This is a genomic window from Janibacter limosus NBRC 16128 (genome assembly GCF_001570985.1).
Lineage (GTDB): Bacteria > Actinomycetota > Actinomycetes > Actinomycetales > Dermatophilaceae > Janibacter > Janibacter limosus.
The window spans coordinates 1-56485 of sequence record NZ_BCSS01000011.1 but is presented as its reverse complement, the minus strand read 5'-3'; the positions used below and the strand labels follow the sequence as shown (position 1 = coordinate 56485).

At 70.8% G+C, this 56485-nt stretch carries 51 protein-coding genes and 2 pseudogenes (1 of these 53 cut by a window edge); 33 read left to right on the top strand and 20 right to left on the bottom strand.

The annotated features are described in order from the left end of the window. Together JLI01S_RS05915 and JLI01S_RS05910 are read left to right on the top strand one after the other, a co-directional pair. A protein-coding gene (locus JLI01S_RS05915) for a DUF294 nucleotidyltransferase-like domain-containing protein (protein ID WP_068261477.1) crosses the window boundary here: on the top strand, positions 1-352 show its 3' portion. It extends 1526 nt beyond the left edge of the window; 352 of the gene's 1878 nt are visible here — the last part of the coding sequence; the start codon falls outside the window, past its left edge; it ends in the stop codon at positions 350-352. After that, positions 352-1053 (top strand): exonuclease domain-containing protein, encoded by a 702-nt coding sequence (locus tag JLI01S_RS05910; protein ID WP_068261474.1) that lies wholly within the window; start codon positions 352-354, stop codon positions 1051-1053. Before JLI01S_RS05915 ends, JLI01S_RS05910 begins: the two co-directional genes overlap by 1 nt. Before the next feature lie 60 nt (positions 1054-1113). Here JLI01S_RS05910 and JLI01S_RS05905 read toward each other — a convergent pair whose 3' ends face one another. Beyond that, entirely contained in the window at positions 1114-2280 is a 1167-nt protein-coding gene (locus tag JLI01S_RS05905) for a S1 family peptidase (RefSeq protein WP_068261471.1), read from the bottom strand. A gap of 312 nt (positions 2281-2592) precedes the next feature. Between JLI01S_RS05905 and ahpC the strand changes: the two genes are divergently transcribed. The 5 genes from ahpC (at position 2593) to JLI01S_RS05880 (ending at position 7003) form a co-directional block, all read left to right on the top strand. Then, positions 2593-3159: an alkyl hydroperoxide reductase subunit C gene (gene ahpC, locus JLI01S_RS05900; RefSeq protein WP_068261470.1), complete on the top strand. Its 567-nt coding sequence runs from the start codon at positions 2593-2595 to the stop codon at positions 3157-3159. A gap of 102 nt (positions 3160-3261) precedes the next feature. Then, positions 3262-4941 carry an alkyl hydroperoxide reductase subunit F gene (ahpF, locus tag JLI01S_RS05895; protein WP_068261467.1) on the top strand — a complete coding sequence of 560 codons (1680 nt, stop codon included), beginning with the start codon at positions 3262-3264 and terminating at the stop codon, positions 4939-4941. A gap of 51 nt (positions 4942-4992) precedes the next feature. Continuing rightward, the gene (locus JLI01S_RS05890; RefSeq protein ID WP_068261464.1) at positions 4993-5421 is read left to right on the top strand and encodes a cupin domain-containing protein; all 429 of its coding nucleotides are present in this window, start codon (positions 4993-4995) and stop codon (positions 5419-5421) included. Between the two features lie 92 nt (positions 5422-5513). After that, complete coding sequence (locus tag JLI01S_RS05885; RefSeq protein ID WP_068261462.1) at positions 5514-6323, top strand: alpha/beta fold hydrolase; 810 nt, start codon at positions 5514-5516, stop codon at positions 6321-6323. A 179-nt stretch (positions 6324-6502) separates the two neighbouring features. Further along, a complete protein-coding gene (locus JLI01S_RS05880) occupies positions 6503-7003 on the top strand; it encodes a hypothetical protein (RefSeq protein ID WP_068261460.1) in 501 nt (166 codons plus the stop codon). 47 nt (positions 7004-7050) lie between these two features. Here the strand turns inward: JLI01S_RS05880 and JLI01S_RS05875 are convergent, their stop codons facing one another. The 3 genes from JLI01S_RS05875 to JLI01S_RS05865 are packed head-to-tail and all read right to left on the bottom strand — an operon-like array spanning position 7051 to position 10424. Beyond that, on the bottom strand, positions 7051-9636 hold the full coding sequence (locus tag JLI01S_RS05875) for a multicopper oxidase domain-containing protein (RefSeq protein WP_068261457.1): 2586 nt from the start codon (positions 9634-9636) through the stop codon (positions 7051-7053). Between the two features lie 47 nt (positions 9637-9683). After that, the gene (locus JLI01S_RS05870; protein WP_068261454.1) at positions 9684-10163 is read right to left on the bottom strand and encodes a hemerythrin domain-containing protein; all 480 of its coding nucleotides are present in this window, start codon (positions 10161-10163) and stop codon (positions 9684-9686) included. A gap of 3 nt (positions 10164-10166) precedes the next feature. Further along, positions 10167-10424: a DUF2249 domain-containing protein gene (locus tag JLI01S_RS05865; protein WP_068261450.1), complete on the bottom strand. Its 258-nt coding sequence runs from the start codon at positions 10422-10424 to the stop codon at positions 10167-10169. A gap of 70 nt (positions 10425-10494) precedes the next feature. On the opposite strand from JLI01S_RS05865, the gene JLI01S_RS05860 reads away from it, so the two are divergent. From JLI01S_RS05860 to JLI01S_RS17790, 8 genes and pseudogenes are all read left to right on the top strand, one after another. Then, a complete protein-coding gene (locus JLI01S_RS05860) occupies positions 10495-11154 on the top strand; it encodes a helix-turn-helix transcriptional regulator (RefSeq protein WP_068261447.1) in 660 nt (219 codons plus the stop codon). 89 nt (positions 11155-11243) lie between these two features. Further along, complete coding sequence (locus JLI01S_RS05855) at positions 11244-12860, top strand: flavin-containing monooxygenase (RefSeq protein ID WP_068261445.1); 1617 nt, start codon at positions 11244-11246, stop codon at positions 12858-12860. After that, positions 12857-13708 carry an SDR family NAD(P)-dependent oxidoreductase gene (locus JLI01S_RS05850; RefSeq protein ID WP_084349226.1) on the top strand — a complete coding sequence of 284 codons (852 nt, stop codon included), beginning with the start codon at positions 12857-12859 and terminating at the stop codon, positions 13706-13708. The genes JLI01S_RS05855 and JLI01S_RS05850 overlap by 4 nt, the downstream gene beginning before the upstream one ends. Before the next feature lie 19 nt (positions 13709-13727). Next, complete coding sequence (locus JLI01S_RS05845; protein WP_068261442.1) at positions 13728-14729, top strand: NAD(P)H-dependent flavin oxidoreductase; 1002 nt, start codon at positions 13728-13730, stop codon at positions 14727-14729. 50 nt (positions 14730-14779) lie between these two features. After that, positions 14780-15610, top strand: coding sequence for an aldo/keto reductase (locus tag JLI01S_RS05840; RefSeq protein ID WP_068261437.1), 831 nt, complete (start codon positions 14780-14782; stop codon positions 15608-15610). Next, positions 15610-16962, top strand: a complete 1353-nt coding sequence (locus JLI01S_RS05835) for an aspartate aminotransferase family protein (RefSeq protein ID WP_068261432.1) — start codon at positions 15610-15612, stop codon at positions 16960-16962. Before JLI01S_RS05840 ends, JLI01S_RS05835 begins: the two co-directional genes overlap by 1 nt. A 74-nt stretch (positions 16963-17036) precedes the next feature. Then, positions 17037-18107: pseudogene (locus JLI01S_RS05830) on the top strand (class I adenylate-forming enzyme family protein); the annotation flags it as partial. Then, positions 18105-18563 (top strand): AMP-binding enzyme, encoded by a 459-nt coding sequence (locus JLI01S_RS17790; protein WP_439645561.1) that lies wholly within the window; start codon positions 18105-18107, stop codon positions 18561-18563. The pseudogene JLI01S_RS05830 and the gene JLI01S_RS17790, both read left to right, overlap by 3 nt. A gap of 33 nt (positions 18564-18596) precedes the next feature. Here JLI01S_RS17790 and JLI01S_RS05825 read toward each other — a convergent pair whose 3' ends face one another. Further along, positions 18597-20120, bottom strand: coding sequence for a cytochrome P450 (locus JLI01S_RS05825; protein WP_218005465.1), 1524 nt, complete (start codon positions 20118-20120; stop codon positions 18597-18599). A 114-nt stretch (positions 20121-20234) separates the two neighbouring features. On the opposite strand from JLI01S_RS05825, the gene JLI01S_RS05820 reads away from it, so the two are divergent. Both JLI01S_RS05820 and JLI01S_RS17785 read left to right on the top strand, forming a co-directional pair. Beyond that, a complete protein-coding gene (locus JLI01S_RS05820; protein ID WP_068261429.1) occupies positions 20235-20531 on the top strand; it encodes a hypothetical protein in 297 nt (98 codons plus the stop codon). Positions 20532-20708: 177 nt separating this feature from the next. Further along, positions 20709-20783 (top strand): annotated as a pseudogene (locus JLI01S_RS17785) (hypothetical protein); the annotation flags it as partial. 104 nt (positions 20784-20887) lie between these two features. Here JLI01S_RS17785 and JLI01S_RS05815 read toward each other — a convergent pair. The 3 genes from JLI01S_RS05815 to JLI01S_RS16875 all read right to left on the bottom strand — a co-directional run bounded on the left by JLI01S_RS05815 (position 20888) and on the right by JLI01S_RS16875 (position 24682). Next, positions 20888-22999 (bottom strand): NAD(+) synthase, encoded by a 2112-nt coding sequence (locus tag JLI01S_RS05815; RefSeq protein WP_068261426.1) that lies wholly within the window; start codon positions 22997-22999, stop codon positions 20888-20890. 154 nt (positions 23000-23153) lie between these two features. Continuing rightward, positions 23154-23780, bottom strand: coding sequence for a hypothetical protein (locus tag JLI01S_RS05810; protein ID WP_084349225.1), 627 nt, complete (start codon positions 23778-23780; stop codon positions 23154-23156). 284 nt (positions 23781-24064) lie between these two features. Continuing rightward, a complete protein-coding gene (locus JLI01S_RS16875) occupies positions 24065-24682 on the bottom strand; it encodes a DUF6318 family protein (RefSeq protein ID WP_169797293.1) in 618 nt (205 codons plus the stop codon). Between the two features lie 170 nt (positions 24683-24852). On the opposite strand from JLI01S_RS16875, the gene JLI01S_RS05795 reads away from it, so the two are divergent. The 4 genes from JLI01S_RS05795 to JLI01S_RS05780 all read left to right on the top strand — a co-directional run bounded on the left by JLI01S_RS05795 (position 24853) and on the right by JLI01S_RS05780 (position 28432). Continuing rightward, on the top strand, positions 24853-25593 hold the full coding sequence (locus JLI01S_RS05795; protein ID WP_174521306.1) for an N-acetyltransferase: 741 nt from the start codon (positions 24853-24855) through the stop codon (positions 25591-25593). A gap of 131 nt (positions 25594-25724) precedes the next feature. Further along, positions 25725-27398, top strand: a complete 1674-nt coding sequence (locus JLI01S_RS05790) for an HNH endonuclease signature motif containing protein (protein ID WP_068261411.1) — start codon at positions 25725-25727, stop codon at positions 27396-27398. Between the two features lie 31 nt (positions 27399-27429). Further along, entirely contained in the window at positions 27430-27849 is a 420-nt protein-coding gene (locus JLI01S_RS05785) for a DUF1801 domain-containing protein (protein ID WP_068261409.1), read from the top strand. Then, entirely contained in the window at positions 27842-28432 is a 591-nt protein-coding gene (locus tag JLI01S_RS05780) for a GNAT family N-acetyltransferase (protein WP_068261405.1), read from the top strand. Before JLI01S_RS05785 ends, JLI01S_RS05780 begins: the two co-directional genes overlap by 8 nt. Positions 28433-28473: 41 nt before the next feature. Here JLI01S_RS05780 and JLI01S_RS05775 read toward each other — a convergent pair whose 3' ends face one another. From JLI01S_RS05775 to JLI01S_RS05765, 3 genes are all read right to left on the bottom strand, one after another. Further along, positions 28474-28938: a hypothetical protein gene (locus JLI01S_RS05775; RefSeq protein ID WP_157074841.1), complete on the bottom strand. Its 465-nt coding sequence runs from the start codon at positions 28936-28938 to the stop codon at positions 28474-28476. A gap of 90 nt (positions 28939-29028) precedes the next feature. After that, on the bottom strand, positions 29029-29292 hold the full coding sequence (locus JLI01S_RS05770; protein ID WP_068261399.1) for a hypothetical protein: 264 nt from the start codon (positions 29290-29292) through the stop codon (positions 29029-29031). Between the two features lie 141 nt (positions 29293-29433). Next, positions 29434-30336: a LysR family transcriptional regulator gene (locus JLI01S_RS05765; RefSeq protein WP_068261396.1), complete on the bottom strand. Its 903-nt coding sequence runs from the start codon at positions 30334-30336 to the stop codon at positions 29434-29436. Positions 30337-30429: 93 nt separating this feature from the next. Here JLI01S_RS05765 and JLI01S_RS05760 point away from each other — a divergent pair, with 93 nt between their 5' ends. Beyond that, a complete protein-coding gene (locus JLI01S_RS05760) occupies positions 30430-30666 on the top strand; it encodes a hypothetical protein (protein WP_068261393.1) in 237 nt (78 codons plus the stop codon). Between the two features lie 152 nt (positions 30667-30818). Here the strand turns inward: JLI01S_RS05760 and ppdK are convergent, their stop codons facing one another. The 4 genes from ppdK to JLI01S_RS05740 all read right to left on the bottom strand — a co-directional run bounded on the left by ppdK (position 30819) and on the right by JLI01S_RS05740 (position 35854). Continuing rightward, positions 30819-33536 (bottom strand): pyruvate, phosphate dikinase, encoded by a 2718-nt coding sequence (gene ppdK, locus JLI01S_RS05755; RefSeq protein ID WP_068261391.1) that lies wholly within the window; start codon positions 33534-33536, stop codon positions 30819-30821. A gap of 88 nt (positions 33537-33624) precedes the next feature. Continuing rightward, the gene (locus tag JLI01S_RS05750) at positions 33625-34131 is read right to left on the bottom strand and encodes an SRPBCC family protein (RefSeq protein WP_068261389.1); all 507 of its coding nucleotides are present in this window, start codon (positions 34129-34131) and stop codon (positions 33625-33627) included. A gap of 12 nt (positions 34132-34143) precedes the next feature. Beyond that, a complete protein-coding gene (locus JLI01S_RS05745) occupies positions 34144-34632 on the bottom strand; it encodes a GNAT family N-acetyltransferase (RefSeq protein WP_068261387.1) in 489 nt (162 codons plus the stop codon). A 16-nt stretch (positions 34633-34648) separates the two neighbouring features. Next, on the bottom strand, positions 34649-35854 hold the full coding sequence (locus tag JLI01S_RS05740; RefSeq protein WP_068261384.1) for an MFS transporter: 1206 nt from the start codon (positions 35852-35854) through the stop codon (positions 34649-34651). A gap of 123 nt (positions 35855-35977) precedes the next feature. Here JLI01S_RS05740 and JLI01S_RS05735 point away from each other — a divergent pair, with 123 nt between their 5' ends. From JLI01S_RS05735 to JLI01S_RS05715, 5 genes are all read left to right on the top strand, one after another. After that, on the top strand, positions 35978-38530 hold the full coding sequence (locus JLI01S_RS05735; protein WP_068261381.1) for an MMPL family transporter: 2553 nt from the start codon (positions 35978-35980) through the stop codon (positions 38528-38530). A gap of 11 nt (positions 38531-38541) precedes the next feature. Further along, the gene (locus JLI01S_RS05730) at positions 38542-39018 is read left to right on the top strand and encodes an SRPBCC family protein (protein ID WP_068261377.1); all 477 of its coding nucleotides are present in this window, start codon (positions 38542-38544) and stop codon (positions 39016-39018) included. Positions 39019-39289: 271 nt separating this feature from the next. Further along, on the top strand, positions 39290-40048 hold the full coding sequence (locus JLI01S_RS05725) for a hypothetical protein (protein WP_068261374.1): 759 nt from the start codon (positions 39290-39292) through the stop codon (positions 40046-40048). Positions 40049-40130: 82 nt separating this feature from the next. Continuing rightward, positions 40131-40940 (top strand): crotonase/enoyl-CoA hydratase family protein, encoded by an 810-nt coding sequence (locus tag JLI01S_RS05720; RefSeq protein ID WP_068261371.1) that lies wholly within the window; start codon positions 40131-40133, stop codon positions 40938-40940. Continuing rightward, positions 40937-42034: a GNAT family N-acetyltransferase gene (locus JLI01S_RS05715; protein WP_084349224.1), complete on the top strand. Its 1098-nt coding sequence runs from the start codon at positions 40937-40939 to the stop codon at positions 42032-42034. The genes JLI01S_RS05720 and JLI01S_RS05715 overlap by 4 nt, the downstream gene beginning before the upstream one ends. A 3-nt stretch (positions 42035-42037) precedes the next feature. Here JLI01S_RS05715 and JLI01S_RS05710 read toward each other — a convergent pair whose 3' ends face one another. Continuing rightward, positions 42038-43333 (bottom strand): saccharopine dehydrogenase family protein, encoded by a 1296-nt coding sequence (locus tag JLI01S_RS05710; protein ID WP_068261369.1) that lies wholly within the window; start codon positions 43331-43333, stop codon positions 42038-42040. Positions 43334-43479: 146 nt separating this feature from the next. On the opposite strand from JLI01S_RS05710, the gene JLI01S_RS05705 reads away from it, so the two are divergent. The 4 genes from JLI01S_RS05705 (at position 43480) to JLI01S_RS05690 (ending at position 47423) form a co-directional block, all read left to right on the top strand. Beyond that, entirely contained in the window at positions 43480-43740 is a 261-nt protein-coding gene (locus tag JLI01S_RS05705; RefSeq protein WP_176573036.1) for a hypothetical protein, read from the top strand. Further along, positions 43741-44976 carry a cupin domain-containing protein gene (locus tag JLI01S_RS05700; RefSeq protein ID WP_068261363.1) on the top strand — a complete coding sequence of 412 codons (1236 nt, stop codon included), beginning with the start codon at positions 43741-43743 and terminating at the stop codon, positions 44974-44976. A 10-nt stretch (positions 44977-44986) separates the two neighbouring features. Then, the gene (locus JLI01S_RS05695) at positions 44987-45889 is read left to right on the top strand and encodes a ferredoxin family protein (protein ID WP_068261360.1); all 903 of its coding nucleotides are present in this window, start codon (positions 44987-44989) and stop codon (positions 45887-45889) included. Between the two features lie 76 nt (positions 45890-45965). After that, positions 45966-47423: a glyceraldehyde-3-phosphate dehydrogenase gene (locus JLI01S_RS05690; RefSeq protein ID WP_068261357.1), complete on the top strand. Its 1458-nt coding sequence runs from the start codon at positions 45966-45968 to the stop codon at positions 47421-47423. Positions 47424-47574: 151 nt separating this feature from the next. Here the strand turns inward: JLI01S_RS05690 and JLI01S_RS05685 are convergent, their stop codons facing one another. Next, positions 47575-49089: a metallophosphoesterase family protein gene (locus tag JLI01S_RS05685; RefSeq protein ID WP_068261354.1), complete on the bottom strand. Its 1515-nt coding sequence runs from the start codon at positions 49087-49089 to the stop codon at positions 47575-47577. A gap of 70 nt (positions 49090-49159) precedes the next feature. Between JLI01S_RS05685 and JLI01S_RS05680 the strand changes: the two genes are divergently transcribed. Beyond that, positions 49160-50824 (top strand): FAD-binding dehydrogenase, encoded by a 1665-nt coding sequence (locus tag JLI01S_RS05680; RefSeq protein ID WP_068261352.1) that lies wholly within the window; start codon positions 49160-49162, stop codon positions 50822-50824. Between the two features lie 21 nt (positions 50825-50845). Here the strand turns inward: JLI01S_RS05680 and JLI01S_RS05675 are convergent, their stop codons facing one another. Genes JLI01S_RS05675 through JLI01S_RS05665 form a run of 3 tightly spaced genes read right to left on the bottom strand, consistent with a single transcriptional unit; the run spans position 50846 to position 55025 of the window. Beyond that, a complete protein-coding gene (locus JLI01S_RS05675; RefSeq protein WP_084349223.1) occupies positions 50846-53701 on the bottom strand; it encodes an ABC transporter permease in 2856 nt (951 codons plus the stop codon). Then, entirely contained in the window at positions 53698-54426 is a 729-nt protein-coding gene (locus JLI01S_RS05670; protein WP_068261345.1) for an ABC transporter ATP-binding protein, read from the bottom strand. The genes JLI01S_RS05675 and JLI01S_RS05670 overlap by 4 nt, the downstream gene beginning before the upstream one ends. Beyond that, on the bottom strand, positions 54423-55025 hold the full coding sequence (locus JLI01S_RS05665) for a PadR family transcriptional regulator (RefSeq protein WP_068261342.1): 603 nt from the start codon (positions 55023-55025) through the stop codon (positions 54423-54425). Before JLI01S_RS05665 ends, JLI01S_RS05670 begins: the two co-directional genes overlap by 4 nt. Before the next feature lie 105 nt (positions 55026-55130). On the opposite strand from JLI01S_RS05665, the gene JLI01S_RS05660 reads away from it, so the two are divergent. Next, the coding region (locus JLI01S_RS05660; RefSeq protein ID WP_157074840.1) for an FtsX-like permease family protein at positions 55131-56485 on the top strand (1355 nt) is incomplete at its 3' end.

Genomic DNA, 56485 nt, shown 5'->3' with positions numbered 1-56485 from the left:
GCTCGACCTCAAGCGCGGCGGCGTCGGTGCCATCGTCGACCTCGCTCGCGCCCACGCGCTCGGAGCCGGTCTCGTGTCGGTCAACACCCGCTCGCGGCTGCTCGCCGCGGGCCGTGCCGGCGCGCTCGACCCGGCCATCGCCGCCAGCCTCGTCGACGCGCTGGAGTTCATCTCGCACGTGCGCCTCGCGCACCAGTCCCGGCAGGCCGCCGCCGGTGTCACCCCCGACTCGCGACTGCGACCGAGCGAGCTGACCCCCTTCGAGCAACGCACCCTGCGCGAGGCCTTCCACGTCGTGCGCGCTGCGCAGCAGGCGCTGGCCCAGCGCACCCCGGCACAGCACCTCACCTGATGTTCGGGATCCGCCGATCTCCCCAGCGACGCCGCGAGAGTGCGCTCGTCGCGGCCCCACCCGGGCCACTACGGGACTACCTGTCCGCTCCCTTCGCCGACCCGGGGACGCCCGTCACCGAGCTGTCGCTCCTGGCGCTCGACGTCGAGACCACCGGGCTGGATGTCGAGGAGGACCGCGTCCTCGCGGTCGGCTGGGTGCCTTTGGACGGCCTGTCCATCGACCTGTCGGGCGCGCGGCGACGCGTCCTGGCCACCCGGCGTGACGTGGGGCAGTCGGCCACCGTGCACGGGCTCACCGACGACGCCGTCGCCGCAGGTGACCTGCCGATCGACGTCCTCACGGAGCTGCTCGGGGCGCTGTCCGGGCGGGTCCTGCTCGCGCACCACGCGAGCATCGAGGTCGGCTTCCTCGACGCCGCGTGCCGGCGCGTCCACGGGGTGCCCTTCGTCGCCAGCAGCGTGGACACCCTGCACCTCCAACGACGAGTCCTCACCGAAGGGCTTGGGGCACAACCTGATCCGTTGCCCGGGGCCCTGCGCCTGTGGGCGGCCCGGGAGCGGTACGGGCTGCCTCGATACCGGGCGCACGAACCCCTGACCGATGCCCTGGCCTGTGCCGAGCTCTACCTGGCCCAGGTGGCCGAGATGTCCCAGCGCACGAGCACACCGTTGACGCTCAAGGCGATCCGGGCGACCTGAGGCATGCGGGCACGAGTGAGCCCGGGCCACACGGGAGGCCCGGGCTCACCTGCGACGAGATCAGCTGGCGGTGGTCACCGTGACGCCGTAGTAGTTCGCCGCGTCGACGACCGGCTGGAAGAAGCTGTACGACCCGGCGTTGTAGCCCTGGTTGTACCCGCAGTCGGCGCCGACCGGGCCGCCGGAGGTCATGCCCTGGGCGAGGTTGCCGACGCCGATGTAGGCGCCGCCGGAGTCGCCGCCCTCGGTGCACACGCTGGCCTCGGCGAGCCCGGAGACCTGGGTGCCGCCGTAGTTGACGGTGCGGTTGTAGGCCTTGATCGTCCCGCAGGTCCACCCCGTCGTGTTGCCGGCCTTGCAGATCTCCGAGCCGACGGCGTTCTTGCTGGCGCCCTGCACGGCGTAGTAGCCGGAGTGCCCGCGGCTGTCGACGTAGGGCTGGCCCACATCCTCGGAGTCGATGTCCATCAGGCCCATGTCGACGCTGCTGGAGCCCTCGTGGAAGCGGGTGTGGGTGCCCGCGCCGATGTGGGTGCCGTTGGCGTCGAGGATGTCGGGCAGGCCCTCCACGCAGTGGCCCGCGGTGAGCAGGACGTTGTTGCCGCTGGAGGTGGTGCCGGGGAAGCCGAGGCTGCAGTTGGTGCCGGGGGAGAGGTCCATGATCCGGCCGGGGACGACATCGGCCTGGGTCGTGAGCTCGTCAGCCGTCGTGACGGTGACCTTGTCCATTGTCGAGAGCTTCGTGCGCAGGCCCTTCGGGGCGTCGGCGGCCAGGCGCACCTCGACGACCCCCTTGGTCAGGTTGGGTCCGACGGTGACGACGTGGTCCGAGGCCTTGCCGGCCGTGGACAGGACGCGATCGGCGATCCTGTCGAGGCCGCTCTGGCTGGTGCTGGTGCTCGGGCGCAGACCGGCGGCGCGGACCGTGGCGGCGTCGGCGGACGAGGTGACCCCGACGACGAGCTGGGTGCCGTCGAACCACGCACCGTCGGCGTCGACCCCCTTCGCCTCCAGTGACCGCAGGGAGGACTGCTTGTCGTCCTTGATCGCGAGGAAGCTCTTCGCCTCGGCCCGGGTCTTGCCGTCACGCTCCATGACGAACGAGGTCATCGGGTCGGCCTTCTGGATCTGGGCGTCGGGTACGTCCGCCGCAGAGGCCAAGGGGGCCATCACGATGCCGGCACCGAGGAGTGCTCCGGTGAGGGTCAGGGTGGTGCGCAGGGTCATTGCCTTCTCCTTGTCACTGGCCGGGGTGTCCGGCTCGTGAGTCGAAGGTGGCGGTCCGTCGCCCGGTGCGCCACGGCTCCTGACCAATTTGCGGCCTGGTCTGACCAAGTCCGGGCCGGATCGCGGCATCCGATGACGGAGCGAAGGGGGATTCTCACCGATCGCACTCACCGTTCACGCCAACTTCACACGCGCGGGTTTGCACTCCCGACCCACCTCCTCTAAACTGGAATCATTCCAATCGACGTGACGCTCAAGTAGGTCGCGTCGCTGGAGTCACCTGAACCCCAGAGATGCACAGGAGATCAACGCATGTCCCTCATCAACACCCAGATCAAGCCCTTCCAGGCCACCGGCTACATCAACGGTGAGTTCAAGGACTACTCCGAGGCGGACATCGCCGGCAAGTGGGCGATCTTCTTCTTCTACCCGGCGGACTTCACCTTCGTCTGCCCGACCGAGCTCGAGGACCTGGCCGGCCAGTACGACGCCGAGCTCAAGGGCTTGGGCGTCGAGGTCTTCTCCGTCTCGACCGACACGCACTTCACGCACAAGGCGTGGCACGAGACCTCCGACGCGGTCGGCAAGGTCACCTACCCGATGCTCGGCGACCCGACCGCCACCATCTCGCGCAACTTCGACATCCTGCGTGAGGACGAGGGTCTGGCCAACCGTGGCACCTTCCTCGTCGACCCCGATGGCGTGATCCAGTTCCTCGAGATCACCGCCGAGGGCATCGGCCGCAACGCCGCCGAGCTCGTCCGCAAGGTCAAGGCTGCGCAGTACGTGCGCAACAACCCGGGCGAGGTCTGCCCGGCCAAGTGGGAAGAGGGCGCCGAGACGCTCGCCCCCAGCCTGGACCTCGTCGGCAAGATCTGATCCACCTGTACTGACGCATCTCGGGTGGGGGGCGGCGCTGGCCGCTGCCCCCCACCCACCCCCTCAACATTCCCCCTTCGCTCGTCAGGAGTCGCTCGCACCATGGCCCTCGATCCCGCCCTCGCCACCCAGCTCAAGGCCTACTTGGACAACCTCCGCGAGCCGATCGAGCTCGTCGCCTCCCTCGACGCGAGCCCCAAGTCCGCTGAGCTCGACGACCTGCTCGTCGAGATCGAGGGCATGAGCGAGCAGATCACCCGCCGTGTGGCCGAAGGGAGTGACCTGGACGAACGCGTCCCCTCCTTCGCCATCGCCCGGGTGTCCGACCCTGCCGTGTCCGTGCGCTTCGCCGGCATCCCCATGGGCCACGAGTTCACCTCCCTCGTCCTGGCGCTGCTGCAAGTCGGCGGTCACCCGAGCAAGGCCTCCCAGGACCTGATCAACCAGGTCAAGGGGCTGCAGGGTGAGCACCACTTCGAGACCTTCTTCTCCCTGAGCTGCCAGAACTGCCCGGACGTCGTCCAGGCGCTCAACCTGATGAGCGTGCTCAACCCCGGCATCACGCACACCGCCATCGACGGCGCGGTCTTCCCGACCGAGGCCGAGCAGCGGGGCGTCCTCGCCGTGCCCACCGTCTTTCACAACGGTGAGACCTTCGGCTCCGGCCGCATGGAGCTGGCCGAGATCGTCGGCAAGGTCGACGAGCTGTCCGGGGGTGACTCCGCGGCCCGCGCTGCCGAGGAGCTCACCGCCCGCGAGCCCTACGAGGTCCTCGTCGTCGGTGGTGGCCCCGCCGGCGCGTCCGCCGCGATCTACGCCGCGCGCAAGGGCATCCGCACCGGCCTCGTGGCCGAGCGCTTCGGCGGCCAGGTCCTCGACACGATGTCGATCGAGAACCTCATCTCGGTCCCGCACACCGAGGGCCCCAAGCTCGCTGCCGACCTCGAGCGCCACGTCAACGAGTACGACGTCGAGATGGTCCGCAGCCAAGCCGCTGCCGGCCTCACCGCCGGCGACGACGGCCTGACGCGGGTCGACCTCGGCAACGGCGCGAGCCTGTCCGGCAAGACGGTCATCCTGGCGACCGGTGCCCGCTGGCGCACCATGGGCGTCCCCGGCGAGGAGGACTACCGCAACAAGGGCGTCACCTTCTGCCCGCACTGCGATGGTCCGCTCTTCAAGGGCAAGCGCATCGCCGTCATCGGCGGCGGCAACTCCGGCGTCGAGGCCGCGATCGACCTGGCCGGCATCGTCGGTCATGTCACCCTCATCGAGTTCATGGACGACATGCGCGCCGACGAGGTCCTGCAGCGCAAGCTGCGCTCGCTGCCCAATGTCGAGATCCGTCTGGGCACCAAGACGACCGAGGTCATCGGTGACGGCAGCAAGGTCACCGGCCTGGCGATCGAGCCGCGTGACGGTGGCGAGGGTGAGCAGCTCGAGCTCGAGGGCGTCTTCGTCCAGATCGGCCTGCTGCCCAACACCGAGTGGCTCGGCGATGCCCTGGAGCTGTCCGAGCGCGGTGAGATCGTCATCGACGGTGTCGGCCGGACCAGCCTCCCCGGTGTCTTCGCTGCCGGTGACTGCACGGTCGAGCCCTACAAGCAGATCGTCACGGCGTTGGGTGCCGGGTCGACGGCCTCGCTGAGCGCCTTCGACCACCTCATCCGCACGAGTGCCCCCGACGAGGAGTCGGCGATCGCGGCGACCAAGGCGGCCGACGGCCCGCTCGAGGCGGGCGACCAAATCGACGTCCCCGACTCGGTCGGCGCCTCCGCCTGAGCGTGCACTCGATAGCGTCTGAGCAACACCTCTTCGACCCCAGGAGCGAGCATGAGCGAGCAGATCGACCTCACCGACCACGGACCGGCCCCCTATGTCGTCAACATCGAGTCGGCCACGCTGCAGAACACCAACTACCGCTCCACGCTGTGGACCGGCCAGTACATGCAGCTGACCGTCATGGCCATCGCGCCCGGCGATGACATCGGGCTGGAGGTCCACGAGGACCACGACCAGTTCCTGCGCGTCGAGGAGGGCCGCGGCCGCGCCCAGATGGGACCGGCCAAGGACGACCTGTCCTTCGACCGTGAGGTCGGCGACGACGACATCATCATGGTGCCGGCCGGTCAGTGGCACAACGTCACCAACATCGGTGACGAGCCGCTGAAGGTCTACTCCCTCTACGGCCCGCCGGAGCACGTCCACGGCACGGTCCATGCGACCAAGGCCGACCAGGACGCCGACCCCAACGAGCACTGATCACGACGCAGAGGGTGGGGCTCGCCGAGAGGTGGGTCCCACCCTTCGTCATGCAGTGGCACCGTAGGTGACCGGCGAGTAACGTCGCGTCCATGAAGAGCACCATCGAGTACACACACCTCGCGGGCGACGGCGAGCCGGTCGTCCTCATCCACGGCATCGGTCACCGGCGCCAGGCGTGGGGGGAGGTGCCTGCACTGCTCCACGCGCGCGGTCACGATGTCTACGTCGTCGACCTCCCCGGCCACGGATCCTCCCCGGTGCCCGCCCGCCCCGATGGGTACTCGATGAGCAGCCACGCAGAGCAGTTCGAGCGTCTCTTCCGGCAGCTGGGCATCGACCGGCCGCACGTCGTGGGCAACTCCCTCGGCGGTGCGATGGCCCTCGAGCTGGCTCGCCGCGGCATCGTGCGCAGCGCGACCGTGCTCTCCCCGGCGGGCTTCTTCCCCGTGCTCCACCTGCCCAATGTGGCGGCCAACCTGCTCTTCATGAAGGCAGGCAGCCACCTGCCCGAGGCGTTGCACCGCAGGCTCAACGCGCACGTCTGGTTCCGCAAGCTCGCCTTCCGCTCGCTCTACACCCACCCGGACAAGGTCGCGGCCGAGGATGCGGTCGCTGACACCCTCAACCTGCGTCGTGCCAAGGGCTTTTGGCCGCACTTCGTGCGCGCGACCTTCCTGCGCGTGACCGGTCACGTCATCGTGCCGACGACGATCGCCTGGGGTGACACCGACCGCCTGCTGCTGCCCTCCGAGGCCAAGATCGCGCGCGAGCGGCTGCCCGAGGCGACCCACGTCAGCCTGCCGGACTGTGGCCACTGCCCGCAGATCGATCACCCGGACCTCGTCATCGACGCCATCACCGCGACGATGACGCGCTCCGAGGACAAGACGGCGGTCTGACGCACGTCGCCCGAGCCTTCACGTCCCCCGCATGGGCGGCTGTACTCATCGCGTTCCCCGGAGGCTGAGCAATCGCACGGTGCCGGGTGCCCCCTTCGCCGACGACGATCGGTCTCGACGGTCACTGATCGTCGGGACCGGGGACCTCGCCCCGGCTCCAGGGGACAAGGGAGAACACGATGACTGCTCGACGCACCTCACGGACCAGCTCGAAGATCGGCGCGGTGCTCGCGACCGCCGCGCTCGCCATGACCGGGATGGCGCTCACCGCCGCGCCGGCCTCCGCGGCCGAGGGCGGCACCGAATGCCCGCCCGCCACCAGCCCGCCGTCGCCCAACACCTGGATCGACTCGCGCACTGGCGGATATCGCGGCGTCCGCAAGGTCTCGGACGAGAGGGGGCCCGCCGGCAAGTACGCGATGTGGTCGATCCAGGAGTACGAGACCTTCGGTCACGACTTCTACCAGCAGGAGACCTGGGACGTCGACTGGCTGCGCGGAGCGACCCGCACGGACTGCACGCGGGAGGAGCGCAAGCCTCAGCCGCCGAAGCCGAGCGGCGGCGGCGGCGGTAGCTCCTCCGGTGGCCTCGGCGGTGGCGGCACGTTGTGGATGTCGTTCCCCTCCGGGGGAGCCGAGCCGGATCGCTACGGCGTCGTGGGCGACATCCAGCCCCTCTGAGGCGACACGCGACGGCAGCGGCGCGGACCGACCACGGTCCGCGCCGCTCAGCGCACCCGCACGATGCCGTGCGCGCCCCGCTCCGCGTCGGTCATCACGTGGTTGACGAAGGGGTAGCGGCCGGCCTGCGGGAAGGTCAGCTCGACGAACCCGCCCTGCGCGGGCAGCAGCCCGAGCGCCTGTGACCCGGCAGTCGGCCCACCGACCTCGTCAGGCCCGCCGATGCGGTAGGCGCCCTCCTGCCAGACCGTGTCGAACTGTCCGCCGACGACGTGGAAGGAGACCGGCCCGTCCGGTCCGGCGTCGAGCGCCCAGAAGCGCACCCGCTCGCCGACGCGAGCGGTGAGGGGGTCCGCGTCGTACTGGAAGGCACGTCCGTTGAAGGCCGTCGCCACCGGCTCACCGCTGGTGTCCTCGCCCGCGTGGAGCTCGGACGCTGTGAGGACGTAGGAGCGGTCGACCTCTGGCAGGTCGAGCGGCTCGATGACGACGGCACCGAACATGCCTTGGGCGATGTGCGTCGACATCGGCATCGTCGAGCAGTGGTACATCCAGATCCCGGCGCGCTCGGCGGTGAAGGTGTACGTCAGTCGCTTGCCCGGAGCGATGGTGCGCATGGGCTTGTCAGGGGCCAGGGAGCCGGCGTGGAAGTCGATCGAATGCCCGATACTGCCGTCGTTGACCAGGGTGATGACGAAGCGGTCGCCGACGCGGCCGTGCAGCGTGGGGCCGGGGGCGCTGCCGCCGAAGGTCCAGCGGGTGCGGGTGACTCCCGGCGCCACCTCGACCTCGATCTCCTGCACCCGGAGCGTCACGCGGTGGGTTCGCTTGTCGGACAGCGGTGGGAGAGAGGCATCGTCGGCCGTGAAGCCCTCAGGCCACGTGGCTCCCGGCTGCAGGGCGAAGGCGCCGTCCGCGGCCTTGTCGTGGCCGGCGTGGGGCGAGGTCGCGGCCGCGTCCACAGGCGCCCCGGTGACAACGATGTCGAAGGTCATCCCCATCGCCCGGTGGCCGGTGACGGTGCACCACCCCTGCCGGTCGGCGCCGACGATGCCGACGTCGAGGGTGGCGGACTCTCCCTGCGTCAGGCGTGGGGTCCGGGTGTCGTCGTCGAGGTGGAGGTCGTGCACGGTGCTGCCGTCGCTGTTGGTGAGGGTGATGACCAGACGGTCGCCCGCAGGGACCTCGACGCGGGAGGGGCTGAAGGTCATGTCGGCCTTCGCCTCCACGGCGACCGTGGTCGTGTGGCCGGTCGGGCTCACGGCGGTGGCGGCGGTGCTGGCGCTGCCGCCGTCCAGGACGGGTTGCAGGGCCGGGCCCGCCGCGAGGGCGAGGGCCACGAGCGTCACGCCCGCCATGAGCTGGGTGCGGGGGAAGGGCGGCTCGAGCACTCGCGCAGCCTCGGCGCGCCCCTGCTCCAAGCCTGCACGGCGATCCTCAGGGGTGGCCAGCGCGGCCTCCTTGCGGGTGGCGACGACCCGCTTGATCGTGGTCAGCAGGATCGGGATGAAGGCGGCCATGCCCACGAGCACGAGGGCCGTGAGGACGACGCGCGTGCCGGAGGAGACGGGCAGGAGGGCCAGGGCAAAGGGCGCGTTGATGGTGACGATGCGGGTCATGCCGAGACGGTCGAAGCCCTCGATGCCCACCCGGACCACCCGCGGGCCGCCGCCGATGACGGCCGGGACGAGGTGGCTCAGTGCGCCGGTCAGCACCTGCAGCCCGAAGCCGACGACGAGCACGGCCGCGACCCGCCCGTAGCCGGTGGCCATCGCGGTGAAGTCGTCGGCGGTCGCCACCCGCCAGGCGACCATGCCGATGCCGACGAGGAACCACGCGGCTCCAGCCATGACGGACCACGAGGCGAAGTGGCGCGGCGGCTTCTGCCGGGCCGGTGCGACGAATGAGCGGGCGGTCCACAGCAGCGAGACGAGATAGCCGGCCACACCGGCGAGGAGCAGCCAGCGCCACCCGAGGAGAGCACCGGTGCAGGCGATGGCCAGCCCGCCGACCAGGCCGGGGAGCGACTGGCGGGCGCGGCGCTCAGCGGCGTCGTCCATCCGGGCGCGCAGGATCGTCGGCCACAACGTGATGAGCGTGCCCGTGACGGTGATGCCGACCCAGCCGAGCACGTTGACGAGGGAGTGGGCGAGCAGCAGGCGGGCGTGCATCTCCTCGCCCTGGCCGCGGGCCAGCAGGACGCCGAGGGTGGCGCCGACGGGAAGGAAGGCGGCGGAGGCCAGGTAGTGGTGGACGACGATGCGAAATCGCCCGGGCAGGGCGCCGCGCAGCCGTCGCCCGAGCTGCCAGGCATGCCAGACCACTGCGACGACGACGGCGATCGCGCCGACGAGGGTCACCCACCACCAGGTCGTCGGGACGCCGACGAGGACGGCGAGGATGCCGACGTGGAGCAGGACCAGGCGACGGTTCTGCATCGCGCGCACGTCGATGTCGGGGTTGTTCTTCAGCAGCGTCGTCGCGAAGTGTGCGCTCCACACCATGATCGAGTGGGTGAGGCCACCGAGGGCGACCATGTGCACCATCAGCCAGGTCGCGTCAGGGACGAAGGGGTGGACCAGCGCTGTGAGCGCGGCGGCCATCAGCCACAGCACGCCGGGGCGGTCGCGCATAGCCCAGACCCCGCCCGGTCCGCGGGGCGGGGCGGTCGGCCGGCCGGTCACGGTGCGGTGGGTGGAGCGGATCGTGGTGCGGGAGCCACCGGGACGGCCGCGGCGGTCAGGGCGTCGACCTCGTCCCAGTCGTCGCCGCGCAGGGTCGTGAGCGAGGCGGGGAAGAGGCCGTCCTCCTCGCGCTCGATGTGCGAGCGCAGCTGCTTGTAGAAGCGGTCGGCGAGGTCGCTCTCACCTGCGCCGACCCGGGCCAGCAGCTCGTCGAGGGTGACGTGCTCGCCGCACAGGGAGTCGATGTAGGGGGTGAAGTCCTCGTCCCGGCGCAGGACCGCGAAGAGACCCGCCTCCTCCGCGACGGTGTGCGGCGCGAGCAGTGCGGCCACCTCGTCGACGAGCTCGACGACCTCGTCGGTGGCGCCCGCTGCTGCCGCGCGCCGCAGCAGGCCGGTCGCGTTGATCAGCTCCTCGTGCTCAGCGGTGAATCGGCCGATCATGTCGATCGACTGGCAGCCGCAGTAGGAGCACATCGGTCAGACTGCGCGGGTCAGGCGCAGGGTCCAGGCCTCGGGGCCCTCGACGAGGTACTCGACCGACCAGACACCCGGCTCGAGGCCCTCGACCTGGCGCAGCAGGGGCTGAGGGTCGTGCGGCGCGACGAGGTCGAGCGAGCGGCCCGGGCGGATGGCCGAGAGAGCTCCGATGACGGTCGCGTGCCGGATGGCCCGCGGGATGGGGCGCACGTCGAGGGCAGGGATGTCCTCGGCCATCTGCAGGTTGGTCTCGGTCATGGTGTGTCCCTTCGCAGGTGGCTGGCGGGTCCTGTTGCCCGACGTCCATCAATTTACTACATTGGGAGCCGTGAAAAACAATCCTCTCGGCCCCCGCCCTGCACCCGAGGCGGATCCCGGTGGTCTCGGTGCGGCGGGACTGGTCCTGGCCGCGATCCGTGAGGCCGCGGGACCCGTGCGCGTCGGTGAGATCGCTCAGGCCGTGGGCTCGCACGACAACACCGTGCGTGGGCACCTGGCCGCCCTCCTCGAGCTCGGCCTGGTCGAGTCCGAGGCCGCCCCGGCGCAGGGGCGGGGGCGCCCCGCGGTGCTGTACTCGGCCGAGCCCCGGCCGGGTGTGCGCACCGACGAGTTCCGCTCCCTCGCAGGTGCCTTCGCTGCAGACCTGGTCACGCAGGGGAGCGGCCGGCAGGTGCGTGAGCGGGCCCGTCGGATCGGTCGGACCTGGGGCGAGAGTCTGACCCCACCGCCGGCGAAGGGGGCCGCCCCGCAGGATCTCGACAGCGTCCTGGCCGACCTCGGTTTCGGGCCGCAACGCGATGCGGACGTGGTCCGCCTGACCACCTGCCCCTTGCTCGACCTGGCCGTCGCCAACCCCGACGTGATCTGCCAGGTCCACCTGGGTCTCGTCGACGGGATCATCGACAGGGGTGAGGGTGACGCGGAGGCCGAGCTCACCCCCTTCGCCGAGCCCGGTGCGTGCCTGTTGCGGGTGCCGCGGACGGCCTAGCCCTGGGGATGCAGGCCGGCCGATGCACCACAGGCCGCGGAAGCGTATGTTACTGGTGAGAAACAATCCACCGTGATGGAAGGTCATCGATGACTGCCGCACCCGAGGGGCACGCCCCCCAGCACTCCGCCAGCGCCGAGCTGCCAGATCGCGTCGACGTGCTCGTCGTCGGCGCCGGCTTGTCGGGCATCGGGGCCGCCCACCGCATCCGCGAGGCCAACCCCGGCATCGCGCTGGCGATCCTCGAGGCGCGTGAGGTGACCGGCGGGACGTGGGACCTCTTCCGCTACCCGGGCGTGCGCTCGGACTCGGACATGTTCACGCTGTCCTTCCCCTTCCGTCCGTGGGAGGGGCGCAAGGCGATCGCGGACGGCGGCGACATCCTCGACTACATCCGCGAGACGGCGCGCGAGTCGGGCCTCGAGGAGCTGATCCACACCGGGCACCGCGCGGTCGCGGCGAGCTGGTCGAGCGACGATCAGGAGTGGACCGTCGAGGTCGACTCCCCGGCCGGGCGCCGCCAGGTGCGCGCCGGGTTCATCCATCTGGGCAGCGGCTACTACAACTACGAGCAGGCACACGATGCGGGCTTCGAGGGGGTCGAGGACTTCCGCGGGAGGGTCATCCACCCGCAGTTCTGGCCCGAGGACCTCGAGCACGCGGGCAAGCGCGTCGTCGTCATCGGCTCCGGCGCGACCGCCGTCACCGTCGTGCCCGCGATGGCCGAGGCCGCCGCGCACGTGACGATGCTCCAGCGCACCCCGAGCTATGTCTTCGGGCAGCCCGGGGTTGACCCCTTCGTCCAGGCCCTCCGCAAGCGGCTCAGCCCCCAGGCCGTGCAGAAGGCGGCGCGGGTGAAGAACCTCGGCATGCAGTACTTCCTCTACGAGCTCTCCAGGTGGCGGCCCAAGGCGGCCAACAAGATCGCCCTGACCGAGCTGCGCCGGCACCTGCCCAAGGACGTCGTCGACGAGCACTTCACCCCGCCCTACAACGTGTGGGACCAGCGGCTGTGCGCCGTGCCGGACGGCGACCTCTACACCGCGATCCGCACCGGCCGTGCGGATGTCGTCACCGGGCACATCGACCGCTTCGTGCCGGAGGGCGTGCGGCTGACCGACGGGCGGGTCGTCGAGGCCGACATCGTCGTCACCGCGACCGGCCTGCTGCTCAAGCTGCTCGGCGGCATGGAGTTCACCGTCGACGGCGAGGCCGTGCAGATGGAGCGCGCCTTCGCCTACCGTGGTCTCATGCTCGCGGGGGTGCCCAATGTGTCGATGACCGTGGGATACGTCAACGCCTCGTGGACGCTGCGCGCCGATCTCGTCAGCAGGTACGTGGCCTCGCTCATCGCCCACATGCGCGACCGCGGTCTGGGTGCAGCAGTCCCCGTCGCCCCGGACGGCATGACCGCCGGTCCGATCCTCGACCTCACGGCGGGCTACGTCCAGCGCGTCGTCGCGGCCTTCCCCAAGGTCGGGGACCGCGCGCCGTGGACGATGCCGCAGAACTACGTCAAGGACAAGATCGCCTTCGCGCGGGCGGACGTCACGACTGACATGCACTTCCTGCCCGTGGGGGCGAAGGGGGCGAGCCTCCCGCAGGGTGCGCAGGCACCGGCCGAGCTCCCGCTGCCGGGGACGTCGAGCAATGCCGACGGCTCGCCCGGCGACGTCCGCGACGAGACCCTCGAAGTGGCCCGGTGAACCGCCCCGAGCTCGTCGTCGCAGGCGGGACCGCGGTCGTCACCGGTGCGGCAGGCGGCATGGGAGAACACATCGCCAAGGGCCTGGCGCGGCGAGGCGCTGACCTCGTCGTCCTCGACCGTGACGCCGACGGGCTGGCGCGAGTCGTCGCCGACATCGGCCGCGAGACCCCGGGTGCACAGGTGACGACCCATGTCGTGGACCTTGCGGACCGGGCAGCGGCCGATGAGGTCATCGCGCGCATCCGGGACGCGCACCCGGGCGTGACGATGCTCTTCAACAACGCCGGCGTGGCTGTCGGCGGGCGCTTCACGCAGGTGGACGCCGAGGACTTCGACTGGCTGCTCGAGATCAACCTGCTCGCGCCCATCCGCTTCACCCGCGCCCTGCTGCCGGTCATGCTCGAAAACGGGGAGGGACAGGTGGTCAACACCTCGAGCCTCTTCGGGCTCGTCGGGCCGCCCGGGCAGAGCGCCTACTGCACGAGCAAGTTCGGCCTGCGAGGCTTCAGCGAGTCGCTGCGCAGCGAGCTCGAGGAGGAGGACCAGCCGGTGGGTGTCACGGTCGTCCACCCCGGCGGCATCAAGACCAACATCGCCGTCAACGCGCGGGTCGCGGGCGGGGTCGATCCGCAGGAGGCCGAGAGCAACCGACGGGCCTTCGCCAGGATGCTCAGCTATCCCGCGGACAAGGCCGCCGAGGAGATCATCGAGGCCGCGATCGCCCGTCGGCCGCGGCTGCTCATCGGCAACGACGCCAAGGCGCTCGACAAGATCGCGCGTCTCTCACCGTCGCGGTACTGGTCGCTGATGAGCCGTGCGATGGCCCTGGCGGCGAAGCGGAAGTAGCGGCTGCCACGATGGGGGCATGACGATGCCTCAGCAGCTCCAGGGCCGACTGCGCCTGCCCATCATCGCCGCGCCGATGTTCCTCGGCTCCGGCCTCGACCTGGTCATCGGCACCTGTCGTGCCGGTGTCATCGGGACCTTCCCCGCGCTCAACCTGCGCACCACCGAGGAGTTCGACGGCTGGCTGACCCAGATCGACGAGGCGCTCGCCGAGCCGACCGACTCCGGCCGTGAGCCCGCCCCGTACGGGGTCAACTTCGTCGTGCACCGGACCAACAAGCGCATCGAGGCCGACCTGGAAAAGATCGTCGAGCACAAGGTGCCGCTCGTCATCACCAGCCTCGGTGCGGCCAAGGACGTCGTCGACGCGGTCCACTCCTACGGCGGTCTCGTCTTCCACGACGTCGTCAACGCCCCCTTCGCCGCCAAGGCCGCGCAGGCCGGCGTCGACGGACTGATCCTCGTCTCTGCCGGCTCCGGTGGGCACTCCGGTGGGCTCAACCCCTTCGCCCTGATCGCCGAGGTGCGCACGGTGTGGGACGGCCCGCTCATCCTCGGCGGCGCCCTCAGCTCCGGTCGCGATGTCCTCGCGGCGCAGGCTGCCGGCGCGGACCTGGCCTACATGGGCACGCGCTTCCTCGCGACGGAGGAGTCGATCGTCTCCGAGGAGTACCGCAAGATGCTCGTCGACTCCGGCGCCGACGAGATCGTCTACACGCCCTCGATCAGCACGATCCCGGCCAACTTCCTGCGCGGCAGCATCATCGGCGCCGGGCTCGACCCCGACAACCTGCCGGTCCCGGAGCGCATCGACGTCTCTCACGTGACCAACCCGCACACCGAGGAGGAGCCCCGCAGCACCTCGTCGACGGTCGCGCCCAAGGCGTGGCGCGACGTGTGGAGCGCGGGCCACTCGGTCGCGGGCATCGACGAGGTCCTGCCGGTGGCCCAGCTCGTCGACCAGCTCGAGGCCGAGTACACCCAGGCGAAGGGGGAGCTGCTCGCCGTTCTCGGCGAGTGAGGCGCGGAACGCCCGGCGAAGGGGGTTGCCCCCTTCGTTAGCGTGGGGTCATGACTGAGCTTCCCACCCGCGTCCTGGGGGACGGCGTCTCCGTCCCCGTCCTCGGCTTCGGCACCTACCCGCTGCGCGGTGACGCCGGCGTGCGCGCCATGGTCTCCGCGCTCGAGGCCGGCTACCGGCTCATCGACACGGCGGTCAACTACCGCAACGAGCGCGAGGTCGCCGAGGCGGTGCGCGCCAGCGGGCTCGACCGTGGCGATGTCTTCGTCCAGACCAAGGTGCCCGGTCGCGACCACCGCAGCGCCAAGCACTCCATCAAGACCTCGCTGCAGGTGATGGACCTCGAGTACCTCGACAGCGTGCTCATCCACTGGCCCAACCCGTCGCAGGGCGGCTACGTGCGGGCGTGGGAGGGGCTGGTCGAGGCCCGGGAGGCGGGTCTCGTCCGATCGATCGGCGTCAGCAACTTCACGCCTCAGTACCTCGACGAGATCATTGCCGCGACCGGCGTGACCCCGGCGTCCAACCAGATCGAGATGCACCCGGCCTTCCCGCAGGTGGAGCAGCGCGCGGCCGACGCGGAGCGCGGCATCGTCACCCAGGCGTGGAGCCCGATCGGTCGTGGCGAGGTCCTCGACGCCGCGCCGGTCCTGGCCGCTGCCGAGGCCCATGACGTCACCCCCGCCCAGGTCGTCCTGCGTTGGCACCTGCACCTCGGCTCCCTTCCCCTGCCCAAGTCCGCCGACCCCGGGCGCCAGCGCAGCAACCTCGAGGTGCTCGGCTTCGACCTGTCCGACGCCGAGACCGCGGCGATCACCGCGCTCGGCCGGCCCGACGGGCGACTCTTCGGCGCCGATCCCGTCTCCCACGAGGAGATGTGATGGAGCTGCTTCCACGCCTCGACGCTGATGAGGTGCGCCGTCTGGACCGGGCGCACGTCTTCCACTCGTGGAGTGCTCAGGACCTGATCGACCCGCCGACGATCGTGTCGGCGCGGGGCAGCCGATTCATCGACCACACCGGTCGGGAGTACCTCGACTTCGCCAGCCAGCTGGTCAACCTCAACCTCGGCCACCAGCACCCCGAGCTCATCGAGGCGATCTCCGAGGCGGCCGGGCGGATGGCGACGATGGCGCCCGGTTTCGCCGTCGAGACGCGTTCGCAGGCGGCCGCGATGATCGCCAACAAGGCGCCCGGTGACCTCGACTCGGTCTTCTTCACCAACGGTGGTGCCGACGCCAACGAGCACGCGATCCGCATGGCTCGTATCCACGCTGGGCGGCACAAGGTCCTCGCGGCCTACCGCAGCTACCACGGTGGCACCGCCGCAGCGATGGCGCTGACCGGAGAGCCGCGGCGCTGGGGGAGCGAGCCGTCCTTCACGGGCGTCGTCCACTACTGGGGTCCCTACCCCTACCGCTCGTCCTTCCACTCCGACAGCGAGGAGCAGGAGTGCGAGCGGGCGCTCGCCCACCTGCGCCAGACCGTCGAGGTCGAGGGGCCGGGCCAGATCGCCGCGATCGTCCTCGAGACCGTCGTCGGGACCAATGGCGTGCTCGTCCCGCCGGACGGCTACCTCGCGGGTGTCCGCGAGCTCTGCGACGAGCACGGCATCGTGATGATCGCCGACGAGGTCATGGCCGGCTTCGGCCGGGCGGGCGAGTGGTTCGCGGTGGACCACTGGGAGGTCACACCTGATCTCATCACCTTCGCCAAGGGGGTCAACTCCGGCTATGTCCCACTCGGCGGCGTCATCGTCAGCGGCGCGATCCGCGAGACCTTCGGCCAGCGCCCCTACCCGGGCGGCCTGACCTACCAGGGGCACCCGCTCGCGTGCGCGTCTGCGGTGGCGTCGATGCGCATCTTCGAGCGCGACGACATCATCGGGCGGGCCCGGGCTCTGGGCGAGGACGTCATCGGGCCGGGCCTGCGGGAGATCGCGCAGCGGCATCCGAGCGTCGGTGACGTGCGTGGCCTCGGGGTCATGTGGGCCGTCGAGCTCGTGCGTGACCGTGAGACGCGCGAGCCGCTCGTGCCCTTCAACGCGACCGGTGCCGACGCGGCGCCCATGGGAGAGGTGGCTGCCGCCTGCAAGAAGTCGGGGCTGTGGCCGATGGTCGCCGGCAACCGCGTGCACGTCGTGCCGCCCCTGACGACGAGCGCCGACGAGGTCCGGGAGGGCCTGGCGATCCTCGACGAGGCACTGTCGGTCGCTGACGCACACACCCGGTGACCGCGGCTGACGTGCCCTCGCCGCGGTGGCCGGTCCGGCCGGAGCCCGGCGAGGCCGTGCCTGCCGAGTTTGGCATGTCGGCGTACTGCGTCGCCGATCCTGCGCAGCGGGCGCCCGACCGGGACGCGCTCGTCGTCGTCCACGGTGCTGGTGACGACTCGCGCTGGACCTTCGCGCAGGTGGATGACACCGTCCGCGCCGTGGCCGCCGGACTGCTCGGGCTGGGGCTGGACCCTGGTGACCGGGTGCTGCTGCGCATGGGCAACCGGGCGGAGTTCCCCTTCGTCTTCTTCGGGGCGATCGCGGCCGGCCTCGTCGCCGTGCCGACGAGCTCGCAGCTGACCCCTGCCGAAGCCGCCAGCTTGCTCGCCGACTCCGGCGCGCGGGCGGTCGCCCTCGACCCGGACCTCGAGCTCGCTGTCTCGCAAGGGGTCTCGGTGGTCACGCCCGACGACATCACTCGCTGGGTGGCGGGTCGGGAGCGGGCTGGTCATGACATCGGCGACCCCGACCGTCCGTCCTTCATCACGTACACCTCCGGCACGACCGGCAGACCAAAGGGGGTCGTCCACGCGCATCGCAGCGCCTGGGGGAGGCGCCCGATGTACCGCGGCTGGTACGGGCTCGACGAGGGTGACGTCATGCTCCACGCCGGCGCCCTCAACTGGACGTACACGCTGGGCGTGGGGCTGACCGACCCGTGGGCCAATGCCGCGACCGCGATCGTCCACGACGGACGGCGTGACGGTCAGGTCTGGCCGCGGATCGTCCAGTCGCACCAGGCGACCCACTTCGCGGCCGTGCCGGGTGTCTACCGGCACCTGCTCCGCCACGGTGACCCGAGTGCATGGGACCTGTCCTCGCTGCGGGCCTCGCTCGTGGCGGGAGAGGCGCTCCCTTCGGCTCTGTGGCAGGAGTGGACCGAGACGACCGGGGTGCCCCTGCACGAGTCGCTCGGGATGAGTGAGATCTCGACCTTCGTCTCGGCAGGGCCGGAGGTGCCCGTCAGGGCAGGCAGCCCCGGGAAGGCGCAGCCAGGACGGCGGATCGCGGTGCTCGACCCGGATCTCCTCGACGACCCGACTCCCTTGCCGCGCAACGAGATCGGTCGCCTGGCGGTCCACCGCTCCGACCCCGGCCTGATGCTCGGCTACTGGCGGCGGTCGGAGGAGAGCGCCGAGGTGATGCGGGGCGAGTGGTTCGTCACCAGCGACCTGGCCGAGCTCGACGAGGACGGCTACCTGACCTATCACGGCCGCTCCGACGACGTGATGAACGCGATGGGCTACCGCGTCTCCCCGGTCGAGGTCGAGGACGCGCTGGCCGGGACGCTCGGTGTCGCCGAGGTCGCCGTCACGTCGCTCGACGTCGGTGACGGGGCGAGCGTCATCTGCGCCTGGGTGGTGCCGACGGATGCCACCGCGGATCCAGAGGTGCTGCGCGACGAGGTGATCGAGCGGGCCATGGAGAGACTGGCCCCCTACAAGCGGCCCCGCGAGGTGCGTCTCGTCGACGCCCTGCCCCGGACCGCCAACGGCAAGGTCGTGCGGCGCGACCTACCCGAGTCCTCCCCGGGTGGAGGCGAACGCGCCGACGAATGACCGGCGCGTCGACGTCCACCGGCGGCCGCGAGTTCAGCGCCGCGTCAGTCCCACCCGGAAGCCGACCGGCATGAGCGTCAGCCGTTCGGTGATCGTCAGCTCGTAGCCCGGCTCCGGCGTGAGGTCGAAGCGGTGCAGCAGCTTGGCCAGGACGATCACCGACTCGTGCAGCGCGAACTGGCGTCCGATGCAGGCCCGCTCGCCGGTGCCGAAGGGCTTGTAGGCGTGCGCGGGCCTCGCCCGGTTGTGCTCGGGAAGGAATCGGTCGGGATCGAAGCGCTCTGGGTCCGGCCAGACGTCAGGGTCGCGGTGGAGCAGGGGGATGAAGACGAGCACCTTGTCGTCCGGAGTCATCCGTAGGCCTCCGGGGACGCCGGCCGACCCGTCGGCACCGATGGTCGTCGTCTCCCGGGGCGAGCGAGCGAAGCCCGGTGCGGTCGGCCACAGCCGGAGGGTCTCGTCGACGACCCGGCGCAGGTAGCGCAGCTTGGGCACCTGCTCGAAGGTCGGGTCGACCGCAGGGTCGCTGCCGAGAACCTCGTCGAGCTCGGCACGCACCCGAGCGAGGATCTCGGGCTCGCGGGTGAGGTGGTACAGCGCGAAGGAGACTGCCCCAGAGGTGGTCTCGTGACCCGCGACGAGCATCGTGAGGATCTGGTGACGCACGTTCTGGGCGTCGAGCAGCGCCCCGGAGTCGTCGACGGGCTCGTGCATCATCCGCCCGAGCAGGTCCTCGTGCCGCTCCCCGCTGATCTCCCGGTCCGCGACGATCTGCCGCAGCAGACCGTCGATGTAGCCGTGCCGCGACAACGCCACCTGGTCCTTGCGGCGAACCCTGCGCCTGCCGACGAGCGGCAGTGCCGCGACATTGGACCGGGCGGCGGCGTGCGACATGTCCTGGACGAAGGTTGTGACGAAGGGGTCGACCTCCTCGGTCGCGAAGCTGCCGAAGGTGTGGCTGAAGGCCGCTCGGGCGATCGTCTCGAGGGTGAGCTTGGTCAGCCATGGGGAGACGTCGACGGTCCTCCCTTCGCCGGCAGCGGTGTCCCACACCCCGACGAGCTCGTTCGTCGCGTCGATCATGACGTCGTGGTAGCCGCGCATGGCCGCCTTGGAGAAGGCGGGCATGAGCAGGTCGTGGGCCAGACGCCAGTTGGGCTCGTCGGTCTCTGCGGTGAAGAGCCCGTCACCGACGAACATCCGCAGGTCCTGCACGCCCGGTGCCAGCGCCTTGGTGAAGCGCTTGTCGTCGCAGAGCTCACCGACGAGGTCCACGCCTGACGCGAAGACGAACTTGCGGCCCAGCGCGAGCATCTCGAAGATCGGCCCGAGCCCGACGCCGAGGCGCAGCATGTTCTGCACCGGCTGCGTCGGGTCCATCCCCTTGCGGAAGGCGTCTCCGAGCACCCGACGACGTCCGGGAGGGTGGGGGAGGTCATGCTCGGCCCAGCCCATGCCGGTGTTCGGCGGGAACTGCTCGAGGGTGTCGCTCCCGGGTGCATGAGCCGCAGCGGGAGCGGCAGCGGCAGCGGGTCGGAGCCGGGTGGCCACGTCCATCGGGGCCGTCCTTTCGTCAGGTGTAGTGACGTGGTCCACCGTAGTCCCGATGACACTGCCGACGCGGGGGAGAGACCCTGTCCATCCCCCGAGTGCCCATGGGATGATGGGCGCATGAGCAAGCACACCTACCAGCGCCTCTCGCACCCCCCGACCGGGCCGCACGCCGTCGAGGACCTCGGGCACGCGCAGAACGCCGCCTGGTGGACCGTCATGGTCCTCGGGATCGTTGCCGGTGCCGTCGGCACCTGGGCCGTCGTCGTCCTCAGCCCGCTCCTGGGCATCATCGCGGTGATCCTCGCGGTGGTGACCATCGTCGTCGGTGTCGTGATGTCCAAGATGGGCATGGGGAGCTACACCTACTCCGAGGGTGACACCGCCACCAACAGTGAGTCGCTCGGCATCAAGTGACCTCGTCGAGGGTCGTGCCGATGAGGCGCGCCCTCTCGTCGACGGCCCCCGTGTCGGGCCCGCAGGTGCTCCCGCACGGCGTCCACGAGCAGGTCGCGATGTCCAGCGCGACTGTCGTCCGTTCGCCGCCGCAGGCCGGCGCCACGTGGGTGGGCGGCCTTCGCCCACCTCGGTCCGATGGCACAGGTGAGTCAGATCCAGCTCACCCAGCCGGTCATGACGATCGCGTGGGCGGGGCTCCTCCTCGGCGAGGAGATCACGCCGCGCACCGTCGTCGGCGGTGCCGCCGTCATCCTGTGCGCCGCGCTCGCGGTGCGCTCACGGCGGACGCCGGCCCGCCCCCTTCGTCGCCCGGGTCAGGAGGTCGGGACGTGCTCCTCGATGTCGGCGAGCCAGCGGGTCGCGGCGACATCGCTGGGCATGCGCAGGTCGCCTCGCGGTGAGACCGCGCCACCCGGCAGCACCTTGGGCCCGTTGGGCAGGGCCGAGCGCTTGAACTGGTTGTCGAAGAAGCGCTGGACGAAGACGAGCAGCCACCTGCGGATCTCGGCGAGGTCGTAGGCGCCGCGGTCCTCGTCGGCGACGGTACTGGGCCAGGTCCCCGTGGTCGCGTCCGACCAGGTCTGCTCCGCGACGAAGGCGATCTTGCTCGGTCGGTCCCCGCGACGCAGCACATGGAAGAGCGTGAAGTCCTGCAGGGCGTATGGCCCGATCGTGTCCTGAGTGGACTGGGGCCGGTCCGCGTCCTTGCTGGGGACGAGCTCGGGGGAGATCTCGGTGTCGAGCACAGACAGGAGCGTCTCGGAGACCTCGGGCAGCTGACCGGAGTCGGCGACCCAGTGCACGAGGTGCTGCATGAGGGTCTTGGGCACACCCGAGTTGACTCCGTAGTGGCTCATCTGGTCCCCGACGCCGTAGGTGCACCAGCCGAGCGCCAGCTCGGACAGGTCTCCGGTGCCCAGAACGATCCCGCCGCGCTGGTTGGCGATGCGGAAGAGATAGTCGGTGCGCAGCCCCGCCTGAACGTTTTCGAAGGTGACGTCGTAGACCTCGTCGGGGTGATCGGCGTCGGGGTCGAGACCGTAGGGGTGGCCCATGTCGCGCAGCATCTGCGTCGCGGCCGGGCGGATGTCGAGCTCCTCCCACGTGATGCCGAGGGACTCCATGAGCGCGACCGCGTTGGTCTTGGTGTGATCGCTCGTGGCGAAGCCGGGCATCGTGATGCCGATGATGTCCGTGCGCGGGCGCTCCAGCCGATCCATCGCCTTGGCCGCGACGAGCAGGGCGTGCGTCGAGTCGAGCCCGCCACTCACGCCGATGATGATCTTGGGCTGCCAGTCCGGGCCGCCGATCGCGCGCAGCCGCTGCTCCAGCGCGGAGACCTGGATGTTGTAGGCCTCGTAGCAGTCCTGGGCGAGGCGGGCCTCGTCGTCGGGGACGAAGGGGAAGCGGTCGAGCGGGCGCCGCAGCCCCAGGACGCCGGTCGGCGGGTCGAGTTCGAGGTGGACCTCGCGGTACGGCGCGCTGTCCGTGCCAATGCCCAGGGCGACCCCGTTGTCGTCGAAGCTGCCCTGGCGCATCCGCTCCTGCCGCAGCCGGTCGACGTCGACGTCGACGAGGGTCTCGCGCGGACCGGAGGGGAAGCGCTCGGACTCGCCGAGGAGGTCACCCCCTTCGTAGACCATCGTCTGGCCGTCCCACGAGAGGTCGGTGGTGGACTCCCCTTCGCTCGCGGCGGCGTAGAGGTAGGCGGCGTTGCAGCGCATCGAGGCCGAGCGGGCCAGCAGGTGCCGGTCGTCGGCGCGAGCCACGGTGATGGGAGAGGCGGAGAGGTTGAGCAGGACGGTCGCGCCGGCCAGCGCCGCGTGGTGGCTCGGCGGGACGGGGACCCACAGGTCCTCGCAGACCTCCGCGTGGACGACCAGTCCCGGCACGTCGTCGACGTGGACGAGCACGTCGGTGCCGAAGGGGACGCCGTCGAGCACCTCGGCCGCCTCGCCGCTGGCGAAGGTCGGGCGGAACCACTCGTCGACGATCCCTGCGCCGGCCGCGAAGTGCCGTTTTTCGTAGAACTCGCGGTAGTTGGGCAGGTAGGCCTTGGGCGCGATGCCGAGGATCTCGCCGCGGTGGATGAGGACCGCACAGTTGTAGAGGCGGTTGCGGTGGCGAAGGGGGGCGCCCACCGCGATCAGCGGCAGCAGGTCGGCGCTCTGCTCGGCGAGGTCGATGAGGGCCGCCTCGACATCGCGCAGGAGCACGTCCTGCAGGAGCAGGTCGTCGATGGCGTAGCCCGTCAGGCTCAGCTCGGGGAAGAGCGCGATCGCCGCGCCCTGATCCGCGACATGGCGCACGCGCTCGAGGATCGCCTCGGCGTTGGCGCGCGGGTCGGCCATGGTCACCGGCAGCGTGCACGCGGCGACGCGGGCGAAGCCGTGGCGGTACAGGTTGCGGAAGTCGCGGTCCGTCATGGCCCGAGACTACCCAGCCCGGCGGGCGCTCATGCTCTCTGCGGAGAACGCACCGCTGCAACCATCGCAACGTTCCCTGAGGAGGTCGCGCAGCGATCGTCGCAACGTTCCCTGAGGAGGTCGCGCAGCGACCGTCTCGAAGGGAGGCGCTCGCTCAGTTGTTGACGAGGCGGGTGCGGGTGCCGGCGACCTGCAGCTGGGTGACGGGTTCGTCCTGGAGGTCGGCGGTGGCACCGAGGTCCTGCCAGGCGCCGCCGTTGACGCGGTACTGGCCCACGAGGCGGGCGTCGACCTTGACCGAGCGGGTGCCGGTGGTGGTGTAGGTGTGGCGAATGCCCCCGTCCGGGTAGATGCCGCCGGTGTCCGAGGTCCAGCCGGACGTGCTGCCGTCGCCGTAGGTGTAGCGGTAGTCCTTGGCGGTGATCTTGAACTGGATGGTCCAGGACAGCAACTTTTCGGGGGTGCTGACGTCGCCGGGTTGGAGGTCGTCGGTGTCTGGCCAGTCCGCTTGGTAGTAGGTGGGTAGACCGACGAGTGTCTTGTTGCCGACGGGCTGCATGGACACCGACGGCTTGGCGAAGGGGAGCTCGAGGAAGGCTGAGCGGATCTGCGCGATCGTGGGCACCGGGGGCGGTGGAGGTGTCCGGGGGATCGCGGGGTCATTGACGTCCGGCGGGGCCGGGGTGCCGGGTAGGCAGGTCAGTTGCGGGCCGTACCACTGGTCGGTCCCGACTTGGCGCTGCCAGACCAGACGGGGAGGCCCGGAAGCGTTGGGGTTCATCCTGCAGTCAATGATCGCTGCGCTGCAGGCTGGGTCGAGACCACCACTGGTGCAGGTGGTGAACTTTGCCTCCCACTGCACTGCAGAGGGAGCGCTCACACCGAGAGCTGACTTACCCTTCTTTCTGCCTGCTGACCGTTGTTCGTGGCGCTCGCCGTGGGAAACCCGTTGATCAGTGACGTGGATCTTCACGTTTCGATTCGTCCATTCAGGGACGGGCGGGTCCTTTGCAGCGCTAGCGGGTACTGACCCAAGAATCACCGAAGCAATGGCGAGGGCAGCGATCAAGTGATAATGAACGTGTCGACGACGACCCATGATCCCTCATCCCAGTCGACGTACACGATGCTCTTGTACTTGGTCTCCTTCACATGGCCAACAGCTTCGGCTCCGTCCACGAAATTGTGCGCTTGATCGGTGACGTTTAGGGTCGCGGCCTCATCTGATTTCCCGTCCGTTGTCGTGGCAATCAATGCCAACGTGACTTTTGTCGGAATGCGATCGGCGTGGATGCCTTTGTCGTGGTCCTTATCGATGTCATCTATAAGGCTGTGGCACACGGTGCAGTCTGGCGAGATGAGTTCGCTCAGACCGTTTGTGTCGCCAGATTCCTGAGCTCGTCCGGTCTCTTCCCAGTAGAACTTCGCGAAGGCCACAGCACCCTCCTTCGTGTGCTTCTTGGCAGCGGACGGCAGCTCAGGCGCAGCGTCGCCCCCCTTCGTGCTGGAGCTTGATGAAGACGTCGAGCTCGTCGCCGAGCTCGAGCTGCTCGTCGTCGAGTCGCCGGGCAGAGGGCCGACCGTGGTCGAGCTGGTCTCCTCCCCGTCACCCTCGCCGGCGCAGGCGGACAGGCCGCTGATCGCCAAGCAGGTCGCGGCCATCAGGGCCGCAGGGCGTCGCACCAGTCGCACGTTGTCGTCCTCCCTCGGGCGCCCATCTCGGCGCCTCTCAGGCATCCAGCGTATTGAGATCGGGCCGGTTCGCATCTTGAGTTTCCACAGCCAGCCGTGAGACCTCCGCACCACGTGGGAACTCGGTGGCGTCTGCTCGCGGCACCGGATTGGATGGAGGAGTGCAGACCTTTTCCCTCGCCGAACGCCCCGACCTGCTCGGCGCCTTCTGGTCGATCCCCGGTGACTGGCCGACCTTCATGCTCCAGGACCCGACCTCGGACCGCGCCTACGAGGCTGCGGTCGAGGGCTTCCCGCAGCTGCACCTCGTCGTCATGGACGACGACGTGGCGGTCGCCCGGCTCCATGCCGTCCCGTTCGCGGCGAGCACCGACACCCTTCCGCCCCGCGGGTGGGACTGGGCGCTGCAGCGGGCGGAGTGGCTGGTGGCGAAGGGGGGTCCCCCCGACCTGTCCACCGTCAGCCTCATCGAGGCGCGGGTGGCGCCTGACCGACGCGGCGAAGGGCTCAGTGGTCCTCTGCTCGTCGAGGCCCGACGACGCTATGCGGAGCTGGGCTGCCGGGACCTCTTCGGCCCGGTCCGTCCGACGCGCAAGGCGCTCGAGCCGCGCTCCGGCGCGGACGAGTACGCGCGCCGGGTGCGCGATGACGGGTTGCCGCAGGACCCGTGGCTGCGGGTGCACGCACGGCTGGGTGGCCGGATCGTCGAGGTCGCGCCGCTGTCGATGACGATCCCCGGGACGCTGGTGCAGTGGCGTGAGTGGACCGGTCTGCCCTTCGACGCGGACGGCCCCGTCGACGTCGAAGGGGGTCTCGCCCCCGTCCACGTCGACATCGCCAACGACCACGCGGTCTATGTCGAGCCGAACGTCTGGGTGCACCACGACCTACGTGGTGCCTGACCCGACCCGTGCGCCCCATCGACGAGCTCGTGGCTGAGGCACCGAGGAGCGGCCATCGTGGGGATGCTCCGCCCTGCTGGCTCAGCTTGGTCTCAGGAGCGTTGTCGGAGTCCACTGCCAGAGTAGGACGCATGTTCGATGAAGAGCTGACCGAGGTGGAGACGTCCTTCCGGGGACTGGGCAGGGCGCGGACGGGGGTGCGCGAGCGGGGGAGCCGAGCCGATGAGCAGGCGTTGACCGATGCGTTGCGCGCGACGGAGCGCCTGAGACGTGCGGCGGACGCGCTCGAGCTGACGGTGCTCGGCCAGACCGTGCGGTTCGAGGACCAATGGGGTGCGGACGGGGTCTACCGCCAGGTCCAGCTGCCAGCAGGGCAGGTGGGGGAGTTCGCCGCCGAGGCGGTCGCGGTCGCCACCAAGGCAGGGATCTTCGAGGCGGGCGAGCGGTGTGACCTCGCGGCGCGGGCGGTGACCGACCTGTCGTGCCTGACCGATCTGCTGGCGGAGGGGCGGATCCGGGCCAGGGCGATGGGCCTGGTGGCCAAGGAGACCCGTGAGGCCAGCGAGGAGGCGGTGGCAGCGGTGCTCGAGCACCTGCTGGCGCCCCTTCGTGGCAAGCCGGGTAGCACCCGCATCGAGGACCTGGAGGAGCGGGAGCTGCGCAAGGCTGTCCGCAGGGTCCTCGAGCGGGTCGAGCCGGAGCTGTTGCAGGAGAGAGCTGCCCGCAACCGGCGCCAGGCGGTGGACGTGCGCTTCAGCGAAGGGGTGGTGGGCACGGCCGACATGCGCGCGACGCTGCCGACGGAGGACGCGCTCGTGCTCAAGGAAGCGATCGAGCAGGCAGCCGCCGCGCGCCGCGCGCTCGACCCGTCCCTGACCGCTGCCGCCTCCCGGGCTCATGGTCTGCTCGACCTGGCGCTGCGGGGCGTGGAGGTCCGGGCTCTGGTGCGGCTGGGGATCCCGGTGGTGACGTCGGCGGCCTCCCGGTTGACCTTCGCCCCCTTCGCAGGCGGCGAACGCGGCGGGAGCAGCGAGCTGGCCGTCGCCCTGCACGGCCCAACCGTGCGGGAGGGCCGCTTCGTGACCGGCGACGGTGCCGACCAGGTCGAGGTCATGGCCGAGGAGTGGGCCGGCGGGGCGGTGGCCTCGCAGGTGCCGACGACGCTGGGTCCCGGCGGGCAGGCGGCGTGGGTCGGTGGTTGTGACATCCCGGGGGTCGGCTTCATCCCGCCCGACGCGGTCGCGGCGATCACGGCCAACCTCGAGACCAAGGTCTCGCGGGCGCTCATCGACGCTCGCACGGGGACGCTCGTGGAGACGAGCAACCCGCGGTACGTCGTCACCGACTCGATGCGCGAGTTCGTCGCGGCGCGCGACGAGACCTGCCGCATGTGGGGCTGCAACCGTCGACTGATGACCGGCTGCACCGAGGACAACGCCGACCTCGACCACGCGATCGAGTGGCCGCAAGGACCCTCCTGCCCGGACAACCTGTCGGGGCTGTGCCGCCACCACCACCGGCTGAAGCACTCACCGGGGTGGACGCACACCCTCCATGAGGACGGCCGCACCGAGTGGACCAGTCCCGCCGGGACGGTCGTCGAGACCTTCCCGGCGCTGTGGGTGCACGTCGGGGACGAGTGTTCGCCCCCCGAGGAGGGGGCGAACATGCGGGATGAGGCCTGGGGAGCTGGCGACGACGAGCAGCTCGCCGCCTTCCACGCTGCCAACCTCTCCCCTGTCGCCGCGTCGATCTTGCCCCCCACGCAGGGGGCGAAGGCCGACTTCGAGGAGCCGCGTTTCTGAGCGGGCCGCGGCCTCCCGCTACGTTGGGCCAATGCCGACCGACGACCGCAAGACCAAGCCCACCGACACGTCCGTCGTCGAGCTCCTTGCCGCCGTCGCCGACGAACGGCGTCGGGTGGATGCCGAGACCGTGCTGGGCCTCATGCGTCGGATCACCGGGGTGGAGCCGGTGGTCTGGGGCCCGTCGATGATCGGCTTCGGCACCCAGCCGTACACGACGGCGGACGGCAAGGCGCGCGAGTGGTTCCGCATCGGTCTCGCCCCGCGCACGGCGGCCCTCACGCTCTACGGCCTGACCTTCTACGGCTCCAACGCGGACCTGCTCGAGCGGCTGGGCAAGCACACCATCGGCAAGGGGTGCCTCTACGTCAAGCGGCTGTCCGACGTCGACGAAGGGGTCCTCACCGACCTCATCGAGCGGGCCTGGGCCGAGGGCGCTGCGGATGCCTGACATCATCTGGCCGCGGACGGCCGGCCCCCTGACCCTGCGCCCTCCGACGGTGCCGGACATCGAGCAGGCACTCACCTGGCGCAACAGCCCCGAGGTGACGTGCTGGCTGCTGCGCACCACCGTCGACCCCGGGACCTATACGCGCAGCTGGCTCGAGGAGGACCCGGACAGCATCGGCGTCGCCGCGCACGTGGACGGGGAGCTCGTGGGGACCGGCTCGCTCGACATCGTCGACGCCATGGGGCAGGTGCACGCCGGCGAGTCGATCTGGCGCCGGGCCCAGGCCGGCATCGGCTACACCATCGACCCCGCGCACGCCGGTCGCGGGTACGCGACGCACCTGGCCCGGGCGCTGCTGTCGATCGCCTTCGACGACCTCGGGCTGCACCGGGTGACGGCTGGCTGCTTCGCCGACAACACCCCTTCGTGGCGGGCCATGGAGCGCATCGGCATGCGACGCGAGCAGCACGGGATCAAGGACTCGTGGCACGCCGAGCTCGGCTGGCTCGACGGGTACACCTACGGGATCCTCTGCGAGGAGTGGGCCGAGGTGTCAGGGGCCGAGGTGCGAGCCGACGAGTAACCGTTCCCGGAGGCCGTGACCCCCGATCGATGCCGACCCGATCAGCGTCCTTCGACCGGTTGTCCTCCACCCAGGGAGGCCCGGTCGACCGCGGCCCGACCGGAGATCCACCCTTCGCCATCGGTGACGGCGGAGGCGCGCTTCATCCGCAGGTACGGGAAGTGCTGGTCCACCGCGTCGTCGACGGCCTCGCGTCGCTCCTCGAGCAGTGGCACGAGCTCCACGCCGGAGCCGGACAGGGACTCGGAGCCGGAATCGGAGACGCGCCGCTCACCAACCACCGTCGCGACCTCGGCATCGGCGACCTCGCTCAGCCGCTCGCTGATGCGGTGGGCGAAGGCGGCGAGGAAGGAGCGCCGGAAGGCCGCGGTATGGGAGCGGCCGCGAGCATCGGTGCGGGTGCCGTGCTGGGCCATGGTGGACCACCCGGGAGTAGTTGGCGCGATCCCGCTGAGGAGCGAGACCTTGGGTGACTCATAGGGGTTGTCGTCCCCCAGCCTGCGCATGGCACCACTCGGGGTCGACCGTGGCCCTCGCGTAGCGCTCGAGCACATGGGCCATCGCGTCGCCCAGGAGCGCGTCCGCGGGAGGCTTGGTCAGCCGAGTGACCAGTCGGTGCAGGTCGATCGGCTGCCAGTCGCGGTCAAGGCCTGGCCGACCCGGTCGGTGAGGATGCTCAGGATCGCCCACCCGGCACAGTCCCGGTCGTAGCCGGTCTGGGTGTCGGCGACCAGATGACGGGTCAGCGCTCGGGCGCGGGCGCGGTGCCGGTCGGACCACGCGCTGGCTGCCTCCATGACCTGGTCGGCAAACCTCCCGATGTCTGCGTCGCGGTCCCGCTCGATCCCGAATGCCGTCACGTCATCCCCTGCGTCTGGTGTTGGGGCAACGGTGCCACGTCCCACCGACCGTGCGCAGACGGCCTGTGGACGAAGGGGGTGGCCGCCGGCCCGCGGATGATTCGTCCGCGTGTATACCTCCACCCGACGAAGGGGGCGTCCCTACTGCCGACGGGCGCTCGCCGCCGCGATCTGCTGCAGCAGGCCCACCGCGAGCCGGGCGGCCTCGTTGGTCTTCGCGACCGGGGCGGTGAGCGCCACGATGTCGCGCACCGGGTTGGGGTTGGTCAGGCGCAGTCGGCGCACGGTCTTGGGGATCGTGCGGGCCGCGAGGTCGGGGATGACGGTGATACCCACGCCCGCCGCGACGAAGGCCGTGGCCGTGTAGTGGTCCTGGGCCTCCACCGTGTACCGGGGCCTGAACCCTGCTGCGCGACAAGCCCGGTCGACCATCTCCTGGGTGATGCCGGCGGAGATGTCGTTGCTGATCCACTTGTCGTCGGCGAGCTCGGCCATCTCGATGCGCCGCCGACCGGCAAGTCGGTGGTCGGCCGGCACGAGCGCGACGAAGTGGTCGGTCATCAGCGGCGTGACGTCGTAGCCCGGACGCACCGATGTCGTCGGGTCGTCGGGCACGACGTCGATGTCGACCGGAGGGGCCTGGCCGGGTGGATAGCCCTCGGTCAGCACCATCTGCAGGGTCAGCTCCGGCAGCTTGGTCTGCAGGCGCTTGGCCAGCTGCGGCATCCACCGGTAGCCGGCCGAGGCGAAGTAGCCGATCGACAGCTCTCCGGTCCCGCCGTCGCGCAGGTCCTCGACCACCGCGTCGACCCGCTTGAGCTCGGCCATGAGCTGCTCGCTCTCCGCGGCGAGCGTGTGGGCGGCCGGCGTCGGCTCGATCCCGCGGCCGTGACGGGTGAAGAGTGTGAGGCCGGTCTCCTTTTGCAGTGAGGAGACCTGCTGGCTCACGGCCGAGGGGGAGATCCCCAGGTGTCCGGCCGCTGCATTGACCGAGCCAGAAGCCATGACAGACAAGAAGATCCGCAAGCGGTGGGCATCGACCATGCGATCCACCCTAGCCCACAGTTAAGCAAACCTGCACGAACATCAGGAAAAGTAAATTGGATAAAAATAGTTGATGCGGCCACCATTGAGGACATGGAGAAGCTCTGGATGACCTACATCAACGCCCTTCGTCCCGCCGCCAACCGCCACTGGGGTGCCGGCCCGGACTCAGACCACACCCGCATGGCCGCGGAGCTCGCCGTCATGTCCCAGGACGACACCCGCCGAAAGCAGGACCCCATCGACTCCGCGACGTCGGCGCCGCAGTACCACGCGCCCTACAACAACCAGATGAGCGACCGCTTCCACCCCGTCCTCTCCACGCGCTGAGCGCGACCTGCCGGGGGTGATCCAGCCCGGGCACGACGAAGGCCCCGCACCGACTTGGTGCGGGGCCTTCGTCATGTGCTGGTTGGAGGGGGACGCGCTGACCACTCGTCGGCGCGTCCACCTCCACCCGGCGAAGGGGGCGGCGGCAGGGCTCAGCGGGTGCCGACGTGGTCCTTGATCACGACCGCGCGGCCGGCCTCCAGGCGCGCCACGGGGACGCGGAAGGGGGAGCAGCTCACGTAGTCCAGGCCTGCGTTGTGGAAGAAGTGGATCGACTCGGGGTCGCCACCGTGCTCGCCGCAGACGCCGGTCTTGAGGCCGGGCTGGGTCGCGCGGCCCTTGTCGACACCGATCTGCACGAGCTCGCCGACGCCGAGCGCGTCGAGGGTCTCGAAGGGGGAGATCGTCAGGACGCCGTTCTCCAGGTACTTCGGGAAGAAGGCCGTCTCCACGTCGTCGCGGGAGAAGCCCCACGTCGTCTGGGTCAGGTCGTTGGTGCCGAAGGAGAAGAAGTCGGCCGTCTGCGCGATGCGGTTGGCCGTCAGCGCCGCGCGGGGCAGCTCGATCATGCAGCCGATGGGGATCTCGATGGCCTGGTTGTGGGCCTCGGCCACCTCGGCGATGATCGCCTCCGCCTGGGCGCGCACGATGACGAGCTCACGGTTGGAGCCGATCAGCGGGACCATGATCTCCGGCTGCGGGTCCTTGCCCTCCTCTCGCAGGCGCACGAGGGCCTCCGCGATCGCGCGGATCTGCAGACCGAAGAGGCCCGGGATCTTCAGCCCGAGGCGCACGCCGCGCAGACCGAGCATCGGGTTGGACTCGTGGATGGAGCGCACCGCGTCGCGCAGCGCGCGGGTCCGCTCGACCTCCGGTCCGCTCTCGCCGCGCTCGTCGGCCAGGGCGACCTCGACCGTCAGGTCGGTCAGGTCGGGCAGGAACTCGTGCAGCGGCGGGTCGATGAGACGGATCGTCGTCGGCAGCCCGTCCATCGCGGTGAGCAGATTGACGAAGTCCTCGATCTGCGCGGGCAGCAGCTCGGCGAGGGCGGCCTCACGGTCCTCGCCGCTCTCGGCGAGGACGACCCGCTCGATCTGCTGGCGCCGCTCGCCGAGGAACTGGTGCTCGGTGCGGCACAGGCCGATGCCCTCGGCGCCACGGTCGCGGGCGCGCTGGGCGTCCTCGCCGTTGTCGGCGTTGGCCCGCACCTTGAGCCGGCGACGCGTGTCGGCGTGGCGCAGGACCCGGTCGACGGCCTCGATGAGCTCGGTGGTCTCGTCGTCGTCCGCGATCGCGCGGGCGGCCTCGACGCCCTCGGAGATGTAGGTCATGACGGGGGAGTCGACGACGTGCACGTCGCCGAGGAAGACCTCGCCGGTCTTGCCGTCGATCGCCAGGGTGTCGCCCTCGCGGATGACGTGCTCACCGACGCGGATCTCCTTCTTGGCCCCGTCGACGATCAGGTCCTCGGCGCCGACGACGGCGCACTTGCCCATGCCGCGGGCCACGACGGCCGCGTGCGAGGTCTTGCCGCCACGTGCGGTGAGGACACCGGCCGCGGCGATCATGCCGGGCAGGTCCTCGGGGGAGGTCTCGCGGCGCACGAGGATCACCGAGCTGCCCTCGGCCTGTCGGGCCACGGCGCTCGCGTTGTCGAAGGCCACGGCACCGACGGCGGCACCCGGGGAGGCGCCCATGCCGGTCGCGATGAGGGTCCGCTCGGCCTCGCGGTCGAACTGCGGGAAGAGCAGCTGACCGAGCTGCTCGCCGGTCACCCGCTCCAGGGCCTCGTCCATCGTGATGAGGGCCTCGTCGACGAGCTGGGTGGCGATGCGGAAGGCCGCACCCGCGGTCCGCTTGCCGACGCGCGTCTGCAGCATCCACAGGGTGCCGCGCTCGATGGTGAACTCGATGTCGCACAGGTCGCGGTAGTGCGTCTCCAGACGGCGCATCGCAGCGCGCAGCTCCTTGTACGCCTCCGGGTCCTGGTCCTCGAGGTCGGTCAGCGCGAGGGTGTTGCGGATGCCTGCGACGACGTCCTCACCCTGGGCATTGGGCAGGTAGTCGCCGTAGACGCCGGAGTGGCCCGAGGAGGGGTCACGCGTGAAGCAGACGCCGGTGCCGGAGGTCTCGCCGAGGTTGCCGAAGACCATCGCCTGCACGTTGACCGCGGTGCCGAGGTCGTCGGCGATGCGCTCGCGGCGCCGGTAGAGCTGTGCGCGCTCGGTGTTCCAGCTGCGGAAGACGGCCTCGATGGCCAGGTCGACCTGGCGGCGGGGCGTCTGGGGGAAGGGGTTGCCGGTCTCGTCGAGGACGATCTGCTTGTACTCGGCGACGATCTGCTTGAGGTGGTCGGCGGTCAGGTCGACGTCCGCGGCGACCCCGGCCTCCTCCTTGTGCCGGTCGAGGACGTCGGAGAACTTGTCCGAGTCGACGTCGAGCACGGTCTTGCCGAACATCTGGATCAGACGACGGTAGGAGTCCCACGCGAAGCGCTCGTCGCCGGCGAAGGAGGCCAGCGAGTGCACGGTGTCGTCGTTGAGCCCGACGTTGAGCACCGTGTCCATCATCCCGGGCATGGAGAACTTGGCTCCGGAGCGCACGGAGAGCAGCAGCGGCTCCTCGGAGTCGCCGAGGGTGCGACCGATGAGGTCCTCGACGTCACGCAGCCGCTGGGTCACCTCGACCCGGACCTCGGGCGGCACGCGCCCCTCGGAGAGGTAGGCGCGGCAGGCCTCGGTCGTGATCGTGAAACCGGGCGGGACCGGCAGACCGAGCTTGACCATCTCGGCGAGGTTTGCACCCTTGCCACCGAGCAGGTCCTTCTGGTCGCGGTCGCCTTCGCTGAACATGTGGACGTACTGAATCACCGGGGGGCCTCCCATACGCGTGCGCGGAACCCGCCCACTATGACAGGCGGCATGCCCATCGTCGTGGTCGGTTCCGCTGGGGGGCCGATCAGGCCCGGCCGGGCTCGCTCTCCAGCTCGCTCTTGAGCCGGTCCAGGGTGCGTCGGATGTTCTTCGGCTGGAACTGCGCGAAGGTGCGTCCGCCGGTCGCGGCCTTGTCGAAGACCCGCGCCACGGCGTCGGGCCAGCGCCGGTCGTCGGTCCACGTCTCGGTGACGAGGGTCCCCCCTTCGGCCTCCTCGAAGCGGTACTCCCAGGTGGCGATCCGGGCGGGGAGAACCGGCTTCTTGCCACCGATGCGGTGCACGCGGAAGGCGAAGCGCTCTCCCGGGTCTGCCGCGGTGACCGTGCACTGCGTCGACCAGCGGGCGCCGCCGCGCTTGTTGGTGCCCACGAAGGAGGTGCCGACCGCGATCGGCGCGGTGCCGGTGGTCCGGCCACCCGTGTTCTCCGGGCTCCACCGACCCATCTGGGTGATGTCGCTGACCGCCTCCCACGCGGTCAGCGGGCTGACGGCGATGGTGACGGAGTCGGAGACGGTGCGGGTTCGGCTCATGCCGTCACCGTGTCACAGGTCGAGGCCGCTGCCGTCGAGCCGGTAGGTCTCCCACTCGGTCTGGGGCGTGGCACCGATCGACTCGTAGAAGGCGATGGAGGGCGCGTTCCACCGCAGCACGGTCCACTCGAGCCGGCGGAACCCGCGCTCGCGGCACTCCCGGGCGAGCTCGGTGATCAGGGCCTTGCCCAGGCCGGACCCGCGGTGGCGCGGCTCGACGAAGAGGTCCTCGAGGTGCATGCCGTTCTTGCCGGTCCACGTCGAAAAGGTGAGGAACCACAGGGCGATCCCCGCGACGTGCCGCTCCTTGCCGTCGCCGGCCTCGGCGACGTGGCAGTAGGCGGTGGGCTCTCCCTTCGACGGGAAGAGCGCGGCCGTGAAGTCTTCCTCGGTCGCCTCGACGGCGTCCGGCTCCTTCTCGTAGGCCGCGAGGTCCTGGACGAGACGCAGGATGTCGGGGATGTCCGCGGTGGTGGCCGGGCGAATGTCGGGGTGGCTCATGGGGAAGATTGTGCCCTTAGTCCAGCGTCGTGCGACCGCGATGGATGCGAAGGGAGAGGAAGAGGACGATCAGCCCGGCCACGGACAGGCCGGCACCGACGAGCGAGGGGGCCTGCCAGCCCCAGCCGGCGGCCAGGACGAGCCCACCGAGCCACGCGCCGAGCGCGTTGGCGACATTGAGTGCGGCGTGGTTGCCGGCGGCGCCGAGGGTGCGCGCCTTGCCGGCGACCTCCATCAGGCGCAGCTGGAGCGCCAGGACGAAGGCTGAGACCGAGATGCACACGAGGAGCAGGACGATCCCTGCCGGGATCGCCCAGTTGGCGGCCCAGGCGAAGGCAGCCAGCGAGGTCCCGGTCGCGATCGTCGACCCGACGAGGGTCCCGAGGACGGAGCGGTCGACCAGGCGGCCGGCGATGACGGTGCCGACGAGCCCGCCGACCCCGTAGATGAAGAGGTAGATCGGCACGGCGTCCGCGGGCAGGCCGGTCTGGTTGCGCAGGATCGGGGAGATGTAGGAGTACATGGCGAAGACGCCGCCGAAGCCGATCGAGCCGATGAGCAGGGTCAGCCACACCTGCGAGTCCTTGAAGGCGGCCAGCTCGCTGCGCACGTCGGCCTCGGTGTCGGCCGCCTGGTGGGGGACGACGGTGCTCACGAGCACTGCGGTGAGGATGCCGATGCCGGCGACCAGCCAGTACGCGGAGCGCCAGCCCGCCTGCTGCCCGAGCCAGGTCGCGAGCGGCACGCCCGCGACATTGGCGATCGGGATGCCGAGCATGATCCGGCTGACCGCCCAGCCGCCGCGCCCGACGGCGACGATGTCGAAGGCGACGATCGAGGCGATGCCGAAGAAGGCACCGTGGGGGATGCCGGCGACGAGGCGCGCGAGCATGAGCAGCTCGTAACCGCTGGCCATCGCGCTCAGCGCATTGCCGATGGCGAAGAGGACCATGAGCGCGACCAGCAGCTCGCGACGGGGCAGTCGGTTGCCGAAGATCGCGATCGTCGGGGCGCCGATGACGACCCCCAGCGCGTACGCGGAGATCGTGTGCCCGGCCTGCGGGATGCTCGTGCCGATGCCGTGGGCGATCTCGGGCAGGAGCCCCATGGTGACGAACTCCGTCACCCCGATCCCGACCCCGCCGAGCACGAGGGCCGTCAGGGCGATCCCGACCCGCCCGCCGGCGTCTGGGGACGAGACGGATGGCGAAGGGGGAATCACCGCACCATCTTCCCTCAGACTTGACCCCTCGACGGCATCGCTCTACATTTGTAGATAGTTCATTCTACGGAAGTAGAAAAAGTGTCCGGCAGGGCACTGCCCCGTCGTCAGGAGCTGGATCCCATGGCCCTTCGCCTCTATCGCCTCGGTCGCTGGTGCGCCATGCACGCCAAGCGGGTGCTCGTCATCTGGCTGGTCGTGCTCGTGGCCGCCGGTGCCGCCGCGCTGTCCTTCGGCCACCCGATGACCAACGAGGTCTCCGTGCCCGGCAGCGACTTCGAGGCCGTCCTCGAGGACCTGCAGACCGAGATCCCCGACGCAGCAGGTGGCTTCGGCACCATCGTGCTGCACACGGACGAGGGCGAGTTCACCCCCGAGCAGCGCCGCGTGATCGACGACGTCTACGCCGACTGGGCCAAGCAGCCCCACGTGAAGTCGGTCATCGACCCCTTCGCCAACCAACGCACCCTCGACGACTCCCGGGCCGACCTGGCCGCCGGCAAGGACGAGATCGCCACGGGGACCAAGGACCTCGAGACGGCCTGGACCAAGATCTCCACGGGCCAGGGACAGATCGACTACGGCAAGGCCTGGATCCGGTGGTTCGAGGCCAACGACCCCGACAGTCCGATGCTCGCCGACATCCGCCAGCAGGTGCAGGACGGGCAGAAGGACCTCAAGGACGCCAAGGCGAAGTACGCCACGGGCCAGCGCAAGCTCGCCACGGGCAAGACCCAGTACGCGGCCGGCACGAGCATCACGGACGCGGCGGCCGACACCCGCTTCGTCACCGATGACGGTTACGCCCTGACGCAGATCCAGTTCGACACCAACACCAACTCGGTCGACCCCGAGGTCAAGGAGTCGATCGTCGAGATCGGCCAGCAGCTGCAGGACGCCGGCATCGACGCGGAGTACAGCGTCGAGATCACCCAGGAGAACAAGCTCGTCGGCCCCGGCGAGGCGGTCGGCCTGGCCATCGCCGCGATCGTCCTCATGCTCGCCCTCGGCTCGCTCGTCGCCGCCGGGCTGCCCATCGCCGGGGCCCTGCTGGGCGTCGGGGTCGGTCTGGCCGGGGCGCTCGCCGCGACCCACTTCTTCGACATGCACGCGATGACCCCGGCGCTCGCACTCATGCTCGGTCTGGCCGTCGGCATCGACTACGCCCTCTTCATCGTCAACCGGCACCGCACCCAGATCCTCGACGGCCGCGAGCTGACCGACTCCATCGCGCACGCGGTGGGCACGGCCGGCAGCGCCGTCGTCGTGGCCGGCACGACCGTCGCCATCGCCCTGACGGCGCTCGTCGTCACCCCTGTGCCGCTGCTCGGCCAGATGGGTCTCGTCGCCGCAGCCACGGTCGCCGTCGCGGTCTGCGTCGCGCTCACCCTCACCCCAGCACTGCTCCGTCTCGTCGGGACCCGGGTCATCTCGCGGCGCACGTGGCGCAAGCACGGATACGCGCAGCCCGGCGTGGCGCCGGAGGGCGCCGCCGGGCCGGATGCCGACGATGTCTTCGGTGCCGGCTTCGTCAAGGGCGTGACCCGCCGCCCGGCGCTCGTCGTGCTGGCCGTCGTCGCCCTCTGCGGGATCCTCGCGGTGCCGGCCCTCTCCCTTCGCCTGGGTCTGCCGGACGGCTCCAGCGAGCCCGCGGACTCGACGGCCCACCAGGCTTACGCGCAGGTGGACGAGCACTTCGGTGCCGGGGCCAACGGCCCGGTCATCGCCGTCGCCACGCTCGACGAGGCGGCGCAGGACGAGGACGCCGTCCTCGTCGAGCAGAGCACGATCGTCCGACAGCTGGGCACCGTGGGCGGAGTCCACGCCGTCATCCCCTTCGGCGTGAGCGATGACCGCAGGACGCTTGCCTTCCAGGTGGTCACCGAGGCGGGGCCGGCAGACGAGGAGACGAGCGAGACGGTGCGGTTGCTGAATGCGAGCGCCGGACCGATCGGTGAGGCCACCCACTCCGAGATCGGCCTGACCGGTCAGACCGTCGCCAACATCGAGATCTCCGAGCAACTCGGCCAGGCGCTGCCGCCCTACCTCGGCATCGTCATCGGGCTCTCGCTCATCCTGCTGACCGTCGTCTTCCGCAGCATCCTCGTGCCGCTCGTCGCGACCGCCGGGTTCCTGCTGTCCGTCGGGGCCTCCTTCGGTGCCGCTGTCGCGGTCTACCAGTGGGGCTGGCTCGGCTCGCTCCTCGGGGTCGACACCCCGGGACCGATGCTCAGCTTCATGCCGATCATGCTCATCGGCGTCCTCTTCGGCCTGGCGATGGACTACCAGATGTTCCTCGTCTCGGGGATGAAGGAAGCGCACGCCCACGGCACCGACGCCCGCTCGGCCGTGCGCCACGGGTTCACCCACGGGTCCAAGGTCGTGCTCGCGGCGGCGCTGATCATGGCGGCCGTCTTCGCGGGATTCGTCTTCGCCCACCTGACGATGATCCGACCGATCGGCTTCGCCCTCGCCGTCGGCGTCCTCGTGGATGCGCTCCTCGTACGGATGACGCTGACCCCAGCCGTCATGCACCTGCTCGGAGAGGCAGCCTGGTGGATGCCGCGCTGGCTCGACCGGATCCTGCCGGACCTCGACGTCGAGGGCACGGCTCTGGAGCGGATGGAGGCGAAGGGGGAGACCTCGGCCACAGCCACGGCGGTCACCGCCTCGTAAGGTCGGCTCCCATGACGACGACCCAGAGCGCACCGCTCCTGCAGACCACGACCGAGATCGCCGCGACCCCGCAGGAGGTGTGGGCGGTGATCACCGACCCGCGCGCTCTCGGTGGCCTGTCCGACCAGGTCCTGCGCACGCACGTCGTGGGGACGGCGCCCGTCGGGCTCGGCACCAGGACGATCAACATCAACCGTCGGGGCCCGCTTGTGTGGCCCACCCGGGCCAAGGTGGTGCGCTTCGAGCCGCACCGTGACTACGCCTTCCGGATCAAGGACAACGCCAGCACCTGGTCCTTCGAGCTCGAGCCCTCAGCCACCGGAGGCACGACCGTGACCCACCGGCGTGAGGCCCCCAACGGGATGACCAAGGTCTCGATGGTCCTGCAGGACAAGGTCCTCGGTGGCGTGGCGGACTTCGACCGGGAGATGGAGGCCGGCATGGCCACAACCCTGCAGCGGCTCAAGGCGCTCCTCGAGCGCGGCTGAGCACCCGCCCGGGAGCTGGCCCCCGGGCGCCCCGGCGGGGGGCCCCACACAAACATGGGTACTTCTCCCCATCGACCCCACCGTGCCCGCTCCGTAAATTCATCGGTGTCAGCAGGCAGGGGGACGCCGACTGACACTGGCTCGGAACCTGCAGGGGGGTTCCGCAGCCCGACGCAGGGCGGGATTCCGCAGGGGGAGTCCCGCCCTTCGTCGTGCCCGCACCTCCTCGTGGATCTGTCGTATGGGGCGGGCTTGTGTGACGATTGGGTCCATGACCACACCACCAGGGGGGCCGAGCGGCCCGAACACACCTCCGCCTCCGGGCAGTCCTTACGGGCAGACGCCCCAGACGCCGGGTCAGCCCGGTCCGTACGGCCAGCCCGGCCACGGTGGCCAGGGGGGTCCGCCCCCCGGCAACTTCGGTGGTCCCACGGGTGGCCCCGGCGGTCAGCCGCCGAAGAAGGGCCCGGGCAAGGGCCTCATCGCCGGTATCGCCGGCGGTGTCGCACTGATCCTCCTCCTGTGCTGCATCGGCGGATTCTTCGTCCTCCGTGGCGATGACGAGGAGTCCTCGTCATCGTCGTCGACCTCCCAGTCGACGAGCGAGAGCTCGACGTCGGAGCCGACGAGCGAGTCCTCCACCACGGAGCCGACGAGCGAGACCACGTCCGAGCCCACCAGCGAGACCTCGAGCGAGTCCTCCTCCGCCGCCGGTGGCGGTGACTTCCCCGACGAGTTCGACGGGTGGAAGAAGGGCAAGACGAGTGACGCTGCCGGCCAGGTGACCGCGGTCTACACCAAGGGCTCCGACACCATCAGCGTCGTCTCCAGCGACGCCATCAAGCCGAGCGACTTCGAGGCCGTCTGGGACAAGGACGAAAAGGTCGGTGACTACCACTGCGGCTCGATGTCCTCGACGATGCAGTGCGCTGGCGAAAAGGGCGGGACCACCTACCTGATCACCTCCGTCACCAAGAAGACCAGCAAGGACGTCTCGGAGATCCTCGGCAAGTACCTCGACGCCGTCTGATCCACCACCACTCCTGACACGGAAGGGTCTCGTCCTCGGACGGGGCCCTTCCGTCGTCCCCGTCCGGAATTAGGGTGGGTGCATGCCTCGGTACATCACCACGACCATCCAGGACGGCATCGCCCACGTGCGCCTCGCCCGCCCGGACAAGCTCAACGCGCTCACGCTCGACATGCTCGATGACCTCGCGGCTGCGGCCCACGGGCTCGCTGCCGACCGTCGGCTGCGTGCCGTGGTCATCTCCGGCGAGGGGGAGTCCTTCTGCGCCGGCCTCGACTTCGGGTCCGCGATGAAGAAACCGTCGGACATCGTGCGCCGGTTCGTGCCACGACCCTGGCGCGGCACCAACACCTTCCAGGAGGCCGCGTGGGGCTTTCGTCGCCTGCCCGTCCCGGTCATCGCGGCCGTGTCGGGTCACTGCCTGGGCGGCGGGCTGCAGATTGCGCTCGCCGCGGACTTCCGCATCGCCCACCCCGAGTCGACCTGGTCGGTCCTCGAGGGTCGCTGGGGGATCATCCCGGACATGTCGGGGGTGCAGGCGCTCTCCGAGCTCGTCGGCATCGACGTGGCCAAGCGGCTGACGATGACCGCGGACAAGATCTCCGGCGACCGGGCCCAGCAGATCGGGCTGGTCACCGAGCTCTCTGACGACCCGGTGGCGGCCGCCTTCGAGCTCGCTGACCAGCTGGCCACCCGCTCGCCCGACGCCCTGGCCGCGACGAAGCGGCTCTTCGACAGCACCTGGCACCGCAGCGCCCGGCACACCTTCGCTCGTGAGCGGTGGGAGCAGCTGCCGCTGCTCTTCGGACCCAACGCCGCCCGCGCCCGGGCGGCCAACGCCCGCAAGCAGCAGCCCGAGTTCCTTCCCCGACAGCGCCGCCTCGTCCCGTGAGCGGCAGCCCGCGCGCGCAAGCCGGATTCCTGCCGATCGTCCCCGTGGACCTGCCCGAGGGGTGGTCCACCCGCGCCCCCGACGAGGGGGATGTCGATGAGCTCATCGCTCTGGTCTCGACGGCGAAGAAGGCCGTCGACGGCTCCGGCTCCATCGAGGAGGAGCTCGTCGCCAACGAGGCCGTCGGAGAGGCGTCGTGGACGCGCCGGCAGGTCGTCGTCATCGACCCCAAAGGCGTCATCCGGGTCTGGGCCCGCGTGCACGACCGGGCGGCCGGGCGGAGCAATGTCGAGCTGACGACCGACCCTGCTCTCGGCGCCGAGGTCGAGGAGCAGGTGGCCCCCTCGGTCCTCGCCTGGGCGGAGTCGGTCGCCCTGCGCATCTCGCGTGGGCGGGGGCTCGGTGGCACCCGGCTCGACATGTCCGTGCACGAGGACGACGAGCGCCTGCGACGGCTGTTGCAGGACAACGGCTTCACCCTCGCCCGCACGTGGCTGCAGATGCGTCGACCGGTGGAGCCCGGTGACGAGGACCTCGTCACGACCCATGCCAGGGAGGGCGTGGTGGTCCGTCAGGTGGATCGACGCGAGGACGGCACCCCCTTCGCCGCGGACCTGCAGGCGGTCTACCGGATGATCGAGGAGTCCTTCGCAGACCACTTCAACTCCTACCGCGAGTCCTTCCCCGAGTTCCTCGCCCGGCTCCGCGAGGCGCCGGGCCACCGGTGGGACCACTGGTGGATCGCCGAGATCGAGGTCGAGGGCCACTGGGTCCCCGGCGGGGCCGTGGCCGCGGCCGTACTCCCGGAGGACGCGTCAGGGGTCCGTGGCACGTACATCGACTACATCGGTGTCCACCGCCTGGCGCGTGGTCGAGGTGTCGCCAAGTCGCTGCTCCACGCCGTCATGTCCGACACGGCCGCGCGGGGGCGCAACCGGGTCGCGCTCGAGGTCGACGCCGACAGCCCGACAGGGGCCGACGGGATCTATGCGTCCATGGGGTGGACCACCCGCCACCGCACCGAGTCCTGGCACCGCGACGTGCGGGTCGAGGGGACCGACGACCCCGTGCCGCTGGCCCGCCTGGACGAGTAGCGGTCAGTCGGGGCAGCGGCGGGTCGAGATCGTGAAGCCCTGCGTGCGCAGGCGCTCGATGAGCGGGGCGGCCATCGCGACGGCCGGGGTGATGACGCCGCCCGCGCTGTCGAGGTCGTCCTCGGCCAGGCACAGTGCGGACTGACCGAGCATGATCGCGGTGCCGCTGTAGCCGGGGTCGGCGTCGGCGGCGACCTGCGTCGCGTACTTGGCTCCGCTCGTCGTCCCCGCGACGACCTCGAGCGCGAAGCATCCGTTGGCGCGGGACTCCTCGTCGGGCCCCTCGCCCGGTGCCGGCAGGAAGCGGTCGACGACCCTGCGGGTCGGGGAGAAGGACAGTCCCGCGACGAGGCCGACCAGCCCGGCGGTGGTGCCGGTGGCGCGAAGGGGGGCCGTGGCGCGCGACCCGAAGTCGGTCACCTCGTGGTAGCGGAAGGCTCGGCCGTACTGCCACCCCAAGAGCGCGTTGCTGCGGCGCACGATGCGGGTGTTGAAGGAGGCCATGACGAAGGGGCCGGTCCAGTGCCCGTCCTCGGTCCGGCGCACCGGAAGGCGTGAGCCCAGTCCCTTGGCGAAGGAGCGCACCCGACCGGTGCGCACGGACTCGGCGTCGGAGTCGGACCGGTCGGCCTTGGTCGGCTCCGCAGCCCGGTCGGGGGAGAGCCCGTAGGGGTCGGTCATCGCGCGACGGTCCTCGAGCGACTCCCGTGCAGCGATGGCCTGCTTGCGCATCGAGTCGATGGTCCCGCCGGAGAGACCGCCCTTGAGGCGACGGACGAAGAGGACCGTGTCGGTGAGCTGTCCGGCGCCCTCGTCGGCAGCCGTCCGAGCGGTCTCCCAGACCCCCAGGTCGGAGGGGATGGAGTCGAAGCCGCAGGAGTGCACGATGCGCGCTCCGGAGCGCGCGGCGACCTCGTGGAAGGCCTCTGCGCTGTCCCGCACGAAGAGGACCTCGCCGGTCAGGTCGGCGTAGTGGGTGCCGGCGAGCGCGCAGGCCTTGACGAGCTCGCCTCCGTGGATGGCGTATGGGCCGACTGTGGTCACGAGGACCCGCGTGCGTGCGGCGAGATCGGCGCAGGCGGCAGGGTCGGCGACGTCGATGACGAGCCGGGGCCAGGCCGCAGCGACCCCGCCGAGCTCGGCAGAGAGCGCCTCCAGGCGGTCGCGGGAACGCCCGGCGATCGCGATCCGCGTCCCCTCAGGGGCATGGTCGCGCAGGTGCCCTGCGGTCAGCCGTCCGACGAAGCCAGTGGCTCCGACGAGGACGATGTCGAAGTCACGGGCCTCGGTGTCACTCATGAAATGACAGTAACGCGTTGTGCCACAAGCGGATCCATCGTGGGCTGACGAGGCGCGCCGCGTGGTCCGCCTCGAGAGCGCATGGTCCGATGGACAGGGGGTATGGGCACGATGCCTGTCCACACCCCAGACGAAGGAGAAGCACCATGACGCAGCCTCCGAACGAGACCCCCGACCTGCCCGAGGAGGCCATCGGCGGCGTGCCGACCCAGGCCCCGCAGTCCGATGGTTCTGCTGGCGACGGTGGCGCCGATGGTGCTGCCGGCGATGGCGCTGCTGGTGACGGTGGCGATGGCGGTGCCGATGGTGCTGCTGGCGACGGCGCTGCTGGTGACGGTGGCGCTGATGGTGCTGCCGGCGACGGCGGTGCCGACGGCGGTGCTGCTCCCACGGAGCGGGGCCTCTGAGTGACCCACCCTGACGAGGCCGGTGCACCTGAGCGGTGCGCCGGCCTCGCCCGCGTCACCGACCTCCAGCCGCAGGAGCTCGCCGCATCCTGGGGTCACGAGCCCAGGCACGTCCCGGCGCAGGCGCTGCCGGCGCCCTTCGACGACCTGCTCGACAACCGTGCCGTCGACCGGCTGCTCTCGGTGCACGGCCTGCGCACCCCCTTCCTGCGCGTGGCCCGCGAAGGGCGCACCCTCGCCGACGGTGACTTCACCCGTGGCGGCGGTGTCGGAGCCGGGGTGAGCGACCAGCTGGACGACACGGCGCTGCTGCGACTCTTCGCCGAAGGCCACACCCTCGTCCTGCAGGGCCTGCACCGGACCCACCCCCCGGTGCTCGATTTCGCCCAGGACCTGTCGGCAGACCTCGGGCATCCCGTGCAGGTCAACGCCTATGTCACGCCCCCGCAGAGCCGCGGCTTCGCCGCCCACTACGACGTGCACGACGTCTTCGTGCTGCAGGTCGGCGGGGACAAGCACTGGCGCCTGCACCCACCCGTCCAGCCCCACCCCCTTCGTGATCAGCCCTGGCAGGACCACCGCCAGGCGGTCGACGAGGCGGCGAAGGGGGAGGCGCACCTCGACGTGACCCTGCGCCCCGGCGACGCGCTGTACATCCCTCGCGGTTGGCTGCATTCGGCGACCGCGCTCGGCGGGGTCAGCACGCACCTGACCGTCGGCGTCCACGTGTGGCACCGAGGGCACGTCGCCGAAGCCGTCCTCGACACGGCGCGCAGGGCGCTTGCCGACCTCCCGGAGCATCGGACCTCCCTGCGTCCGGGTGTGGACGTCACCGATCCCGCGGACCTCGCCCACGACCTGGCTGCAGTGCGCGCGGCCCTCCTCGACGCGATCGCCGCCGTCGACGAGTCCGCCGTCGCGGCCCAGCTGGCCGCCCGGTCGCGATCTGCCGGCCGGCCCGCACCGATCTCACCGCTCAGCACCACGCAGGCGCTGGCCGACGGAGCGGACGGACTGCCCATCGCGCCCCGCAAGCACCTGCAGGCGTCGCTGGAACCGTCCGCCGACGGGGCCGTCCTCGTCAGCAGGGCCGGGCGGCTGCCCCTCACCGCGACGGAGGTCGACGACGTCACGGCGTGGCTCGCGGTCGGCGACGCCACGGTGCTCGCCCCGGACCTGACCCGCCGACTCGTCGTCGCCGGGGTCGCAGTCCCCGCGCAGCCCCCGCCCGCGTAGGGTCGCCGGTGTGAGCGCGTCCCCGTCAGCCCAGCGGTTCCGGTGCTCGCTCGCCGCCCTCGAGCGCGGCGACGTACCGGTGGGCACGGCCGTGCCCGCGCGCTACTGGCTGCTCGTGGCCCACCCCGGCCCGTGGCCGGCCAAGCCGATCGAGGCGGACTTCCTCAGCGAGGTCGCCACGGAGCTGTCTGCGGCCATGGGCCGCTTCGGGGCTCGGCTGCAGCTGATCCGCCGGCACGGCCGCCAGGAGGGCGAGCTGGTCGAGGCTGATGTCGGCGCCGACGGCGACAGCCCGGTCTTCCTCGTCGATGTGCGCCGCGGGCTCGTCGGGCGGGCCACCTGGCGTCGTCCCGAGGACCTCGTCGCGCTCGCCGCCCGCTTCGAGGACCTGCCCGATCCGAGCCCTGAGCCGCTGCTGCTCGTGTGCACCCACGGCCGCAAGGACGTCTGCTGCGCCATCGACGGCCGGGTCGTCGCGGCCGTTCTCGACGACGCACTGCCCGGGGCGGTGTGGGAGACCACGCATCTCGGTGGGGACCGCTTTGCCGGCAATGTCGCCCTCCTGCCCGAGGGCTCCCAGTACGGGCGGCTCAACGGCGATGTCGCACCGCAGGTCATCCTCGATCACCTCGACGGGCGCGTGGACCTCAACCGCTGGCGTGGACGCTGCTCCTGGCACCCGGCCGCCCAGGTGGCGGTCCACGACGTCCTCGGCAGCGAGCCGGATGTGCGCCTCCCGGACATCGCCCCGCCCCGCGTCGAGACGACCGGGGAGGACTCCTGGGTGGTGCACGTCGATGCCGGTGAGCGGACCTCCCTTCGCCAGGTCGTGCGCACGATGAGCGCCCCGCACCAGCTCACCTGCTCGGGAGGGTCCAAGGTGCAGGCGCTGTACTCGGTCACCCCGGGCTGACCGGGGTGGGCGAGCGGTGGACATCACCGTGGACCGGAGGACAGGTCATCCCGGCGACCGACTAATCTTGGGGTCCATGACGACGACGCCGCAGAGCACCGCAGCAGACGACCACTTGGCCGAGTGGGCCGACCGACAGGCGAAGGCCGAGGCGATCATCCCTCTCGTGGGCCGTCTCTACCGTGAGTACGGCGTCGTGACGGCGATCCACGGCCGCACCCTCCTCGGCCAGTCGCCCACCGATGTGCTCAAGGCGCACCGCTTTGCGCGTCGCGTCGACATCGAGCTCAACGTCGACGACACCCTGCCCCTGCTCGAGGCGCTCACCGCCCTCCAGCCTGGTCCTGCGTCGGTCGACATCGCCCGGCTGCACCGCCGTCACCTCGAGGCCGGCGAGGGCGTCGCGCTCGAGGACTTCCTGCGCGCCGAGCTCGATGACGTCGTCGGCAAGCACGGCAGCAATGCCCTCCCGAGCACCGACGTGGTCCTCTACGGCTTCGGTCGCATCGGCCGCCTGCTCGCCCGCATTCTCGTCGAGCACGCCGGCACCGGTCAGGGCCTGCGCCTGCGCGCCATCGTCGTGCGCAAGGGCGCTGACAACGACCTGTCCAAGCGCGCGAGCCTGCTGCGCCGCGACTCCGTCCACGGCTCTTTCGCCGGCACGATCACTGTCGACGAGGAGGCCAACACCATCCTCGCCAACGGCACGCTCATCCAGGTCATCTACTCCGACAGCCCGTCGAGCGTCGACTACACCCAGTACGGCATCAGTGACGCCGTCGTCGTCGACAACACCGGCCGGTGGCGCGACGACGAGGGGCTCTCCCAGCACCTCCAGTGCCCGGGCGTCTCCCGTGTCCTGCTCACGGCCCCCGGCAAGGGCGGCCTGCCCAACATCGTCAGCGGCATCAACGACGCGATGATCGGCACCGACGACAAGATCGTCACCGCTGCCTCCTGCACGACCAACGCGATCGTCCCCGCGCTCAAGGTCATCAACGACGAGTACGGCGTCGTCGGTGGGCACATCGAGACGGTGCACTCCTTCACCAACGACCAGAACCTCATCGACAACTTCCACAAGGGCGAGCGTCGCGGCCGCTCGGCGGCGCTCAACATGGTGCTCACCGAGACCGGCGCGGCCAAGGCCGTGGCCAAGGCGCTGCCCGAGCTCGAGGGCAAGCTCACCGGCAACTCGGTGCGCGTCCCCACGCCCAATGTCTCGATGGCGATCCTCAACCTCACTCTCGAGAAGCCGGTCGAGCGCGACACGCTCAACGACTTCCTGCGCGAGGCCTCGCTCTACGGCGGCCTGCACAAGCAGCTCGACTACATCGACAGCCCCGAGGTGGTCTCCACCGACTTCGTCGGCAACCGCCACGCGGGCATCGTCGACGGCCGCGCGACGATCACCGCTGGTGACCGTCTGGTCCTCTACGTCTGGTACGACAACGAGTTCGGCTACTCCTGCCAGGTCGTGCGCGTCCTCGAGGAGATGGCCAAGGTCCACCCGCCGGTCTTCCCCAAGGCCTGAGTCCACGCAGCGAGCCCCCGGTCGGTCAACGGCCGGGGGCTCTTGGGCGCGGGTCGAGGTAAACGCGCGGGTGAATCGTCTGCGTGTATACCTCCAACCGCGCGAGGGGGGAGGGGCGCGAAGGGGGGAGGGACGGGCGAGGGGGCGCCCGTCAGCTTCCGAGCGGGCGCACCGTCAGCTCGTCTCCGCCGCAGGTGCGACCCTCCTCGGGCTCGTCGACGATGCGGGAGGCGTTCAGGACCGAGAGCGAGTCGAAGGACGGGCGACCCTCGATGATCGCGCGGTACTGGTAGCGCACGAGGCGCTGGGCGCGGCACTCGTCGTCGAAGGTCAGCACGTCGAAGGAGCTCGGCTGGCCCACCAGCTCGGCATCGACGTCGCTGACGAAGTGCGAGAGGGTCCCACCCCCGGTGAAGCTCCCCGCCTGGACCCGGTTGCCGTCGAGCAGAGGGACGTGACCGTGGCCGTTGAGCCGCATCCGCCCGGGCGCGTCCTCCAGGGCGGGTGCCTCGTGGGAGACGGTGATGTCGGGCTGGGCCCCGTCGCCGAGCGCCGCGAGCCACAGGTCTCGCGCAGCCGTCTGCTGGTCGGTGCTGCCGTCGTCGGCATCGCCGTAGTAGCGCGGATCGTTGAAGCCCGCGATCCGCAGCCCGCCGACGGTGACCTCGCGGTACTCGCCGGGACCGGGCTGGAGCAGCTCGACACCGTCCGTGCGACCGAGCGCGTCGAGCAGCGAGGTGTCGCCGGCCGAGGCGCGGTCGTGGTTGCCCGAGACGAAGATGTACGGCACCCCGAGTGAGCTGATCGAGGGGTAGAGCCGGCTCAGCCGGGCCTCCTCGACATGTCCGAAGTTGATCAGGTCACCGGAGTCGATGACGACGTCGATGCCCTGCTCCTGCACGATCGTGCGCATCAGGGCGTACTGGTTGGAGGAGTGGAGGTCGGAGACGAGCAGGACCTTCAGTGCTTCGGCATCGCGGGAGGCCTCGGGTGCGTACTCGTCCTGGACCGCGGTCGACAGCGCCAGCAGGTTGCGTAGATAGGGCGTCGCCTGGTCCGCCCTCTGCTCGACGTCGTCGAGCAGGCCACGGTTGGCGATGGCCAGCTGGAGCAGGCCGGTGGAGTTCAGCTCGACGAGTCGGTCGGGATCGTAGGTGCGCTGGGTGGACAGGCCGAGGCCGGCACAGGTGAGCGCCGCGACCGTGAGGGCGCCGACCGTCGTGCGCGCTGTGGGCAGGGACCGGCTGCGCAGCCCGATGACGAGCAGGACGAGCCCCACCCCACCCAGTGCGCCGAGGCCGAAACGCAGGGCCACCCCCTTCGCCGCCTCGCCGATCACCCGGGAGCGCTCCTGGGGGCTCACGTCGAGGGAGGCCGCGTCGAGGTTGCCGGAGGCGACGAGCTCGGTGATCTCGGGCTTGACGCGTGGCGAGACGGAGATGCCCGGCGCGAGGCCGGAGAACTGCGCGGACACGCTGCCCACGACGGTGTCGGTCCCGATCCGGGAGCGCTCCTCCCAGCTCGGCGTGAGTCGTACATCGGCGGCGTAGTAGTCCGTCTCGACGGTGACCGGCCACAGCGAGGCGGTCACGAGGCCGCCGGCGAGCACGGCCGCGGCCACGAGCAGAGCCAAGGCGACCGGGCGCAAGCGAGCGATCCGTCCCATGTGCCCACTCTAAGGAGGCGGACCTGAACCCCAATTGCTACCCGTGAGTAATGAGGTCTAGAGTCGCCCCATGGATGCAGACGCCATTGTCGTGGGCCACGGCCTTGCCGGGCTCGTCGCCGCAGCGGAGCTCGCTGATGCGGGCCGCAAGGTGCTCGTCGTCGACCAGGAGAGCGAGGCCAACCTCGGGGGCCAGGCTCACTGGTCCTTCGGTGGGCTCTTCTTCGTCGACAGCCCTGAGCAGCGACGTCTGGGCATCAAGGACTCGGCCGAGCTCGCGTACGCCGACTGGATGAACACCGCCGGCTTCGACCGCGACGAGGACAACTGGCCGCGGCAGTGGGCGCAGGCCTACCTCGACTTCGCCGGCGGCGAGAAGCGCTCGTGGTTGCACCAGCAGGGCATGCGCTGGTTCCCGATCGTCGGGTGGGCCGAGCGCGGCGACGGGTCGGCGCACGGCCACGGCAACTCGGTGCCCCGGTTCCACATCACGTGGGGCACCGGTCCCGGGGTGGCCGCCCCCTTCGTCCGGCGGGTCGAGGAGGCCAAGGAGCGCGGCCTGATCACCTATGCCCACCGCCACCGGGTGGACGAGCTCATCGTCGAAGGGGGCGCCGTCACCGGTGTCCGTGGCGCCCGGCTCGCGGAGGACCCCGCTGAGCGGGGAGTGGCGACCAACCGCGACACGGTGGGCGGCTTCGAGCTGCGCGCGCCCGTCGTCCTCGTCGCCTCGGGTGGCATCGGTGGCAACCACGACCTGGTCCGCCAGAACTGGCCGGAGCGCCTCGGGACCCCGCCCAAGCACATGATCACCGGCGTCCCCGCCCACGTCGACGGCCGGATGATCGCGATCACCGAGGCCGCTGGCGGCAACCTGATCAACCGCGACCGCATGTGGCACTACGTCGAGGGCATCAAGAACCACTCACCGATCTGGGACCAGCACGGCATCCGGATCCTGCCCGGCCCGAGCTCGATGTGGCTCGACGCCGAGGGCAACCGCCTGCCCGCGCCGCTGCTGCCCGGCTACGACACCCTCGGGACGCTCGCCCACCTGCGCGCGACCGGGCACGACCACTCGTGGTTCATCACCAATCGGTCGATCGCGGGCAAGGAGTTCGCGCTGTCCGGCTCGGAGCAGAACCAGGACCTCACCGGCAAGGAGATCGCGGGCGTCGTCCGCAAGCGGTCCCTGGCCGATGTCACGCCGTCGATGCAGGCCTTCCTCGACAAGGGGGCCGACTTCGTCCAGGCCGACACGGTCGAGCAGCTCGTGGCGAAGATGAACGGCCTCGTCGAGGACGGCGAGCCGCAGCTCGACGCCGCGCACGTCAAGAAGCAGGTCGACGAGCGCGACATGCAGCTGGACAACGGCTACTCCAAGGACGCGCAGATCGCCGCGATGCGGGTGGCGCGCTCCTACATCGGCGACAAGATCTCCAAGCGGGCCTACCCGCCGCACAAGCTGACCGACCCCAAGAAGGGGCCGCTCGTCGGCGTCAAGCTGCACATCCTCTCCCGCAAGACCCTTGGTGGCTTCGAGACCGACCTGTCGGCACGGGTCCTCGGGCACGACGGCGAGCCGATCCGTGGGCTCTACGCCGCAGGCGAGGCGGCTGGCTTCGGCGGCGGCGGTCTGCACGGCTATCGGGCGCTCGAGGGGACCTTCCTCGGCGGCTGCATCTTCAGCGGCCGGACCGCCGGTCGCGCGATGGGCGCCGAGATCGGGGACTGACCCCCGACCCCGGCGACTCGCTCACTCCGTCCGGCGGGTGAGGTCCGGGGTCCGTCGGATCCCGAGCCCGGCGAGCAGGGCCGCGAGGGCCGGCACGGCCAGCAGGACGATGGCCAGCGGTAGCCATGGGATATCGACGACCGCGTCCCTGGCCGCGTAGATCCCCGTCACCGGGTTGTAGCCGTCCGAGGTGAGGGCCCGCGCGATCGTGATGCCGGGGAAGGTCCCGACGACCAGACCCAGGACGATCCCGATCGTGGCGAGCAACCAGGTCTGGGAGGCCACCATGAGTCGTCGGGTCCTTCGGCTGCCACCGACGGCAGCGATCGTCGCCTGGTCGCGCTCCTGCTCGGCCATGCTCAGCGCCGTTGCAGTGAGGGTGACGACGAGCAGCACGAGGGTGAAGATCCCGATGAGCACGGCGATGACGATGGCGAGTGGGTTCTGCCAGCCACGCTCGATACTCACGTAGCTCTCGTCGCCCAGCAGCTGCTGCACGCGCTCCTCCGTCGTGCTGTCGATCGCACCATCGGGATCGCGCACCAGGTGACCGCTGATCGTCAGCGGCCAGCCGGCCTGCTCTGCTGCTTCGGTCGGGAGGACGAAGCCTGCCTGCCAGGACCGCGCGAGGGTGTCCTTGGAGCGGGTGCGCTCGACGACCGGGACCCGACTGGTCGTGGCCTTTCCCGTGAGCTGGTACTCCCCGGTGTCGTTGTCGACCGTCATCGTGCCGCGTGCCAGCTCGACCTGGCCGTCCGACGCGATGTCGCCGGGGTCGGTGGCCACGAGCACGCCGCCTCCGCCCGAGACCGTGCGGGCCTCGTCTCCCGTGAGCTCGAAGCGCCTGATGATCTCCGCACCGGGCATGAAGGCGAGCGGCGACATGACCGGTGCCGACCCCGAGCCGCTGCTGCCGTCGGGGCAGCGGGCGCCGGGCCCCTCGCCGGGCGCCATCTCGACATCGCCCTGGGGCTCCTGGCCCGCGCCGGGGTCGACGACCTCGGTCACCGTGCAGTCATGAGGGAGCGTGATGAGGAAGGGCTCCTCGACCGTGTCCCCGCTCTGCGCAGGTTCGTCCTCGAGGGGCAGCCCGTAGGCGTGCACCGGCGTCAGGGCGAGCCCGGGCAGCTCACGTGCGACAGCTGTCATCGGGTCGCGGTCGGAGGGGCCGTCTGCGTAGATGTAACCCTCGCCGAGGATCGTCTGGGGGACGTAGTCCTGCCGCTCCTGGGTGTCGTCGCTGCTGGCCCCGATGAGACCCATCGTCAGCGCGGCCGAGCCGGCGAGCACCGCGGCGACGGTGGGTGCGCTGCGGGTGCGGTGCCGCGCCAGGTCGCGCACGGCGAGGCGAAGGGGGAGGGGCAGCGGTCCGACCATGCGGCCGAGCGTGTGCAGGATCCGGGGCACGAGGAGCAGCGCGCCGAGCACGAGGACGATCGCGGCGAGCGCGATGATCGTCGGCCCACGGTCGAGCCCGATGATGACCCCTGCGCCCCCGACCACGGTGGCGACCAGTCCCAGGACGAAGAGCCAGCGCGACGGTGGCGGGGTGACGACCCGTCCACGCATGGCGCCGACGATGTCGAGGCGGGTGAGCCGCTGCGCGGGGATCAGCGCGGCGAGGATGGCGGCGAGCAGCGCGATGGCGCAGATCGCACCGAGCTGCCACCACGGCACCTCGAAGGGCCCCAGGGGCGAGCCGCGATCGGTGATGGCGCGGACGACGACCCATCCGACCGGTACGGCCACGGCGGCCCCGACCAGTGCACTCAGGCCACCGAGGACGATCGCCTGGGCAAGGACGGTCCGGCGCAGCTGCCCGGCAGTGGCGCCGTTGCTCGCAGCGAGCGCGAGCGTCCGACGCTGGCGCGTCGCGCCGACGGCGAAGGCCGGCCCGACGAGCAGCGTGATGGTGATGAGCAGGAGGGTGGCCCCCAGGACGACGAGCTGGGCGGTGTCACTGCCGCCGCCCATGTCGCGCAGGTCGGGCTCGATCTGGTCCTGCGTGGGCGGGTGGGCCACGACGTGGGCGCTGTGGACCGCGAGGCCGTACTCGTTGAGCCGGGTGACGTCGTCCCAGGTGATCGGCTGGGTGCGCGTGACGAACCACCCGCTGGTGGTCGACTGCTCGTCCATGAAGGTCGGGGTCGTGGTGACGAGCTCGTGGCTGCCGCCCCATGTCTGGGCGGACAGCGCCGTCCCCACGACCTGGACCGTGCGCTCCTCGCCGTCGACCACGAGCTGCAGGGGACCGCTGTCGGGGACCCCCCGACCGACGGCCCGGGGTGAGACGAGCACCTCGTCGGCCCGGGTGGGCCAGCGTCCCGACCGCAGCGTGATCTTGCCCGTGAGGTGGGCGGGGTCGGCGTAGGCGAAGGTGGCGAGCCCGAGGTCGCGGTCACCGATGCGGGCACGCGACTGGCCCTCGCTCCACGCCAGCGCCTGGCCGCCGGTGAGGTCGCCGATCGCCGAGGCATTCATCTCGGCCGTGCCACCCGGACGGGCACCCGGGATGGCGCGGGCCGGCGCGTCCTTGTCGGCGTACCCCCGGTTCGGGTCCACTGCCTGGGCGATCCGTCGGCCCTCGGTCATCGAGATCGAAGCCTGCGCAGGGCCCATGGCCAGCGGGACCGACTCCTCCGTCGAGACCTGACTCGTCGCGCCGAGCACGAGCCCGAGGCAGATGAGCATCGTGGGCACGCCCACCATGAGGAGCACGGCGAGCGAACGCCCGCGGTGGCGGCGCACGTCGCGTCGGGCCAACCGTAGGGCCACCCGCCAGGAGGCCGTCCACGACGAGCTCCGCGAGGACGAAGGGGGGAGCGCCGGCGGTGTCCCCCCTGCGGACACCGCCGGCGTGGTCTGGGTGGTGGTCATCGGGCGGGCTCGCTCTCGAGCAGGTCCTCGACGTCCGAGGGATCGCCCGTGGTGTCGACGACGACGCCGTCACGGAGGAAGACGACCCTGTCGGCCCACGCTGCGTGCCGGGCCTCGTGGGTGACGAGCAGGCCACCGGTCCCGGCGTCGCAGCGCTCGCGCAGCACCCGCAGCACCTCTTCCCCGGTGTGGGTGTCGAGCGCGCCGGTGGGCTCGTCGGCGAGCACGAGCCGGCGGCCGCCGACGAGCGCGCGGGCGAAGGCGACGCGCTGCTGCTGCCCGCCGGACATCTGGTCGGGGTAGCGGTCGACGAGCTCGGCCAGACCCATGCGCTCGAGGGACTCGATCGCTGACCCACGTGCGGCGCGCACCCGCTGGCCGTCGAGCTCGAGCGGCAGTGCGACATTTTCGGCGGCGGTGAGCGCCGGGATGAGGTTGTAGTCCTGGAAGACGAAACCGACGTGGCGACGCCGCAGGGCCGCGAGCCCACGTGGCGTGAGGGAGTTGATCTCCTGGCCCTCGATGACGACGCGTCCCGAGGTGGCGCGGTCGAGGCCGCCCGCGAGGTTGAGCAGCGTCGACTTGCCGGAGCCGCTCGGGCCCATGACGGCGACGAGCTCGCCGGGGTGCACGCTCAGGCTGACCCCGTCGAGGGCGGCGACGGATGTCTGGCCCTCGCCGTGGATCCGGCTGACGTCGTCGAGGAGGAGGCAAGGGGTGCTCATCGCGACACCTGCGTCCCGGCCCGGCGGTCGGCCACCCGATCGGGCACCTCCGCCACAGCAGCCCGGCGGGGGAGTGCGGAGTAGCGCGCGAGCGTGGACTCCACGTGGTCGAGCCACCGGACCTCGGCCTCTGCCGAGAAGATGAGGTTGTCCAGGACGAGCAGCCACGCGAGGTCGGTGGCGCTCTCGGTCGCGGCCGATCGCTTCAGCGTCGTCAGGTCCCGCAGGTGGCGCAGCGTGGCGGTCCGCTGGGCCTGGACGACGCGGGTGACGTCGACGCCGACGGCAGTGACGGACAGGGCCAGCTTGATGACCAGCTCGTCGCGTGGGGTGTTGCTGCGGTCCACCGGGGTGAGCCACCAGCCGTCGACCTCCGCCCGACCGGCGTCGGTGAGCGAGTAGCTGATGCGACCCTCACCGTCCGGTCCGTCGGACTGGCTGACGAGGCCGTCCCGCTCGAGCCGGGTCAGGGTCGTGTAGACCTGCCCGATGTTGAGCGGCCAGGTGCCACCCGTGCGTGCCTCGAACTCCGCGCGCAGCTGCGCGCCGTACATGTCTTGCTCCGCCAGCAGCGCAAGAATCCCCAGTCGAACGGACATGTCCCCTCCTGAATACTCGGTATGCGCAGAAGGTATACCGAGTATTCACCCCGCGCAACCCTGCATCAGGCGTACCGTGTGCCCGGTTGCGAAGGGGGAAACCACATGTGGGCAGCGTTGCGCCACCGCCGAGGGCAGGTCATCGCGCTGGCCCTCGTCTCGGCACTGGTCGCCACGTGCGCGGTCTTCGCCCCCGTCTTCGCCCGCAGCATCGACCAGGGTCTGCTGCGCGTGCACGTCACCGAGGCCGACCCCGCGACCTCCGCCACGACCCTGGCCCGAGCGCGGTCCTCGTCTGAGCGTGACCTCGTGCCGGGGTCCCTCGTGGCCCTCGTCCCCGCGGACCTCGCGGCCATCTCCCGCACCCCGATCACCGGCATGCGTTATGCCGCGGACGTCGTGCCGCAGCAGGGCAAGCGACCCTCGCCCGTCGTGCTGCGCACGCGCTCGCAGTTGTGCGAGCACATCGAGGTCGACGGGCGCTGCCCGACGCAGGCGGACGAGGTCGTCGTCTCCGCGGCGGACGCCACGGCGTGGGGGTGGCGCGAGGGCACCACGCTGGACATCCCGCAGGAGAAGTACTCGCGCTTCGACCCCGACCTTCCGCCGGTCCAGCTCACCGTGGTGGGTACCTACACCGTCCCCGACGAGGACCCGGCCTACTGGTTGAGCGACCGGCCCGACGGCAAATCGGGCGTGCCGCACCTCGATCTGGACAACCTGCCCGGCATCGACGACCTCTTCACCGCCGAGGACACCTTCGAGGACGCGATCCCGACCGCGGGGACCACGGTCGACCTACCGCTGGACCCCGGCACGGCGACGCTGGACTCCCTTCCCCTGGCCGCGGACTCGGTCGACCGGCTGGCGCAGGAGCACCCGGAGGTGACGATCGACGACTCCGCCGGCGAGCTCGTGGGCGGCATCGCCACCGGTCGCAGCCAGACCGCGGTCATCGTCCCCTTCGTCATGGTGCAGCTCGCCCTGCTGTCGGTCCTCGTCCTCTTCCTCGTCGCCCAGGCTGCCGTCGACCAACGCCGGCACGATGTCGCGCTGGCCCGGCTGCGTGGGCGTTCCCGCTCCGGCGCGCGGCGGCTGCTCCTCGCGGAGCTGGTCATCCCGGTCCTGCTCGGGCTCCCCATCGGCTGCGCGGCCGCACTCGGTCTCGCAGTCCTCGTGCGACGGGCGATGCTGCCGGACGGCATCCCCTTCGAGGTTCCGCTGGCGGTGCTGCCTTGGCTCGTCGGGGCGCTCGTCGTCTCCGTGCTCACCGTGCACCTCGCTGCCCGCCCGGTGCTGCGTGAGCCGGTCAACGACCTCCTGCGCTCGGTGCGGCCGAGCGCCGCGGCCGGCGCACCCGTCGCCGAGGTCGTGGTCGTCGTCCTCGCCGTGCTCGGAGTGGCCGGCCTGGCGACCGGCGCGCTCAGCGGCCCTGCTGCGCTGGCCACACCGACCCTCCT

Bases quoted from the DNA above. Each gene is read 5' to 3' on its own strand.
- JLI01S_RS05810 (WP_084349225.1), bottom strand. From the start codon at position 23,780: ATGAACCCCAACGCTTCCGGGCCTCCCCGTCTGGTCTGGCAGCGCCAA.
- JLI01S_RS05735 (WP_068261381.1), top strand. From the start codon at position 35,978: ATGGCCCTTCGCCTCTATCGCCTCGGTCGCTGGTGCGCCATGCACGCC.
- JLI01S_RS05790 (WP_068261411.1), top strand. From the start codon at position 25,725: ATGTTCGATGAAGAGCTGACCGAGGTGGAGACGTCCTTCCGGGGACTG.
- JLI01S_RS05875 (WP_068261457.1), bottom strand. From the start codon at position 9,636: ATGCGCGACCGCCCCGGCGTGCTGTGGCTGATGGCCGCCGCGCTCACA.
- JLI01S_RS05870 (WP_068261454.1), bottom strand. From the start codon at position 10,163: ATGTGCTCCTACTGCGGCTGCCAGTCGATCGACATGATCGGCCGATTC.
- JLI01S_RS05705 (WP_176573036.1), top strand. From the start codon at position 43,480: ATGACGCAGCCTCCGAACGAGACCCCCGACCTGCCCGAGGAGGCCATC.
- JLI01S_RS05690 (WP_068261357.1), top strand. From the start codon at position 45,966: ATGACGACGACGCCGCAGAGCACCGCAGCAGACGACCACTTGGCCGAG.
- JLI01S_RS05680 (WP_068261352.1), top strand. From the start codon at position 49,160: ATGGATGCAGACGCCATTGTCGTGGGCCACGGCCTTGCCGGGCTCGTC.
- JLI01S_RS05675 (WP_084349223.1), bottom strand. From the start codon at position 53,701: ATGACCACCACCCAGACCACGCCGGCGGTGTCCGCAGGGGGGACACCG.
- JLI01S_RS05815 (WP_068261426.1), bottom strand. From the start codon at position 22,999: ATGACGGACCGCGACTTCCGCAACCTGTACCGCCACGGCTTCGCCCGC.
- JLI01S_RS05880 (WP_068261460.1), top strand. From the start codon at position 6,503: ATGACTGCTCGACGCACCTCACGGACCAGCTCGAAGATCGGCGCGGTG.
- JLI01S_RS05780 (WP_068261405.1), top strand. From the start codon at position 27,842: ATGCCTGACATCATCTGGCCGCGGACGGCCGGCCCCCTGACCCTGCGC.
- ahpF (WP_068261467.1), top strand. From the start codon at position 3,262: ATGGCCCTCGATCCCGCCCTCGCCACCCAGCTCAAGGCCTACTTGGAC.
- ahpC (WP_068261470.1), top strand. From the start codon at position 2,593: ATGTCCCTCATCAACACCCAGATCAAGCCCTTCCAGGCCACCGGCTAC.
- JLI01S_RS05665 (WP_068261342.1), bottom strand. From the start codon at position 55,025: ATGTCCGTTCGACTGGGGATTCTTGCGCTGCTGGCGGAGCAAGACATG.
- JLI01S_RS05745 (WP_068261387.1), bottom strand. From the start codon at position 34,632: ATGAGCCACCCCGACATTCGCCCGGCCACCACCGCGGACATCCCCGAC.
- JLI01S_RS05905 (WP_068261471.1), bottom strand. From the start codon at position 2,280: ATGACCCTGCGCACCACCCTGACCCTCACCGGAGCACTCCTCGGTGCC.
- JLI01S_RS05885 (WP_068261462.1), top strand. From the start codon at position 5,514: ATGAAGAGCACCATCGAGTACACACACCTCGCGGGCGACGGCGAGCCG.
- JLI01S_RS17790 (WP_439645561.1), top strand. From the start codon at position 18,105: ATGCTCGGCTACTGGCGGCGGTCGGAGGAGAGCGCCGAGGTGATGCGG.
- JLI01S_RS05725 (WP_068261374.1), top strand. From the start codon at position 39,290: ATGACCACACCACCAGGGGGGCCGAGCGGCCCGAACACACCTCCGCCT.
- JLI01S_RS05765 (WP_068261396.1), bottom strand. From the start codon at position 30,336: ATGGTCGATGCCCACCGCTTGCGGATCTTCTTGTCTGTCATGGCTTCT.
- JLI01S_RS05710 (WP_068261369.1), bottom strand. From the start codon at position 43,333: ATGAGTGACACCGAGGCCCGTGACTTCGACATCGTCCTCGTCGGAGCC.
- JLI01S_RS05855 (WP_068261445.1), top strand. From the start codon at position 11,244: ATGACTGCCGCACCCGAGGGGCACGCCCCCCAGCACTCCGCCAGCGCC.
- JLI01S_RS05720 (WP_068261371.1), top strand. From the start codon at position 40,131: ATGCCTCGGTACATCACCACGACCATCCAGGACGGCATCGCCCACGTG.
- JLI01S_RS05760 (WP_068261393.1), top strand. From the start codon at position 30,430: ATGGAGAAGCTCTGGATGACCTACATCAACGCCCTTCGTCCCGCCGCC.
- JLI01S_RS05785 (WP_068261409.1), top strand. From the start codon at position 27,430: ATGCCGACCGACGACCGCAAGACCAAGCCCACCGACACGTCCGTCGTC.
- JLI01S_RS05845 (WP_068261442.1), top strand. From the start codon at position 13,728: ATGACGATGCCTCAGCAGCTCCAGGGCCGACTGCGCCTGCCCATCATC.
- JLI01S_RS05865 (WP_068261450.1), bottom strand. From the start codon at position 10,424: ATGACCGAGACCAACCTGCAGATGGCCGAGGACATCCCTGCCCTCGAC.
- JLI01S_RS05670 (WP_068261345.1), bottom strand. From the start codon at position 54,426: ATGAGCACCCCTTGCCTCCTCCTCGACGACGTCAGCCGGATCCACGGC.
- JLI01S_RS05775 (WP_157074841.1), bottom strand. From the start codon at position 28,938: ATGCGCAGGCTGGGGGACGACAACCCCTATGAGTCACCCAAGGTCTCG.
- JLI01S_RS05890 (WP_068261464.1), top strand. From the start codon at position 4,993: ATGAGCGAGCAGATCGACCTCACCGACCACGGACCGGCCCCCTATGTC.
- JLI01S_RS05685 (WP_068261354.1), bottom strand. From the start codon at position 49,089: ATGGGACGGATCGCTCGCTTGCGCCCGGTCGCCTTGGCTCTGCTCGTG.
- JLI01S_RS05835 (WP_068261432.1), top strand. From the start codon at position 15,610: ATGGAGCTGCTTCCACGCCTCGACGCTGATGAGGTGCGCCGTCTGGAC.
- JLI01S_RS05840 (WP_068261437.1), top strand. From the start codon at position 14,780: ATGACTGAGCTTCCCACCCGCGTCCTGGGGGACGGCGTCTCCGTCCCC.
- JLI01S_RS05825 (WP_218005465.1), bottom strand. From the start codon at position 20,120: ATGGACGTGGCCACCCGGCTCCGACCCGCTGCCGCTGCCGCTCCCGCT.
- JLI01S_RS05820 (WP_068261429.1), top strand. From the start codon at position 20,235: ATGAGCAAGCACACCTACCAGCGCCTCTCGCACCCCCCGACCGGGCCG.
- JLI01S_RS05750 (WP_068261389.1), bottom strand. From the start codon at position 34,131: ATGAGCCGAACCCGCACCGTCTCCGACTCCGTCACCATCGCCGTCAGC.
- JLI01S_RS05910 (WP_068261474.1), top strand. From the start codon at position 352: ATGTTCGGGATCCGCCGATCTCCCCAGCGACGCCGCGAGAGTGCGCTC.
- JLI01S_RS05730 (WP_068261377.1), top strand. From the start codon at position 38,542: ATGACGACGACCCAGAGCGCACCGCTCCTGCAGACCACGACCGAGATC.